This window comes from Pontibacter aydingkolensis (assembly GCF_019443125.1).
Taxonomy (GTDB): Bacteria; Bacteroidota; Bacteroidia; order Cytophagales; family Hymenobacteraceae; genus Pontibacter; species Pontibacter aydingkolensis.
In genome coordinates this window covers 1-57671 of record NZ_JAHYXK010000006.1, presented here as the reverse complement: position 1 = coordinate 57671, position 57671 = coordinate 1, and the positions used below count along the sequence as shown (strand labels likewise).

General features: G+C 40.3%; 52 protein-coding genes and 2 tRNA genes (1 of these 54 running past the window's edge). 33 read left to right on the top strand and 21 right to left on the bottom strand.

Translation table 11 applies throughout. The features are described 5' to 3' along the window. From K0O23_RS09065 to K0O23_RS08975, 19 genes are all read left to right on the top strand, one after another. Nucleotides 1-569 carry the 3' portion of a glycosyltransferase family 2 protein gene (locus K0O23_RS09065; RefSeq protein ID WP_219877105.1) on the top strand. The gene continues 265 nt to the left of window position 1, outside the view, so 569 of the gene's 834 nt are visible here — the last part of the coding sequence; its start codon lies off the left edge, out of view; its stop codon occupies nucleotides 567-569. Between the two features lie 19 nt (nucleotides 570-588). Continuing rightward, nucleotides 589-1455 (top strand): DUF5672 family protein, encoded by an 867-nt coding sequence (locus K0O23_RS09060; RefSeq protein ID WP_219877104.1) that lies wholly within the window; start codon nucleotides 589-591, stop codon nucleotides 1453-1455. A gap of 3 nt (nucleotides 1456-1458) precedes the next feature. Then, nucleotides 1459-2226, top strand: a complete 768-nt coding sequence (locus K0O23_RS09055) for a glycosyltransferase family 2 protein (RefSeq protein WP_219877103.1) — start codon at nucleotides 1459-1461, stop codon at nucleotides 2224-2226. Nucleotides 2227-2608: 382 nt separating this feature from the next. After that, entirely contained in the window at nucleotides 2609-3406 is a 798-nt protein-coding gene (locus K0O23_RS09050; RefSeq protein WP_219877102.1) for a glycosyltransferase family 4 protein, read from the top strand. A gap of 12 nt (nucleotides 3407-3418) precedes the next feature. Beyond that, on the top strand, nucleotides 3419-4264 hold the full coding sequence (locus K0O23_RS09045) for a glycosyltransferase (protein ID WP_219877101.1): 846 nt from the start codon (nucleotides 3419-3421) through the stop codon (nucleotides 4262-4264). A gap of 59 nt (nucleotides 4265-4323) precedes the next feature. Continuing rightward, nucleotides 4324-5397, top strand: coding sequence for a glycosyltransferase family 4 protein (locus K0O23_RS09040; RefSeq protein WP_219877100.1), 1074 nt, complete (start codon nucleotides 4324-4326; stop codon nucleotides 5395-5397). Next, entirely contained in the window at nucleotides 5390-6262 is an 873-nt protein-coding gene (locus K0O23_RS09035) for a glycosyltransferase family 2 protein (protein ID WP_219877099.1), read from the top strand. Before K0O23_RS09040 ends, K0O23_RS09035 begins: the two co-directional genes overlap by 8 nt. A gap of 62 nt (nucleotides 6263-6324) precedes the next feature. Further along, the gene (locus tag K0O23_RS09030) at nucleotides 6325-7245 is read left to right on the top strand and encodes a hypothetical protein (RefSeq protein ID WP_219877098.1); all 921 of its coding nucleotides are present in this window, start codon (nucleotides 6325-6327) and stop codon (nucleotides 7243-7245) included. 36 nt (nucleotides 7246-7281) lie between these two features. Beyond that, a complete protein-coding gene (locus K0O23_RS09025; protein ID WP_219877097.1) occupies nucleotides 7282-8235 on the top strand; it encodes a glycosyltransferase family 2 protein in 954 nt (317 codons plus the stop codon). Nucleotides 8236-8314: 79 nt separating this feature from the next. After that, the gene (locus tag K0O23_RS09020; RefSeq protein ID WP_219877096.1) at nucleotides 8315-9343 is read left to right on the top strand and encodes a glycosyltransferase; all 1029 of its coding nucleotides are present in this window, start codon (nucleotides 8315-8317) and stop codon (nucleotides 9341-9343) included. Beyond that, nucleotides 9336-10217 carry an FkbM family methyltransferase gene (locus tag K0O23_RS09015; protein ID WP_219877095.1) on the top strand — a complete coding sequence of 294 codons (882 nt, stop codon included), beginning with the start codon at nucleotides 9336-9338 and terminating at the stop codon, nucleotides 10215-10217. Before K0O23_RS09020 ends, K0O23_RS09015 begins: the two co-directional genes overlap by 8 nt. After that, a complete protein-coding gene (locus tag K0O23_RS09010) occupies nucleotides 10199-11428 on the top strand; it encodes a glycosyltransferase family protein (protein WP_219877094.1) in 1230 nt (409 codons plus the stop codon). The genes K0O23_RS09015 and K0O23_RS09010 overlap by 19 nt, the downstream gene beginning before the upstream one ends. Then, nucleotides 11425-12729, top strand: a complete 1305-nt coding sequence (locus K0O23_RS09005; protein ID WP_219877093.1) for a glycosyltransferase family protein — start codon at nucleotides 11425-11427, stop codon at nucleotides 12727-12729. Before K0O23_RS09010 ends, K0O23_RS09005 begins: the two co-directional genes overlap by 4 nt. Then, nucleotides 12726-13889, top strand: coding sequence for a glycosyltransferase family 4 protein (locus K0O23_RS09000; RefSeq protein ID WP_219877092.1), 1164 nt, complete (start codon nucleotides 12726-12728; stop codon nucleotides 13887-13889). The genes K0O23_RS09005 and K0O23_RS09000 overlap by 4 nt, the downstream gene beginning before the upstream one ends. A gap of 61 nt (nucleotides 13890-13950) precedes the next feature. Further along, a complete protein-coding gene (locus tag K0O23_RS08995; protein ID WP_219877091.1) occupies nucleotides 13951-15315 on the top strand; it encodes a hypothetical protein in 1365 nt (454 codons plus the stop codon). Nucleotides 15316-15401: 86 nt separating this feature from the next. After that, nucleotides 15402-16475 (top strand): glycosyltransferase family 4 protein, encoded by a 1074-nt coding sequence (locus tag K0O23_RS08990; protein ID WP_219877090.1) that lies wholly within the window; start codon nucleotides 15402-15404, stop codon nucleotides 16473-16475. Further along, on the top strand, nucleotides 16472-17638 hold the full coding sequence (locus K0O23_RS08985; protein WP_219877089.1) for a glycosyltransferase: 1167 nt from the start codon (nucleotides 16472-16474) through the stop codon (nucleotides 17636-17638). The genes K0O23_RS08990 and K0O23_RS08985 overlap by 4 nt, the downstream gene beginning before the upstream one ends. Nucleotides 17639-17642: 4 nt before the next feature. Then, on the top strand, nucleotides 17643-18239 hold the full coding sequence (locus tag K0O23_RS08980) for a WcaF family extracellular polysaccharide biosynthesis acetyltransferase (RefSeq protein WP_219877088.1): 597 nt from the start codon (nucleotides 17643-17645) through the stop codon (nucleotides 18237-18239). Between the two features lie 26 nt (nucleotides 18240-18265). After that, nucleotides 18266-19009: a glycosyltransferase family 2 protein gene (locus K0O23_RS08975; RefSeq protein ID WP_219877087.1), complete on the top strand. Its 744-nt coding sequence runs from the start codon at nucleotides 18266-18268 to the stop codon at nucleotides 19007-19009. A gap of 17 nt (nucleotides 19010-19026) precedes the next feature. On the opposite strand, the gene K0O23_RS08970 is transcribed toward K0O23_RS08975, so the two are convergent. The 3 genes from K0O23_RS08970 to K0O23_RS08960 all read right to left on the bottom strand — a co-directional run bounded on the left by K0O23_RS08970 (nucleotide 19027) and on the right by K0O23_RS08960 (nucleotide 20049). Continuing rightward, complete coding sequence (locus tag K0O23_RS08970; protein ID WP_219877086.1) at nucleotides 19027-19761, bottom strand: class I SAM-dependent methyltransferase; 735 nt, start codon at nucleotides 19759-19761, stop codon at nucleotides 19027-19029. Nucleotides 19762-19844: 83 nt separating this feature from the next. Continuing rightward, nucleotides 19845-19918: transfer RNA gene (locus K0O23_RS08965), tRNA-Asp, on the bottom strand. A gap of 57 nt (nucleotides 19919-19975) precedes the next feature. Then, nucleotides 19976-20049, bottom strand: a tRNA-Asp gene (locus K0O23_RS08960). Nucleotides 20050-20270: 221 nt separating this feature from the next. On the opposite strand from K0O23_RS08960, the gene K0O23_RS08955 reads away from it, so the two are divergent. The 6 genes from K0O23_RS08955 (at nucleotide 20271) to K0O23_RS08930 (ending at nucleotide 24950) form a co-directional block, all read left to right on the top strand. Further along, on the top strand, nucleotides 20271-21221 hold the full coding sequence (locus tag K0O23_RS08955; protein WP_219877085.1) for an acetyl-CoA carboxylase carboxyltransferase subunit alpha: 951 nt from the start codon (nucleotides 20271-20273) through the stop codon (nucleotides 21219-21221). A gap of 370 nt (nucleotides 21222-21591) precedes the next feature. Further along, a complete protein-coding gene (locus tag K0O23_RS08950; RefSeq protein ID WP_219877084.1) occupies nucleotides 21592-22434 on the top strand; it encodes an MBL fold metallo-hydrolase in 843 nt (280 codons plus the stop codon). Between the two features lies 1 nt (nucleotide 22435). Continuing rightward, nucleotides 22436-23200, top strand: a complete 765-nt coding sequence (locus tag K0O23_RS08945; protein ID WP_219877083.1) for a patatin-like phospholipase family protein — start codon at nucleotides 22436-22438, stop codon at nucleotides 23198-23200. A 112-nt stretch (nucleotides 23201-23312) separates the two neighbouring features. Then, nucleotides 23313-23936, top strand: coding sequence for a hypothetical protein (locus K0O23_RS08940; protein ID WP_219877082.1), 624 nt, complete (start codon nucleotides 23313-23315; stop codon nucleotides 23934-23936). A gap of 80 nt (nucleotides 23937-24016) precedes the next feature. Further along, nucleotides 24017-24568, top strand: coding sequence for a 1-acyl-sn-glycerol-3-phosphate acyltransferase (locus K0O23_RS08935; protein WP_219877081.1), 552 nt, complete (start codon nucleotides 24017-24019; stop codon nucleotides 24566-24568). Between the two features lie 31 nt (nucleotides 24569-24599). Beyond that, the gene (locus tag K0O23_RS08930) at nucleotides 24600-24950 is read left to right on the top strand and encodes an MmcQ/YjbR family DNA-binding protein (RefSeq protein ID WP_219877080.1); all 351 of its coding nucleotides are present in this window, start codon (nucleotides 24600-24602) and stop codon (nucleotides 24948-24950) included. A gap of 485 nt (nucleotides 24951-25435) precedes the next feature. Here K0O23_RS08930 and smc read toward each other — a convergent pair whose 3' ends face one another. Further along, a complete protein-coding gene (gene smc / locus K0O23_RS08925) occupies nucleotides 25436-28972 on the bottom strand; it encodes a chromosome segregation protein SMC (protein ID WP_219877264.1) in 3537 nt (1178 codons plus the stop codon). 192 nt (nucleotides 28973-29164) lie between these two features. On the opposite strand from smc, the gene K0O23_RS08920 reads away from it, so the two are divergent. After that, on the top strand, nucleotides 29165-29689 hold the full coding sequence (locus tag K0O23_RS08920) for a hypothetical protein (RefSeq protein WP_219877079.1): 525 nt from the start codon (nucleotides 29165-29167) through the stop codon (nucleotides 29687-29689). A gap of 60 nt (nucleotides 29690-29749) precedes the next feature. Here K0O23_RS08920 and K0O23_RS08915 read toward each other — a convergent pair whose 3' ends face one another. From K0O23_RS08915 to pckA, 4 genes are all read right to left on the bottom strand, one after another. Then, a complete protein-coding gene (locus K0O23_RS08915) occupies nucleotides 29750-30619 on the bottom strand; it encodes an FkbM family methyltransferase (RefSeq protein ID WP_219877078.1) in 870 nt (289 codons plus the stop codon). 157 nt (nucleotides 30620-30776) lie between these two features. Next, nucleotides 30777-31454: a DUF4159 domain-containing protein gene (locus tag K0O23_RS08910; RefSeq protein WP_219877077.1), complete on the bottom strand. Its 678-nt coding sequence runs from the start codon at nucleotides 31452-31454 to the stop codon at nucleotides 30777-30779. Nucleotides 31455-31480: 26 nt separating this feature from the next. After that, entirely contained in the window at nucleotides 31481-32197 is a 717-nt protein-coding gene (locus K0O23_RS08905) for a 16S rRNA (uracil(1498)-N(3))-methyltransferase (protein WP_219877076.1), read from the bottom strand. 262 nt (nucleotides 32198-32459) lie between these two features. Beyond that, on the bottom strand, nucleotides 32460-34070 hold the full coding sequence (gene pckA, locus K0O23_RS08900) for a phosphoenolpyruvate carboxykinase (ATP) (RefSeq protein ID WP_219877075.1): 1611 nt from the start codon (nucleotides 34068-34070) through the stop codon (nucleotides 32460-32462). Nucleotides 34071-34288: 218 nt separating this feature from the next. On the opposite strand from pckA, the gene K0O23_RS08895 reads away from it, so the two are divergent. Further along, nucleotides 34289-35863, top strand: a complete 1575-nt coding sequence (locus tag K0O23_RS08895; RefSeq protein WP_219877074.1) for a peptide MFS transporter — start codon at nucleotides 34289-34291, stop codon at nucleotides 35861-35863. A gap of 250 nt (nucleotides 35864-36113) precedes the next feature. Next, a complete protein-coding gene (locus K0O23_RS08890; protein WP_219877073.1) occupies nucleotides 36114-36647 on the top strand; it encodes a hypothetical protein in 534 nt (177 codons plus the stop codon). A gap of 77 nt (nucleotides 36648-36724) precedes the next feature. On the opposite strand, the gene groL is transcribed toward K0O23_RS08890, so the two are convergent. Both groL and groES read right to left on the bottom strand, forming a co-directional pair. Continuing rightward, entirely contained in the window at nucleotides 36725-38365 is a 1641-nt protein-coding gene (gene groL, locus K0O23_RS08885) for a chaperonin GroEL (RefSeq protein WP_219877072.1), read from the bottom strand. A gap of 39 nt (nucleotides 38366-38404) precedes the next feature. Next, nucleotides 38405-38695 (bottom strand): co-chaperone GroES, encoded by a 291-nt coding sequence (groES, locus tag K0O23_RS08880; protein ID WP_219877071.1) that lies wholly within the window; start codon nucleotides 38693-38695, stop codon nucleotides 38405-38407. Between the two features lie 23 nt (nucleotides 38696-38718). On the opposite strand from groES, the gene K0O23_RS08875 reads away from it, so the two are divergent. Continuing rightward, entirely contained in the window at nucleotides 38719-38919 is a 201-nt protein-coding gene (locus K0O23_RS08875) for a hypothetical protein (protein WP_219877070.1), read from the top strand. Between the two features lie 33 nt (nucleotides 38920-38952). Here the strand turns inward: K0O23_RS08875 and secG are convergent, their stop codons facing one another. The 9 genes from secG to K0O23_RS08830 form a co-directional block, all read right to left on the bottom strand. Further along, a complete protein-coding gene (secG, locus tag K0O23_RS08870; protein ID WP_219877069.1) occupies nucleotides 38953-39339 on the bottom strand; it encodes a preprotein translocase subunit SecG in 387 nt (128 codons plus the stop codon). A 1-nt stretch (nucleotide 39340) separates the two neighbouring features. Further along, nucleotides 39341-40597 (bottom strand): hypothetical protein, encoded by a 1257-nt coding sequence (locus K0O23_RS08865; protein ID WP_219877068.1) that lies wholly within the window; start codon nucleotides 40595-40597, stop codon nucleotides 39341-39343. A 35-nt stretch (nucleotides 40598-40632) separates the two neighbouring features. Further along, on the bottom strand, nucleotides 40633-41160 hold the full coding sequence (gene lptE, locus K0O23_RS08860) for an LPS assembly lipoprotein LptE (protein WP_219877067.1): 528 nt from the start codon (nucleotides 41158-41160) through the stop codon (nucleotides 40633-40635). After that, nucleotides 41144-42421 (bottom strand): sigma-54 interaction domain-containing protein, encoded by a 1278-nt coding sequence (locus K0O23_RS08855; protein WP_219877066.1) that lies wholly within the window; start codon nucleotides 42419-42421, stop codon nucleotides 41144-41146. Before K0O23_RS08855 ends, lptE begins: the two co-directional genes overlap by 17 nt. Before the next feature lie 120 nt (nucleotides 42422-42541). After that, complete coding sequence (gene miaB, locus K0O23_RS08850; protein ID WP_219877065.1) at nucleotides 42542-43975, bottom strand: tRNA (N6-isopentenyl adenosine(37)-C2)-methylthiotransferase MiaB; 1434 nt, start codon at nucleotides 43973-43975, stop codon at nucleotides 42542-42544. 193 nt (nucleotides 43976-44168) lie between these two features. Then, nucleotides 44169-45470: an anthranilate synthase component I family protein gene (locus K0O23_RS08845; RefSeq protein WP_219877064.1), complete on the bottom strand. Its 1302-nt coding sequence runs from the start codon at nucleotides 45468-45470 to the stop codon at nucleotides 44169-44171. A 14-nt stretch (nucleotides 45471-45484) separates the two neighbouring features. Beyond that, nucleotides 45485-46930, bottom strand: a complete 1446-nt coding sequence (locus K0O23_RS08840; RefSeq protein WP_317195673.1) for a tetratricopeptide repeat protein — start codon at nucleotides 46928-46930, stop codon at nucleotides 45485-45487. Nucleotides 46931-47001: 71 nt separating this feature from the next. Further along, a complete protein-coding gene (locus K0O23_RS08835; protein WP_219877062.1) occupies nucleotides 47002-47733 on the bottom strand; it encodes a zinc ribbon domain-containing protein in 732 nt (243 codons plus the stop codon). A 3-nt stretch (nucleotides 47734-47736) separates the two neighbouring features. Next, on the bottom strand, nucleotides 47737-48840 hold the full coding sequence (locus K0O23_RS08830; protein WP_219877061.1) for a Nif3-like dinuclear metal center hexameric protein: 1104 nt from the start codon (nucleotides 48838-48840) through the stop codon (nucleotides 47737-47739). A gap of 72 nt (nucleotides 48841-48912) precedes the next feature. Here K0O23_RS08830 and lpxK point away from each other — a divergent pair, with 72 nt between their 5' ends. The 3 genes from lpxK (at nucleotide 48913) to miaE (ending at nucleotide 52725) form a co-directional block, all read left to right on the top strand. After that, nucleotides 48913-49974 carry a tetraacyldisaccharide 4'-kinase gene (gene lpxK / locus K0O23_RS08825; RefSeq protein WP_219877060.1) on the top strand — a complete coding sequence of 354 codons (1062 nt, stop codon included), beginning with the start codon at nucleotides 48913-48915 and terminating at the stop codon, nucleotides 49972-49974. Nucleotides 49975-50051: 77 nt separating this feature from the next. Next, a complete protein-coding gene (locus tag K0O23_RS08820) occupies nucleotides 50052-51950 on the top strand; it encodes a putative porin (protein WP_219877059.1) in 1899 nt (632 codons plus the stop codon). Between the two features lie 166 nt (nucleotides 51951-52116). Beyond that, nucleotides 52117-52725 carry a tRNA-(ms[2]io[6]A)-hydroxylase gene (gene miaE / locus K0O23_RS08815; protein ID WP_219877058.1) on the top strand — a complete coding sequence of 203 codons (609 nt, stop codon included), beginning with the start codon at nucleotides 52117-52119 and terminating at the stop codon, nucleotides 52723-52725. Nucleotides 52726-52925: 200 nt separating this feature from the next. On the opposite strand, the gene K0O23_RS08810 is transcribed toward miaE, so the two are convergent. Then, nucleotides 52926-54191 carry an asparagine synthetase B gene (locus tag K0O23_RS08810; RefSeq protein ID WP_219877057.1) on the bottom strand — a complete coding sequence of 422 codons (1266 nt, stop codon included), beginning with the start codon at nucleotides 54189-54191 and terminating at the stop codon, nucleotides 52926-52928. 137 nt (nucleotides 54192-54328) lie between these two features. Between K0O23_RS08810 and K0O23_RS08805 the strand changes: the two genes are divergently transcribed. Continuing rightward, nucleotides 54329-55570 (top strand): ABC transporter permease, encoded by a 1242-nt coding sequence (locus K0O23_RS08805; protein WP_219877056.1) that lies wholly within the window; start codon nucleotides 54329-54331, stop codon nucleotides 55568-55570. 16 nt (nucleotides 55571-55586) lie between these two features. Here the strand turns inward: K0O23_RS08805 and K0O23_RS08800 are convergent, their stop codons facing one another. Beyond that, nucleotides 55587-57335 carry a glycoside hydrolase family 26 protein gene (locus K0O23_RS08800; protein ID WP_219877055.1) on the bottom strand — a complete coding sequence of 583 codons (1749 nt, stop codon included), beginning with the start codon at nucleotides 57333-57335 and terminating at the stop codon, nucleotides 55587-55589. Nucleotides 57336-57671: the final 336 nt, after the last annotated feature.

The window sequence follows — 57671 nt, the reverse complement described above, 5'->3', positions numbered from 1 at the left end:
TTGATGCCGACGACAAAATTTCATCTAATTATTTAGAATTAGCTCTTAAGGCTTTTGACGAGAACCCAGGTCTAAAGTTGGTTTATGGAGAAGCTGAATTTTTTGGTGATCTAACATGTAAATGGGATCTTCCTTCTTATAGTTATTTTAGTTTACTTCATATGAATATTATATACTGTTCTGCAATTTTTAGGAAAAATGACTTTAAATTAGTCGGTAAATATTCTTCAGAAATGGTTCACGGTTTAGAAGATTGGGATTTATGGTTAAGGCTTTTAAAACCGGGCTCTAAAGTGCTTAAGTTAAATGAAGTAGTTTTCTTTTATCGAAAGAAAAGCATTTCTAGAACTACAGAATTGACAAATAGAGGTAATGAAGAAGCTACAGTAAGACAATTAATAACAAGGAATAAAGAGATCTATACTGATTTTACTTATGATTTCTTAAAAGAAATAGAACATTATAAAGCAGAAGTATATGATCTAAAGGCAAAACTTAAACTAATTAACTCTAGCCGTATACATTCGATAGCAAGTAAATTAATATCACTGAAAAACTATTTTCTTTAAGCTTAAAAATAGTAAGTGTATGCGTGAAGTATCTCCAATTGTAATTATTCCTGTTTACAAAGAGCTTAACATGTGGTTAGGTACTGAATTGCTCTCTATGATACAGTGTTGCGAGATACTTTCTAATCATCCTATTTGTTTAATAGGTCCACATAATCTTGATTGGCCATCGATTAAAAAGTTTATACATCAGTCTGCTAATAAAACTGTGAATGTGGCATCTTTTGATAACCAATATTTTGCAGATATTCCTGGTTATAATAAGCTATTGAAGTCTCTTTTTTTTTATGAACATTTCAAATCTTACTCACACCTTCTGATTTACCAGTTAGACGCCTATGTTTTTAAAGATGAACTAGAATACTGGTGTAGAAAAGACTATGATTATATTGGTGCTCCCTGGTTAGAAGGCTTAACAGATAACAGTTCTACAACATTAATAGGTGTTGGTAATGGTGGCTTTTCGCTTCATAAAATCTCATCTGCAATAAAGGTATTAAAGAAACTAAAGTTAATATTACCGATATTAGAAAGTTGTGAGAATACCGTACTATATAATAGGTTACCGTTCCTAAAATGGGTAACAAGGTTGTTGTTACTTAAGATGCTTTTTAGAATTAACAATCAAAAATATATCCTCAAGCTGTCCAAATCAGATGAAACTTATGAAGATATTTTTTGGGGAAGATACATACCTGCTACTTTTCAAGAATTTAATATAGCAGGTGTTGGTGACGCTATCAAATTTAGCTTTGAAGTTAATCCTAAGTATCTTTACCAATTAAACAATGAAGAACTCCCATTTGGTTGCCATGCCTGGGAAAAGTATGATCCTGAATTTTGGAAGAAGTTTATTGATAGTGCACAATTAAAATATGAAGGTTAAGGAATGAAAATTAGTGTGATAACGATATGTTATAACGCAGTTCTGTATATTGATAGAGCTATACATTCTGTTTTAAAACAAGATTATGATAATTGGGAGCATATAGTTATCGATGGTGGTAGTACAGATGGCACAGTAGAAGTTTTAAAAAAATATAACCACTTAAAATGGGTGTCAGAGTCGGATAGAGGGCAATCTGACGCAATGAATAAAGGTTTTAAAGAAAGCTCAGGAGAAATAATTATCTACCTCAATGCTGATGACGAACTTAATCATGGTCTGTTTTCTTTTGTAGCTAATCATTTTATCTCATCACCAGAAACTGATATGCTAGTGATGAATTTGCTAAGTATAAATTCCGGAAAAGAAATATATACTACACCAAGTACCTCCTTAAAAGAAATTCTTCGTTACAATCCCTGCAGATTTCCTCTAAACCCAGTTTCTTATGCATACCGTAAAGGTCTTCAGTATAAAACCGGGCTTTTTCCTGTTAATAACCACTATGCAATGGATTATTGGTTTTTAATTCGAGCCTATTTGTTCGGAAATATCCAATACAAGGATTTTCTTGGAGGCACTTTTTACTTTGATGGAAATAACAAATCAGCTGACTGGGCCAATTCATGTAAGCACATGAAAGCTGTACGAGACTGGTTTCTTATTCGCTATTTCTATAAAAAGCCAGTCAGAGAGTTCAATTATAGATTCTTAATCTATAAGCTTCATATGTTCTGGATAAAAGTGAAAAGCTACAGTTTACATACCTGATTAAGCAGCTGCAACGATTTACATCAGTAATAAAATAAAATTGAAAGTACTCTTTATTTCACATAATGCATCCAGGACCGGAGCACCTCTATACCTGTTAAGTCTGTGCAGATACCTCAAACAGAACACCGACTGGGAGCTCTTTTTCCTGTTAAGAGCGTCAGGCCCTCTTCTTAACGACTTCAAAGCTTTAGGAACTACCTTTTTATTTGATAGGTCTCTGAATTTTATCTCAGCTAGATTAGCTAATAAAATTAAAATTGGAGGTTTCAATTGTAATCATTGGTTTCTTAAACAGAAGATAAAACGACTCCATGTTGATGTTATATACTCCAATACTTCAGCTAACGGTAGCATTTTAAAATTTCTACAGGATTTAAACATGAAAGTCGTGACACATATGCATGAGCTAGCATATGTTGTCAAAAGTTTAGGAGAAGAAAATCTAGAGTTAGTCAAAGAGCATACAAACCACTACATTACTTCTTCGCCTTCTGTAACAAAGTATCTAACTCAAACTTTAAAAGTTAACCCTGCCATAGTAAAGGAAACAAAATGTTTTCCCTTGCATATCAACAGTAAAGAATTTAATAGAGTGGCAGTTAAAGCTGAGTTGAGCATACCTACTGACAGTTTTATAATTGGAAGTGCAGGAACAGTTGAATGGCGTAAAGGCTGGGATCTGTTTATCAGGCTTGCAGAACAATTAAAAAAGAGTGCTGCAGCAGAAAATTTTTATCTTGTATGGGTTGGCAATTTAAATGCTAAAGCAAGAGCAGAGGTTGAAATGGAACTGAAGCTTAGCGGTGTCGAAGCTAAGGTTATTTTTACTGGTGCTACTCCAACTCCAGAAAAGTATTTTTCTATTTTTGATGTTTTTTGTTTGATGTCAAGGGAGGAGGCATTTGGGATTGTTGCTTTGGAGGCAGCTTTATATCAAATACCAATCGTTTGCTTTGAAGGTGCTGAAGGATTATCCACTTTTATAAAAAATGATGCTGGATACGTAATTCCTGATCTTGATACTTCTGAAATGGCTAAGGCCATAGTAGAGTTGAGTAATAGTTTAGAAAAAAAGAATGGAATGGGGAGAACAGCAAGTAAACGTGTTTTAGATGAGTACTCAGTTTCAAATCAAGTTGAGAAAATTGTCCATTTACTTGAGGAACTTGTGAGCTAGAATTGCCATCATATGATCTCAATTATAATTTGCTCCGTTAACAACTCAAATTTAAAAAGAGTTGAAGCTAATATAAGCAAAACAGTTGGTTGCCCTCATGAAGTTATTGCTATAGATAACAGTAAAAACAAATATTCTATTTTTACAGCATACAATGCAGGAGCTGCCCAGGCTAAGTTTGATATACTGTGTTTCATGCATGAGGACGTTTTTTTCTATTCTAACAACTGGGGAACTGCACTAAAAAATATTTTTAGTTCTGATAGTGATATAGGGCTTATAGGTGCCTGTGGTGCCATCGTAAAAACGGATTTGCCAGGTTCCTGGATTGATACTCCTCAAGAGTTTTATGTATCAGGCCTCATTAATGAAGTTACTGATACAAGGGAAAATAGTAATTCTGACTGGGAAGAAGTAGTAGTAATAGATGGTTTGTTAATGGTTACAACCAAATCAATCTGGAAAGACAACCCATTTCCAGATCGTACCGGTTACCATGGGTATGATTTGTACTATTCTCTACACCTTGGCACTTCCAAAAGAATTGTTGTAGCGAAAGGTATTAAAACTCTCCACTTATCTAAGGGCAGTTTTAACGGGGAATGGTTTTGCGCTACAATGGAAATACATGAAGATTTTAGAGAGAATCTGCCCAGATGCACCCAAAAAAACGGAGCAATAATTTCTCATGCCTATATGATTAGCGCCTATAAGTTAGTTTTTCACCTACATAAACATGTAAATAATTTTTCAGATAGAGCTAGGCTTATGTGGAAATATATACTAAGCAACAAGAATGTTAGCATGCTAAATAAATCTAAAGCTTTGTATTACTGGATAAGAATTAGGCAAGTATGAGGCTTTGTTTTATTGCAACCCAAAGTGGTGAATACGGAGGTAGCGAGGTATTATGGTACATGACCGCAAAAGAAGCACTTTTAAATAATATCCCAATTTTGATAAGTGCAGATAAGTCTTACCTAAGGCACACCAAAATGGCTGAACTTATAGCATTAGGGGCAGATATACATGTCAGAGAAGATAATGTACCTGCTACTTTCGTACAAAAACTTAGTTTTAAAATTAAGTGCATCATTCCATGGCTAAATACATTTATCAAATTAAAGGGTTTTAGGCCAAGCTTGATTATTGTTAGTCAAAGAGGCACATATGATGCTGCTTCTCAGGTGATGATGTATAACTTTTTAACCAGAAGCAAGATTCCATTTGTCCTTATTTCTCAATTTCATGTAGAGCATAAAGCAAAGCTGAATGACAGTGTAATTCGTAGAGCAAGAGCGCTTTTTAATCTGACTCACCGGTTTTATTTCGTATCAGAGCGCAACAGAATGGCTTCAGAGGCAACTATTGGTAGAAAGATTGAAAATGCTTGTATAATAAATAATCCAATAAAGTTGCATACCGAAGAGCTTTTATGGCCACACGAGCACTATTATCACTTAGCTTGTGTGGCGCGAATAAACTTTAAAGTTAAACGGCAGGATTTAATAGTTAAGTTACTCCATAGTAGTAAATGGAGGAACAGAAATATTAAACTTAATCTTTACGGTGAGGGACCAGATGCTGGTGCGCTTCATAATTTGATCTCAAAACTTGGTTTAGATGAAAGTATTAAAATGCATGGGCAAGTTGAAAATTTAAAGGAAGTTTGGACAAATAATCATATGTTTATATTACCTTCTGTTGCAGAGGGCCTGCCTCTAGCCTTAATTGAGGCTAACTTGCTTGGAAGACCAGCTATTACTACAAGGGTAGGGGATAATGAAAGGCTTGTGAAGAATGGTATAACAGGATTTCTTGTAGATGATTTTTCTGAACAGGCTCTAGATTGTGCCTTAGAGCAAGCATGGCAGATTAGGGACAGATGGAAATTATTAGGGAATAATGCCTTCCACCATGCATTACAAAGTTTAGATGTTAATATACATAAAACTCTATTATCGCAATTAATAGAAATTGCTAATGAATAAACCTCTCGTAAGTGTTTTAATGACTTCTTTTAACAGAGAGAAGTACATTGCACAAGCAATAAAAAGTGTCCTTGATTCAACTTTAACAGATTTTGAGCTAATTATTGTTGATGACTGCTCAAAGGATAGAACTCTTTCGATAGCCAGAAGTTATGCCGCTAGAGATACTCGTGTGAAAGTTCATCTAAATGATTATAATCTTGGTGATTATGCTAATCGTAATAGAGCTGCTTTTTATGCAAAGGGTAAATATTTAAAGTATGTTGACGCTGATGATTACATTTATTCACATGGCCTTGAGGTAATGGTGAGTATGATGGAGCAGCATCCTGAAGCTGGATTTGGTCTGTGTACCATAGCGCCTTATTCTGAAAAACCTTTTCCAATTTGTCTTTCACCTAAAGAAGCTTATGAATTTAACTACTTGAAAAATGTGCCGATTTTTCATAGAGCTCCTTTGTCTTCCATTATTAAGAAAGACATTTTCGAGACCCAAGGAGGATTTTACAATCAGAGAATGGTGGGAGATTTCGAATTATGGCATAGGCTATCACTTTCGTACCCAATTGTGTTAATGCCCCAGGGGCTTATTTGGAATAGGGTACATGAAGGTCAAGAAATGAGTAGCCATAGTCGGTATGTTATGGATTATTTATTTATTGCTGAGAAGTATATAGAGCTTTGTTCTTTATCAGGTAAAAACAAAGCTTTCATTTTAGATAAAATCAGAAGGAATCAGCTAGTGACGATGATCAAGAATCCTATGGGGTTAGGATTTGTACAGAGGCTAAAATTGGTAAAACGTTCAAATATAAACCTTTTTAGAATATTCCATAGTTCATCTAGGTTTTCTAGTAATTCTTGACGCATGATCAGTTAAAATTTGGAATATTGACGGATTAACTTTCAAACTAAATATATACAGTAATGCAAAAAGATGCAGTCATTACCTTGGCTTTGAATTATGAGTATAAAGACCTTAAGGTTTTTTTAAATTCCCTAAATGCTACAGGGTTTGATGGTGTCGTTTTTCTCATTGTAAATAATAGAATTACTCCCCCTTTAGAAGCCTTCCGTTTCTCTATAGAACAAGTTATCATCAAAGGACTCAAAGTTGATTCAATTAAATACAAGTTAAGTATTAGAGAGTTGTTTACTAGTTTTAGCAGAAGAAGAACTTCTATTAGTATTAAAGATGCTTTATCAGGATCAAATTTTTCAGATGATGAAGTGCTACTAAAATTTGCAAGAACTTATCATTGTCAATTAGGTCGTTATGCAATCTACTTGTTAATTCTGCAGAAAAACCAGTTTCGTAAAGTCTTTTTAACAGATTCTCGTGATGTCTTTTTTCAATCTAACCCTTTTGATAATTGTCAAAAAGGGCTACATGTTTTTCAGGAAAACATTACTCAATGTATAAAAGATAGGTGGTACAACAATCAATGGGTTAAGCTGTCAACGAGCTATCTTAACTACCTCAGAATAAGAAATAAAGGAATCTTTTGTTCCGGTACTATATTGGGTGATCATGAAAGTACAATCAGCTTTTTAAAAACCTTTTTACTTTCTGTACCTGAGAATAATCTACCTTTTGATATTAAAGGAATAGATCAAGGATTGTTTAATGTCTTGATCCACACTAATAAGATACAACAGCCCCACATACACTCCAAACAAGAACATGTATTAACGCTGTCTGCTCTGAGCAAAACAGATTACAGTTTTGATGAAGATTTTATATATAATGCAAATGGTTATAAATCGGCTGTTGTGCATCAATATGACAGATGCGAAGATTTGGTGAAATTTATTGTTAATAAAACAGAATCCCAAAAGTCTTTTTAATTTAATTACTCAATTTCTAGAAGTTCTCTTTCGCCTATGATAGAAACAGTATCCGTCATTATTCCTGTGTTTAATTCATCTAAATATATAGAGGAAACTATAAATTCTGTTTTGAATCAAACGTGGAGTAACATTGAATTGATAATTGTTGATGACGGATCATCTGATAATACCCTTGATATTGTTTCCAAATTTGAAGGGGATAATCTTAAAGTTGTTAAACAGGCTAATTTAGGAGCCTGTGCTGCTAGAAATCATGGATTTAGTGTTTCTAAAGGAGATTATATTCAATTCTTGGATGCAGATGATGTACTAGCGCCTGATAAAATAGAGCTCCAAATTAAACAGTTACTGACTAGCAGAGCTCCATTAAAAAATATAATCCATTGCCAATGGGGGAGATTTTATAACTCAATCAGTGAAGATATAAGATGGGAGCCTCATGAGGATATACAAAGAGATCTTAGTCCGGCAGAATGGCTTATATATGATCGAATGTCTATGACAGGTTGTTGGTTAACACCTAGGCCTCTGATTGAGAAGGGCGGACTTTGGAATGAAAGCCTTAAACGTAATCAAGATGGAGAGTTTTTTTCCAGACTTCTTACTTATTCAGAGGAAGTACTTTATTGCTCTACTGCAAAAGTATACTATAGATCAGGTATTTATACTTCGGTTTCGGCAAATAATTCTGAACCTGCTGCATCTTCCGCATTGAAGGCTATAGATCTTATCAAAGGCTACACCTTAGATTTAGAAGACTCTGAAAGAGCAAGATTAGCAATGGCAAACAAGTATATAGAGTATGCATATGGACATTACATACAACATCCTAAGTTAGCTCTTGAAGCAGAGCAGAAAGCGATTGAATTAGGCAGTTCAACTGTTAATTTACCTGGAGGCAAACTCTTAAGAATATTAGATAATACGTTAGGCTGGAGAACAGCTTTGGATGTCAAAAAATACTGTTATAAGTTAGTAGGAAAGTGAATTTGTTAGTTTTGCATTGTTTAGTTTACCTTGTGATATTGTTTCTACCAATTGCACAGATCATTAGACACCATTTATTATGAGAATTCTACTTATCATGGATCCAGGCATAGCGGTACCCCCTAAAGGATATGGAGGGCACGAGCGATTGGTTTACATGTTTGCGCGGCAATACCAAAAGTTAGGCCATAAAGTGGATCTGTTGGTAAGTCCTGGTTCAGCTGTGGAAGGGTGTGTGGTTTATTCCTTCGGGCAAGATGGTTTCCCGCCAAAAAAATGGAACGCTTTAAAAGCAATTCCACAGGCTTGGCTATTTCTCTGGAAACACCGCAATAATTATGATATGATACACAATTTTGGGAGATTATTATTTTTACTTCCAGTTCTTAACCATAAGGTTAATAAAATTATGACCTATGGTCGCGAAATTGACAGTAGTAATATTAGAAAAATAGTAAAGCTGCCTCATAAAAACTTAGTGTTTACAGCTCCTAGTGATGATTGCGTTTCTACAGGTAGTGTCGCAGGTAAATGGGTTACAGTATATAATGCAATAGATTTCTCTAAGTATACACCTTCTTATTCTGTTGAGCCAGATGCTCCTCTTATATTTTTAAGTCGTCTGGATAGAGTAAAAGGTTGCCATATTGCGATAGAAGTTGCTAAGAGCACAAATAATAAATTAATTATAGCAGGTAATATTTCTACTATACCATCTGAGTTCGAATACTTTAAAAACGAAATCGAACCGCATATAGATGGAGAACAAATTATTTATGTTGGAACTGTAAATGATGAAGAAAAGAACTTTTATCTAAGACAGTCTAAAGCAATGCTCTTCCCGATAGATATAAGAGAAGCATTTGGTATGGTGATGGCTGAATCCATGGCATGTGGTACTCCTGTTATTGGATTCGGTTGTGGAGCTGTTCCTGAGGTTATTGAAAATGAAATTTCAGGGTATGTAGTCCCTACCAAGGAAGAAATGGTAGGTGCGCTAGCTAAGATAGAGCAGATTGATAGAAAGGGCTGTGCAAAGCGGGCAAGAGAAAGATTTGATGTTTCAGTTATAACAGAAAAATATCTAAAATTAGTTAGCTATGTATAGTTCATTACGTATTCTCTTAAGTTCTCCATATAATAAAAAGCATCCAATATTCGCAATCAAACGCTTTATAACTTGGAAATTTATAAGAGCTGCACGATTAAAAGATATTAAAGTCAACTTCTGGGGTGACAGGGTATTTTTAATTAATTATGATTCTTTTCAATCTATGTGGTTAATGTATAACTATATAGTTGATTGGGAAGAATTTAATCTGATCAAGGCTTATGTAAGACCTCACGATCAAATTGTTGATATAGGAACAAATATGGGTTTTTATAGTATCTGGATGTCTAAATTTTTAACATCTGGCAATGTACATTCTTTCGAACCTGATCATATGAATTATAACAGGTTGATAAAGAATATAGAATTAAATTCTTTGAATGATGTGATCATAGCTAATAATACTGCTTTGTCTAACTTAAGTGGGTTAATGAATTTTACTATTGGATTAGATGGAGAAAATCATATCGCGCAAAGTGAAGAATCAGAATCCATACTTGTAGAAACTTTAACACTAGATAGCTACGCAGATAAAAATAATTTATCTAATTTTAGTTACGTCAAAATAGATGTTGAAGGGTTTGAAAAGGATGTATTAGAGGGTGCTCGTAATCTATTAGCTCATCAGAGGATAGATATTATACAATTGGAAATCAATGATTCTTTAAAGAATTCAGGAACAAGTGTGGTAGAATTATTAGAGCAGCTCCAAAATTATAATTACATATTATGCAATTATAATTTTACTTCTAATTCTGTACATCCTATTGAATATTCTGCAAGTCGTGAGAATTATTTTGCAGTTAATAATATAAATTCAGTAAATCGACGATTGCTAGAAAATGCAAATAAATGCAATCCATTGTATTAGTTTCATCAGGACAACCATCAGCTAACCCTCGCTTAGTTAAAGAAGCTGTTGCTTTAAACGATGATGGTTATAATGTTACAGTTATTTACGTTCCTATATCACCTTGGGCTGATGAATTTGATGAAGAATTATTTCGCACCCATCCCACCATCAAGTTTATTCAAGCAGGTTACCATATTGAAAGCCAGAGGTGGAGCTATAAGTGGAGTAGGTTTAGAAGAAAGCTTCTTGTAGCTTTATATAAGATTACAGGTGACAAGTTTAATATTGCAGATTATAGTACAGCACTATTTGGTCAGGAGCTACTTAAAGAAGCGATAAAACAAAAAGCAGATTTATATGTCGCACATAATTTAGCAGCACTACCGGCAGCAGTCAAAGCTGCCCGTTTAAATGCTGCTAAAGTGGGATTTGACGCAGAAGATTTTCATAGGGAAGAATTCAATTCCTCGGGGGTAGAAAAAACGCTTACCATACAAATTGAAAATAAGTATTTTCCACATTTAGATTACCTTTCTGTTGCCAGTCCTTTAATAGGCAAAGCCTATGCTGAAATATTCCCTGAGCTAAATCCTTTAATAATAAACAATGTTTTTTCGGCTAAAGTAAATCCTCCTATAGCGAGCAATGGCTCTTCTACTTTAAGGCTGTTTTGGTTTTCACAATCTATCGGCAGGGGAAGAGGCATAGAAACGATTATAAAAGCTATGGGCATTCTAAATGATGTTTCTATTTCGCTTACTCTCCTAGGAAATATATCCGCTGAAATGAAATCATACCTCCTTAAAATAGCGGATGAAGCAGCTGCCCCATCGTCTTACATAACATTCAACCCTCCGGTTGCTGAGGCTGAAATCTTTAAAATTGCTTCTCAACACGACATTGGAGTAGGAGGTGAAATTCCAAGTTGTCTCAACAGGGAGTTCTGCTTAACAAATAAAATATTTACTTATTTATTAGCTGGTAATGCACTTGTACTTTCTGATACACAGGCACAGAAAAAGTTTTTGGAGGATTATCCTGCAGTTGGTTCTATATTTAGAAGTGAAGAGCCCGAGAGCCTGGCTTATGTATTAAGGCAGTATGCTAATGAACCTGATTTGTTGGTTACCCATCGTATGAATGCAAGAGAAATTGCTTTAAATGAGCTAAATTGGGAGAAGGAAAAGGAAAAGTTTATAGACAAAGTTGTGTCCGTTCTCTCAAAATGAAGAAAGTACTCATTGTTTCACCCTGTTTTCCTCCAGTTAACACAGCTGATATGCAGCGTGTTCGTATGAGCCTTCCTTATTTTAAGGAATTTGGCTGGATTCCAACTGTTGTTGCAGTAAAGCCAGAGTTTATAGAAGCACCGATAGATAATAATTTACTTTTAACGGTTCCAAGTGATGTTACAGTCTACAGCGTAAATGCTTTTAAGAGCTCTTATACAAGAAAGTTTGGTTTAGGAAATCTAGGATTTAGATCCTTTATCCAGCTTTTATTGAAATGCTACGCTCTATTTCGGAAAGAAAAGTATGACCTAATTTATATTTCTACAACAGCCTTTCCCGTTATGGCGTTAGGAAGGTTACTTAAGTTCTTATTTAGAAAGCCATTTATTCTAGATATACAAGACCCTTGGAGACAAGATTTTTATCTTGATAAACCGAAACATGAGCAACCTCCTAAATTCAAATATGCATATAAGGTAGATTCTTTCCTTGAGCGCTTTACTGTGCCTTATGCAGACGGAATTATTGCTGTTTCAGATGGATACATAAATACCTTTCATAAAAGGTACCCTTCAACTTTAAAATCAGAATCGGAGACTATAACTTTTGGAGCTTCTGAAATTGATATGAAAGTCCTTGAAAATATTAACTTTATAAATAAGTATTTTTCTAAAAATAAAGGTATTTTAAATCTGCTGTATGTTGGCCGTGGAGGTTACGATTTGCATTATTCATTAAACATATTGTTTAAAGCAATAGAGAGAGGTTTAAGTGAAGACAATTCGTTATTCTCTAAGATAAAGCTTCACTTTATAGGCACAAGCTATGCAAAAAATGGGACGGGTACAGAAACAATTAAACCATTGGCGGAAAAGTATCAGTTAAATGATATAGTAAATGAAGTAACTGACAGAATACCCTATTTTGAAGCACTCTTCCTTCTTTCAGAAGCAGATTTACTTATAGTCCCTGGCTCAACTGATATAAATTATACTGCCTCTAAATTATATCCTTATATACTTTCAAAGAAAAACATCCTAACTATCTTCCATGAGAATAGCAGTGTGAACGAAATAATTACCAGCACCCGAGCAGGCAGGACGGTAACATTTAACTTAAAAAATGACGACACTGAAAGGCTCATTAATGCGACTTTCCACAATCTACAAGAGTTAATTAATAAGCCGAATTTACACCTGAACATTGACTGGAGTGCCTTTTCCAAATTTACTTCTAGACACATGACGCAAAGGCAAACGGATGTTTTTGACAGAGTTTTAAGGAGATCTGCATTTTGAAAAAGTTAGCTATTATAACAACTCACCCTATTCAATATAATGCTCCTGTTTTTAAAATGTTAACAGATAGAGCAAAAGTTGATATAAAGGTGTTTTACACATGGGAACAAGCAAAGGAAAATTTTTTTGACGATGATTTCAAAAGAGAGATAAGCTGGGATATTCCCTTATTAGAAGGTTATAATTATTCATTTGTTGCGAATGTGGCAACAAAACCTGGATTACATCACTTTAGAGGAATAGACAATCCATCTCTTGTTACTGAAATAAATGCTTTTAATCCTGATGCTGTTTTAATATTTGGATGGAATTTTAAAAGTCATCTTAAAGTAATTAGATCCTTCCATAATAGAATTCCTGTGTTTTTTAGAGGAGATTCTACCTTACTTGACGAAAAGAAGGGTTTTAAAAAGTACCTAAGGAGATTGTTACTAACTTGGATTTATAGACATATTGATAATGCTTTATATGTGGGCCAAAAAAACAAGGAGTACTTCTTGAGTTGTGGTTTGAAGCCTGAACAATTGATTTTTGCACCGCATGCTATTGATAACGATAGGTTTCGTAGATCGCTACGTAATAACGACTATAGAAATAACATAATCAGTAGATCAAACTTAAATATAGTTGATAGTGATATAGTATTTCTGTTTGCAGGGAAGTTGGAAAATAAAAAGGATCCTATTCTACTTGCTAAAGCATTTAAATTATTAAATAGCAAAAGAACTCAACTAGTTTTTGTTGGAAATGGAGCGTTAGAGGAAAGGGTAAAAAATGAGTGCCAGGGTGTAAGTAACGTACACTTTGTTGACTTTCAGAATCAAACAGTAATGCCTTTTGTTTATGAACTTGCTGATGTATTTGTATTGCCTTCTTCAGGCCCGGGTGAGACATGGGGCTTAGCCGTAAATGAAGCAATGGCATGCGCTAAAGCTGTTTTGGTAAGTAATAAATGTGGCTGTGCAATAGATTTGGTTAAAGATAGCAGCAACGGTTTTGTTTTTGAAGCTAATAATCTCAAGGATTTGTTAGAGAAACTAAATTACTTTCTTCTTAATCCTGAAGAGTTAAAATTGATGGGGAGTGCATCTCAGGATTTGATAAATAATTGGAATTTTGAGGCTGTTTGTCAATCAGTTGAACGTTTATTACTCAAGTAGTATAAGTTCTTAAAGTGTTGCAAAATAATTTACTATACAACATATGTATATAACTTAACGAATGGTTATTTCTAATAGATATCTCTATACATCTCTTATTATTTTAACTGCATTTTTATACTTGCTTGCTTTCACCTCTTTTACAATTCAAGCAATTATAAGTGTAACGATCTTTATTTTTGCTGCTTATAAGTTTATATACGATTTAGGTAAAAATTTCTCTATTAAAGGGCTGATATTACTAATTGCATCTGCTCAGTGGTTACTTGCTCCTGTTTTAAATTATTATTTTCCAGTATCTAATATCTATTACAGGATGTTTGTGCCTGAGATCGTTTATTTACCCTACGCACTTTTAGGCACCTTTACATATTTTCTATTTTTATTAATTCCCATTTCTAAAGACAGTAATGTAGCATTTAATTCATTACCAAAAAGAGTTAACGAGTATTTAAATATAGAACTAAGCTCAAATGTAGGTATATGGATAGTAACTGTTGGTGTTGTTGCATCTTTTATTGATTCATTTTTACCCTCATCTCTAGCGTTTCTCTTCTATATTTTAAGGAGCTTTAGATTTATTGGTGCTTATTATCTTTTGCTTTCAAACCATAAATACAGAATACCTATTCTGGTATTTGTAATGGGGTGGCTTTTGTTAGAATCGATAAACTATGGAATGTTTCATGACCTGGTACTTTGGGTAGCCTTCTTATTTATAATTATTCTTATCAAATTCAGAATCAAAATGTGGCAAAAGCTTGCTGCAATGTTTTTGGCTGTTTTTTTCCTTCTTGCCCTTCAGTCTATCAAAAGTGATTATAGGAATAATATCTGGTATGGGGGAAGCAGTAATAAAGCCGAAGTGTTTTACACAATGCTCAGTGATAGGATCACCAATGTTGACCTACTTTTTAATCCTTTAGTATTAGATAATGCTTTATACCGATTAAATCAAGGTTGGATTATAGCCGCTATTATGCGTTGGGTCCCATATGGTGAACCATATGCTGAAGGTGAAACAATATCCACAGCTTTGAAAGGAAGCTTGCTACCTAGGTTTCTTGCGCCAGATAAGATTCAGGCAGGAGGACACTCTCATTTTGAAAGATTTACTGGCCAATATTTACCAGACACGGTAAGTATGAATCTTAGTGTGTTAGGTGAAGCTTACGCAAATTACAGCTTCTGGGGAGGTATAGTATTTATGGCAATTTTTGGTTTTTCTTTAAATTTAATTATTACTAGAATCTATAAGTATAGTATTACTACACCCACAATTGTTCTTTGGATGCCTTTACTCATGCAGGAATTTGTAAAAGCAGAGAATGACTTCAGTACTGGTATAAACCATTTTGTAAAGTCTGCTTTGGTTGTATTTTTTGTGTTTTGGTTCTGTAGATATGTTATTAAGGTTAAAATTTAACTTTGTATAACTTTAGTAAATTACCTTATATCTGTTTTCAAAATTAGTCAGATTGTTCTTGACCTGACTTGTAATAGTTAAGTTAAATGGAAAAAAATAAAACTTTATTAGTTTCAGCTGATTATAGACTTGCTTCGGGTGGAATCTCTAGAGTTGCACATCTAATAAATCAAGCTATACCCAATGAATTAATTTTTTCTCTTCATGGGAACAAAAATCTGAGCAATGGAAGAGAACATTACTTTGGGAATAACAGATTTGTATTTTTAACACGACTATTATTGAAGATAATATTTTCAAAATTTGATATCATTATCTTTGATCATCTTGGCGTAGCTAGTGCACTTTTGCTTGTACCTAAATTTTTATTGAAAAAGGTTATAATTTTTCTACATGATGAAGAGGCCTGGGTCGAGATTAAAGGTAGAAATAGAGCAGCTCTTACAAAAGCTGATATTCTACTTACTAATTCACAGTTCACTTTTGATCATTTTACATCAAAAAACCCTTTCTTTAAAGCTAAAACCAAAGTCTGTTTACTGGGTGGGGTACCTGAGAAGTTTGAAATAGAGCCTGATGCTCCAAGTAAAGAGTTTAGCACATGGTTTTTATCAGAAAAGCCATATCTGATTTTTGTTTCCAGGCTCTGGAAAAAGCATAGTTATAAAGGATATTGGGAGTTGTTACGGGCTTATGAAAAGCTTAAGACATTTTCTGATTTTAATTTGAGATTGGCTATTATTGGTAGAGGAGACGATGCAACACATGTTCAAGAATTTATTGTCAAAAATGATTTTGATGATAGGGTACAGATTTTTACTAATGTAACCGATAATGATTTAGCTTTTTTTTATAAAAATTCTGCAGGCTTAGTATTTCCAAGTACACGCGAAGGTTTTGGGTTGGTTTTTTTAGAAGCTATGTTTTTCAAAAAAGCCTCAATTGGTATAGTGAATCAACCTGCAGAAGAAATCATTATCCATAACAAGACAGGTCTTCTTTTACAGGATAATTCCCCAGATACACTTGCTACTACTTTATTGTTTTTAAACGAAGATCTGGAAAGACTAAGCGTTTGGGGTGAAAATGCTTATAAACTTTATGAATCAAAGTTTTCAAAACAAGCATTTATAGATCGTTTTATTGAAAACATTTCATGAGAATCCTTTTCATAACTCCATATTATAAGCCAGCCTGGTTTTATGGAGGGCCTTCTAAGTGTATAGCAGAACAGGCAGAAAGTCTTCAAAGGGAGAAGGATGTTTATGTTGAAGTAGTTACCCTAAATCAGAATGGTAGTGGTGAACTGTATCCTCATAGAGATAAACCAGTTGTGTTAAAAGTGGATGGAGTAAAAGTGCACTATCTCCCTATTTGGAAAAATACTTTAGGTAAAAAATATTTTATAGGTAAAGATGTAGAGTTATACTTAAATAATTTTCGTGATTATGATCTTATTCATGTTCATACCCTTTTTAACTTTATGTCTAAAACTGGTATGGCATTTTCTATAAAATTTAACATTCCATTTGTCGTTACACCGCATGGGATGCTAGATAAAGTATCTTTGTCTCGCTCATATTTATTAAAAATAATCCATCGTTTCTTTTATGAAGATAGATTTTTAAAAAAAGCTAAATTTATCCAATTTACAACTGATGGTGAGCAGAACGATGCTATATTCGAAAGGTTAAATCATGCTGGGGTTATCCCTATAGGAATAAAATTTGATAGCGGAGCAAGCAACAACAGAGTAATAGAAGGTGAGACTATAAGAAATAAGTTTAAGCTAGTCTTTCTTGGAAGAATAAATCGAATCAAAGGTTTGGATTTGCTCTTTAAGGCTATAGCATATCTTAATGAAGATATTAAGAGTAAAATCACCGTCGATATTTATGGAGACGATGATGATAATTATTTAGATGAATTGTTGCAACTGCGAAAACGCCTTGAATTAACAACAATTGTAGTATTTAAAGGAAAGCTTGATCCTGCATTACGTAATGAGACTTTAGGTGCATATGATGCTTTAGTACTTACAAGTTATCTAGAGAGTTTTGGTCTTGTAGTAGTAGAGGCATTGGATTTAGGTTTACCAGTACTTGTCACAGAGAGAGTAAAGCTTGCTAATTTAATAATAGATAATAATTGTGGTTGGGTTTCCTCTCTTAATGTTGAAGAGGTTGCTGCCACAATAGTGCTTGCTTTCAACTCTGGTTATAAAGCAAGATATGAAATGGGTGTTAGAGGTGCAAAAGCAGTAAGGGTTAATTTTTCACTTGATAAAGTTACAGCGGATCTCATTAAGGTTTATAAAAGATAGCGTTATGCCAGGCCAGAAATATGTTGATGTTAAAGAGCTGGGTAAAGTTGAACTCTCCAGCTACAACAACGACTGGTATGATACTAAAGCAAGCAGCTTGAAACGCTTCTTTTGGTATTTTATCAGTGTAATTTTTTTTATAAATCCTCTTAATCCAATTAGCTTTATTAAAGTAATCTTGCTTAGGCTTTTCGGGGCTAAAGTTGGAAAAAATGTGATCATAAAACCTTCCGTAAATATTAAATATCCCTGGTTTTTAGAAATAGGTGATCATGTATGGATAGGCGAGGGCGTTTGGGTTGATAACCTGACTTTAGTCAAAATTAGAGATAACGTAATAATTTCTCAGGGTGCAATGCTTTTAACTGGAAGCCATGATTATACAAAAAGCAGCTTTAATTTAGACGTAGGAGAAATTTTAATAGAAGATGGTGCTTGGATTGGGGCTAAGTCTATAGTTTGCCCGAATGTAACGTGTTTTAGTCATAGTGTGCTGGCTGTTGGATCTATAGCTACTACTAATCTTGAAGCTTATACAATTTATCAGGGTAATCCAGCTAGGGCAAAACGCAAAAGAAATATTAATGGAGAAGTTATTTAGTTCAATAAGATTGTAAAAGTTTTTGTGTGAAGGTAACTATCATTACTATTGTTTATAATAACTGTAGCACTATTGCTTCTGCAATAGAATCTGTTTTAAGTCAGAATTACAAAGATATAGAATACATCATTATCGATGGCTTGTCAATGGATGGTACAGTCGAAATTGTAAAAAAGTATACTGAACGTATTAGTAAATTTATTTCAGAAAAAGATAGGGGATTATATGACGCCCTTAATAAAGGAATAAAGTTAGCTACTGGAGATATTATTGGGTTCTTACACTCTGATGACACTTTTTATTATAATGATGCAATACAAGATATAGTAAGTCACTTTAAAACATCAAACAGTGAAAGTATATATGCGGATCTAGAATATGTTAGCCGCTTTAATTCAGAAAAGGTAATTAGGTATTGGAAAGCGGGTAATTATGATTTGAAAAACTTTATTTATGGTTGGATGCCACCACACCCTACATTTTATGTAAAAAGAGAGGTTTATGAAAAGCTTGGCTTATACGATACAAGCTTTGAATCAGCAGCAGACTATGAATTGATGTTACGCTATTTGTATAAATACAAAATTAGTGCAGCCTATTTGCCTAAAACCTTGATTAAAATGCGTGTTGGTGGGAAGAGTAATGTAAGTTTTAAAAATAGGATCAAGGCAAATAATGAAGACCACAGAGCTTGGATAATTAATGGTCTTAAACCTAAGTTCTATACTAGATATCTTAAACCCCTAAGAAAGATAATACAATACAAATAAGAGGAGTTTACTAAATTTTAGAAATCAACATGCCAGTCCCAGTTCCTAATATCATTATCTATTTTCTGGATTGCTACACATGATGCATTTATACTTAATTCTTCGTCAAGTTGTATCAAATTATCTTTTATAAGATGATTTGCTTTTGGAATATGCCTTAGATAACTAGCTATTTTTTTTGTGAATGAGCTTTCTCGGTTTTGAGGATAATGAGAATATATTTTATAGCTTGGGAACTGAGATATATATCGTAGTGCTTTGCGTATACCTGGGTAAAAAGCATCATCAAATACTATTACACCATTCAATTCTAATAATTTGTCTAGGTAAAAGAAGTCCACTAAAATCCAATCGAATTGTTTAGTGGTATCTACATAAGCAAAGTCAAATTTTCTACCCTCTGCAAGCAATTTAGGTAAAGCTTCGTAACAATAGCTTTCATAGAACTCTAATCGGTCTCGTAAACCAGCTTTTTCAATCAAGCTTAAGCCATTCCCTCCCCAGGAGCTGTTTTGAAACTTATCTATAACCAGATGAGATCCGTTATTATTTGTAACTTCCTCTGTAATAGCTAGTGTAGATAATCCGTAGGCAAAGCCTATTTCTATTGATTTAGAGAATTTATTTTCTTTTATTATTTGCTGAAGGAAAGCACACTGATCTTTACTTGTTTCAGAGTGAATAGGAATTATTTCACCATTTTCATTTATAAATTCCTTTGTTTCAAAAACTTTTTCTAAATGCCTATTCATAGTTAAACAAGTTTGGTTGATAGGGTAAAGATAGTATAAAATAAAAAAAGCCTGAAGAAATTAATCCTCAGGCTCCTTAAGAGCGGTCTGGACGGGACTCGAACCCGCGACCTCCGCCGTGACAGGGCGGCATTCTAACCAACTGAACTACCAGACCAATAACTTGAAATTTAGAGCCGTTTGCTCTTGTGCTTAACCGCAGGGGTTTAATCTGCGGTCTGGACGGGACTCGAACCCGCGACCTCCGCCGTGACAGGGCGGCATTCTAACCAACTGAACTACCAGACCATTTTTCTTTTCTTTAACTTCGTGCGTTAAAGTGATACAAAAGTATAGCCTTAATTTTGATTGTGCAAGTGTTAAGCATCTTTTTAGCGCTATATTTTCTTATGTTTTCTGTAAAAGCTTCATTTTCAATAAAATTATTTTCTGCAGGCGTATAAATTTTACTTTTCGCTACGTCGATATAGGATAACTGTTAAATTTGTAGCTGTAAACAGCGAAAGAATATGCTTTTAGATTTCGAACAGCCGATTGCTGCCTTAGAGAATAAACTGCAGGAGATGAAAAAGCTGGCCAGTGAGAGCCAGGTTGATGTATCGGAAGCAGTTAAGGCACTTGAAGAAAAGATTAAAACCCTTAAAAAGGAAACATACGCCAATTTAACGCGTTGGCAGCGTGTGCAGCTTTCACGCCACCCGGACAGACCGTATACTTTGGATTACATTAATGGTATTGCCAGCAAGTTTGTAGAGTTGCACGGCGACCGCACTGTAAGCGATGATAAAGCGATGATCGGTGGCTTTGGCGAAATTGATGGCAGGGGCGTAATGTTTATCGGTCAGCAGAAAGGCAGAAACACCAAACAGCGCCAGATGCGCAACTTTGGTATGGCTAATCCGGAGGGCTACCGTAAGGCTCTTCGCCTGATGAAGATGGCGGAGAAGTTTGGAAAGCCTATTATTACCTTTATCGATACACCAGGTGCTTTCCCGGGACTAGAGGCTGAGGAGCGCGGACAAGGCGAGGCAATTGCCCGTAACCTGAAAGAGATGTTCATGCTGAAGGTACCTGTGATCTGCATTATAATAGGAGAGGGTGCCTCTGGTGGTGCGCTTGGCATTGCCATCGGCGATCGTGTAATGATGCTGGAAAACACCTGGTACTCGGTTATTTCTCCTGAGTCATGCTCGTCTATACTTTGGAGAAGTTGGAATTACAAAGAGCAGGCTGCTGAAGCGCTTAAGCTTACAGCTACCGATATGCTGCAGAATAAACTTATCGATGGTATCATCAAGGAACCGCTTGGAGGTGCACACGCCGAACCAGATAAAATGATGCGCAGCCTGAAAAAAGAAATCGTGAAGATGCTGGATGAACTGGAAGGAATAGATTCAGAAGACCGCATTATGCAGCGTATTGAAAAGTTCTCCAGCATGGGAGTAGTGTTGGAGAGTTAGAAAGTTAGAAAAGTAAAAAGTTAGAGAGGTAGTAAAGTATAAATTGCTTTGCTGCCTCTTTATGTTTTAGTAATTTAGCTAGTGATAAAGTGGTTTCAAGAAATAATCTTAGCTATTGTTATTTTTCATTGCGAGCTAAGGGTATTCTGTCAATTCAAGAATATTATCATTTCGCCCTAAGGGAGAGATCTCTTTAGAATTCTTTCTTTATTAATTCTGTATAGATCTCTCACGCTGTTCGAGATGACAGTTTAGTTAAATGACGTTTTTGATTTTAGTAAAATTCTAAACTCTAACACTCTGTTAAAGTATAACCTCTAAATTCATTTTTAACTTTATAACCCCCAAACTCTCTAACTCAATAATCTCCATGCAGCTTCACGTAATAGACACAGGTTTTTTTAAATTAGATGGCGGTGCTATGTTTGGGGTAGTACCTAAAACGCTTTGGCAGCGCACTAACCCAGCTGATGAAAACAACCTCTGTACCTGGGCCATGCGTTGTATGCTGATAGAGGACGGAGACAGGCTTATACTTATAGATAATGGCATAGGCGATAAGCAGGATGCGAAGTTCTTCAGCCATTATTACCTGCATGGGGACGCTAACCTGACATCTTCGCTACATAATGCAGGCTTTACGCACGAGGACGTAACAGACGTTTTCATGACGCACCTGCACTTTGACCATTGCGGTGGCGGCGTGAGGTATAAAAACACAGATGGCGCGCTTGAACTGGTATTCCCGAATGCTAATTACTGGTCTAATGCCGATCATTGGGACTGGGCCACAAAACCTAATCCTAGAGAGCAAGCCTCTTTTCTGAAAGAGAATATATTGCCGATGCAGGAAAGCGGACATCTTAAGTTTGTAGACCCAAAGCAGCCATCTCCTTTCCCGCAATTCGAGATATTTTATGCTGATGGGCATACCGATAAAATGATGATTCCTATCATACCTTACAAAGGCAAAAAAGTAGCTTTTATGGCAGACCTGTTGCCGTCTACAGGCCATATTCCCTTGCCATATGTGATGGGCTATGACACGAGGCCATTGCTGACGATGGAAGAGAAAGCCAGGTTCCTGGAAATGGCTGCCGCCGAAGAGTTGATCTTATACTTTGAGCACGACGCTGTGCATGAGTGTTGTACAGTGCAGCAGACAGACAGAGGTGTTAGACTGAAAGATACCTTTTCTCTTAAAGAAATTTAATATGCGTATAGGTCTGGCTCTTTCAGGTGGAGGAGCAAGGGGAATAGCGCATCTGGGGGTGCTAAAGGCGTTTGATGAGCTGGGAATAAAGATCAGTATGATATCTGGCGTTAGTTCGGGGGCCATTGCCGGCGTACTTTATGCAGCGGGTTTTACTCCTGATCAAATTCTGAGCCTGATAAAAGAGCTAAGCGTTTTTAAGATTGTAAGGCCTGCTTTTGGCAAAGCCGGACTGTTGCATCTGGAGGAGGTAGAAAAACTTTACATCAGGCACCTGGGTGCTGATATAACGTTTGAGGATCTTAAGATACCTGTAGTGGTAAGCGCTACAGAGATGAATGAGGGTGTTACAGCATACTTCTCTACCGGTAAACTAATTCAGCCGTTGCTTGCCTCGTCAGCTGTGCCTATTCTGTACCGTCCTATACTTTTCGAGGGCAAGTTGTTAAATGATGGCGGCCTGCTGAACAACCTTCCTGTTGACCCCTTGCATACGAACTGTGACTTCAAAATAGCAGTGCATGTTAATCCGATCAACCATCAGGCGCAGATAACCAACATCAGGTCGATGGTAGAAAGGACTTTACTGCTGGCCATCAACAATAATGTGAAGTTACGCATGCACCTCTGCGATTTGCTGATCGAGCCGCAAGAGCTAAAGTATTACCGGCTTACAAACTTCAGAAAGGCAGATGAGATTTTTGAGATTGGCTACGAGCATACCATGAAACTTGAGAAGCATATAAGGCAGCTGATAAACAAGTAAGAACCTACAGAAGAAAGTTTACACACTAATTTGCAGTTTTATTAAATATATACAACTTTGTATAGGTAAAGTTACGTAGTATAGGCATAGCCCCTTTTAATTCTTATATACTATGCGAAAAACTTTACTGCTTCTATTCCTTCTTCCTTATCTAGTAGTAGCCCAAGAAAACGAAAGCTACTTGATTAAAGCTAAAGTTAAACAAGGATCAATTTTACTGGGAGGTACAGTTGATGCTTCATTCTACAAAACAACCGATGCTATCAGTTCGCCGGGACAAACGATCAACGCCACAGAAATAATGGCTACCATAAATGCTAAGAATGGCTATTTTGTAATGCATGATTTCGTTATAGGCCTTAATTTGACTATAGATTTTCGAAGTAAGAAGATAGATACAACCGAGGAGATGTTGCCGGATAAACGCACTTATATGTTAATGGGGCCATTTGTTCGTTATTACCTTGATAATGGTATTTTCGGCGAATTCTCTGTTGCGCCTGGTCTTCTTAACTTTTCTAAATCAGATAAATTTAATTTGCTCGAAGGTCGTATAGGAATTGGCTATGCATACTTCTTCAATGAGAAGTTTTCGATTGAGCCTATGCTAAGTGTGCGGTATTTCCAGCAGAAGCTTGGAGACAGAAAGTATACTGCTATAGGCCCTGTTTTAGGAGTGGGTATACAGGCTTACTTATTGCGTAAAAAGGCACATGTAATAAAGCGAGCTTTGTAAATATGCTAAAATGTATGTATTTATACGTTTTATAACGTATTGGCCTTACCTTTGTGTGGGCAGAAAATACATGCTTTTACATGACAGGAAAACTAATCTCGAAACTATTCTTTAAGATCACCGGCTGGAAACTTAACGGAACACTTGCTCCGGAGCTTCGCCGTTGCGTAATGGTGGCAGCACCACATACTAGTAACTGGGACTTTATTTACGCCCGCGCCGCCTTTTACCTTATGGACGCGCCCATCCGGTTTACCATTAAAAAGGAGTTTATGCGCTTCCCCTTTGGTGGTTTGCTTAAAGCCATGGGTGCCCTTCCCATCGATAGATCTAGAAATACGAAGATGGTGGATGCCATGATCCGGATCTTTAAAGAGACTCCCGGGGATATGTGTGTGATGGTAACCCCTGAAGGAACACGGAAGTATCAGCCTCGCTGGCGCCGTGGTTTTTACCATGTAGCAGTTGGAGCCGGTGTACCTATCATACTTGGCTACCTGGACTATGCTAAAAAAGAAGCTGGTGTTGGCCCTGCCTTTTACCCAACTGGAGACGTTGAAGCCGATATTGAGGCAATCATGGATTTCTACAGAACTAAAACTGCCAAATACCCAGAGCAGGGAGTAAGGTAAGGTAGAGCGTTTTAGTTTAAAGAGTTAGAGAGTGAATATAGAAGCATTGCGAGAGTTTTGCCTGGGTTTGCCGGGCGTAACGGAAGATGTGAAGTGGGGTGCAGATCTTTGTTTCCTGGTCAGAGAGAAGATGTTCTGCGTTACAAGCATAGATGCACCGCATTCGGTATCTTTTAAAGTTACAGCCGAACAGTTCGATGAAATGGTATCCAGACCAGGCATTATTCCGGCCCCTTATATGGCGCGTAACAAATGGATTAATGTGCAGGAGTGGAATGTGTTGAATGATGCGCAGTGGGAAACTTATGTTAAGCAGAGTTATGCTTTGGTTAAAGCAAAGCTTCCGAAGAAGTTGCAGAAAGAAATTGAAGCAAATGTATAATGCCCCTGCCGTCCCGAATGCTTTCGGGATGGCTAACCATGAGGCCAGTTTGCAACTGGCTTTCTGCGCAAGCTGAAAAGTATACTTTCTGAGATTTACACTTTATTTGCTTTATACTTTCTGGGAATTCCCCTCTTGGGAGGGGTAGGTTAATCCACAGTAGCCAAAGTATGAAGTATAGCTCAGGCCATCTGCGGACAGGTCGCGACCTGTCCCTACAAAACAACGATAGTTTGACCAGATTTTATACTGTAGCCGATTTATAGTTAAAGTTTAGCCTCGGCCATCGCAGCCTTTGCTTTTTCAAAGCAAAGCAGTTGGAAACTGCTGCCATGACAAACCACAAGTTACGCTACCGCTAAACTCGCGGCAGAGGCATGTGGCCAATCCCATTAATCCTAAAATCCTAGAAATCCCAGTTCAGACAATAAAAAAGGGAGCGGCTAAGAATAAAGCTGCTCCCTTTTTTATAGAGTATAAATTAGCTACGCTATCTGCCTCAAATCAACAGGAATCACTCTTGAAATACCGGCTTCGATCATGGTTATGCCATACATCACATCAGTTGAGGCCATGGTGCGCTTGTTGTGCGTTACTACAATAAACTGCGACTCGCCTGAAAACTTGCGGATGATGTTATTGAACTTGTCAATGTTGGCATCATCCAGCGGTGCATCTACTTCATCGAAGATACAGAACGGCGCTGGCTTAAGCAGGTAGATCGCAAACAAAAGTGATATAGCCGTAAGGGTTTTCTCGCCACCTGACAGCTGATTAATAGTAAGAGGGCGCTTGCCTTTTGGCTGTGCCATGATCTCTATTTTAGATTCCAGCGGGTTCTTAGGGTCTAATACGACCAGGTCACAGTTATCTTCTTCTGTAAACAGGCTACGGAACACGTTCTTGAAGTTTTCCTTGATCATCTCAAACGACTCCATGAACTTCTCCTTTGCCACTGTGTCGATCTCGTTTATCGTGTCGATCAGGGTGTTTTTGGCGTTTACAAGGTCGTCGCGCTGCTCAGTGATGAATTTGTTGCGTTCCTCTATTTCTATGTAAGCCTCGGCTGCCATAGCGTTTACAGGACCCATTTTATCCAGGGCAGATTTTACAGAAGCGATATGACCGTTTAATTCATCATCCGTAAGCGGAATCAGCTCATCTGTCTCAGGAGGGGCAGCAGCAAACTCTTCTGAAGAAATGTTAAACTCTGCAGCCAGCCGTTCCTGAATAGACACCAGCTTGATCTTGGTGTCGTTCATGGCCTGCTGCATGCGCATTAAAAGCTCATCGGCGTTCTGGCGCTTGCGCTGTAGCTCACGTATGGTTTTATCTTTTTCCTCCAGTTCACCGCGCAGGCTGAAGTACTTTTTCTCGATTGCCTCCAGTTCGTAACCAAATTCACGACGCGCTTCGATCATGGTTTCCACTACAGCCTCGTTCTCCTCAATAAAGGTAGTAGATTCTGTTGTTTCTTCTTCAGCCTTGGCCAGTTCGTTCTTAAGGCCAGTGATGCGTTCCTGGTTTGTCTCAACAGACTTTTGCTTATAGCCGATCTCCTGTTGTAGACTTGTAAAGCGGTTTTTAAGTTGGTGGTACTGTATGTTCTCGTGGTTGTAGCTACCTGAGATAACCGTGATGCGTTCCTGCTGCTGCTCTAATTGTGCGGCAAAGCTTGAAATTTCCTGTTCCAGACGGCGTAATTTCTGCATGTCAGCTTCGGCCTGTGGCGATACTTCCATACTTTGCTCGCGCAGTTCTACCAGGCGTTCGTACAGTTCATCGCGTTTCTGGTCGAAGTTCTTCAGATTTTGCTGATACTGCTCATACTTAATGCGCACTGTGAGCAGGTCCTGCTGCATTTTGGCAACGTCTTTTTCCAGTTGCTTAATTGCTTCTTTCTTTGACTCGTTGCGGTGGTTCTGCAGGATCTGGTTTTGTGTGTTAATGCGGCTTTGCATCAGCTCTATCTGCTCCTGTAATTCAGCAACCTCCATGGCAAGTTTCTCCAGGTTCTGTTTACGACCTAAACGGTTGCCATCGAAAACACCCACCGAGCCACCTGATAAGCTAAGCGGCTTACGGATAGCGCTACCATCTTTAAGTATGATGGTTTTGTACTCGCTGCCGTAAAGTTCATCTTCAGAGTCGTCGCTGATGTATACATTGCGGAGCATATACTTCATCAGGCCGCTATACTTTTTATCAGCAGAAACGACCTCATACGCTGCTTTCAGGTTGCCCTCGCTAAAGGTGGCTGTAGGCTCCAGTTCTTCGATCTCCGAAAGTATAATAAAGTTAGCGCGGCCTTTGTTTTCGCTCTTCAGTAAGCTCACGGCATCCACGGCATCCTGTAGTTCATCTACCACAAAGTAGTTCATGTACTGCTCCAGGTAACTCTCTATAAGCGGCTTGTAATCAGGCTCGCAAATAAGTATATCAGATAGGAGAGGGGCCGGCTTAGACCAGCTGTCAGACTTGCTCAGAAATTTGATAGCCTCCGGAAAACCTTCCATATTTTCTACCAGTGACTTGGTAAGGTTATACTGGTTTTGCCTGGAGTCGAGGGTTCGGTTTAGCTCTACGAGTTGGCTTTTTAATTCCTCGATAGCAGTTTCGGTAGTTGCTATACTTTGGGCCAGGGTTTCTTCGTGTGCCTGAATTCTTACCAGTTCAGACGTGTTCTCTTCCAGAACCTGCTGTGCTTCCTGTAGCTGCTCTTGCAATATGCGTCCGTCTTCGTCGGCATTAAGCTGTTGCTGTTGCAGGCGTTCCAGCTCCTGGTTGATGTTCTGTATCTGCACCTGGCCAATCTCCAGGGATTTGCTCAGCTGGTATACTTCGTTCTGTTTGTCTCGGTGCTGCTTTACAATAGTTTGGTGCGCCTCCTGCAGGCTTGCTTTCTGCTCGTTGGCTTCCTGCAGTTGCTCTTTTACAGCCGCCATCTGCTCTTCCGATTCGGCAAATTTATCCTGTACTTCTATCAACTCGTCGCGCAGTTCCAGTATACTTTCCTGGGTATGCTCCAGGTTTGCTGTGTCCTGGCCAATTTGCTGGCGCAGCTGCTGCATGCGCTCTTTCAGGTAATTACTACGTTCTGATTTAAGCTTGATGTCGTTTTCGAGTTGGCGAAGCTTGGCTGTTTGCACCTGCATGGTTTTCTGGCTTTCGGCCAGTTTTTCCTGTGTGCGGTTCAGTTCTTCTTTCTGGTCGGCAACGGCATCTTCTGCTTCGGTTACGGCAAGTACATACCCTTCCTTCAGCTCTGTTTCGTGTTGTACATCCTGCTGCAGCCTGTCTATCGTGTTCTGGAACTGCGATATGTTTCGGCGGGCATACTCCAGGCTGTGCTTTTTATAGTCGTCCTTTAACTGGAAATACCTAATGGCTTGTTTAGCTTGCCTTTCCAGCGTTTTCATGTTCTTCCCGATCTCGAAAAGAACATCTTCCACACGTTCCAGGTCAGCGTCAGTTTCTTCCAGTTTTTTAAGCGTCTGCTTTTTACGCACCCTGAATTTGGAGATACCGGCAGCCTCTTCGAAAAGCAAACGGCGCGAATTTTCCTTATCGTTCAGGATCTCATCTACCATTTTCAGCTCAATAATGGCATAACTATCAGAACCTATACCGGTGTCCAGAAAAAGTTCGTTAATGTCTTTCAGGCGACAGGTAACGCCGTTTAGCATATACTCACTGTCGCCGTTGCGGTAGTACTTTCTAGTTACGGTTACCTGGGAGTACTCTGTGGGCAACACGCCACGATTATTGTCGAAGGTGATAGACACTTCGGCCATCTGGGTAGGCTTGCGGGTTTTGGAGCCGTTAAAGATCACGTTCTCCATCTTGTCAGAGCGCAAATTACGGGTTTTCTGCTCACCCAGTACCCAGCGAATGGCATCTACAATGTTTGACTTGCCGCAGCCATTTGGGCCTACAATCCCGGTTATACCGTTGTCAAAATTTATAACGACACGGTCGCCAAAACTTTTGAAGCCTTTAATTTCTAATCTTGATACTTGCATTCGCGTTCGCGGAATCTTCTGTTCTAACTTCAAAAATAAGCTATTTTTCTCAATTAGCTGTTCCGGTTTACTTAACTTTCTTAATAAAAATAAGCCTTATCAATGTAGTATATTGCCAGTGTAATAACTGCTTCGTTAATTTTTAATTCCATGTAAAAACGCTATATTTGGTAAAGCTACCTACCTTTTGCTATGGACGATTTTAAAATTATACTTTACATACTGGCCGCTGTGGCTTATTTTCTTTTCACACAATGGCGGAAGGCTTTTAATACGCCAGGCGATAAAGAGCAGGAGATGGAAGAGCAAAAGCCGCAACGCAGACGCGTAGAGCCTCAGCAGCCCCAAAGGCCGGTAACTTCTTTTGAGGATATTTTGCGTGAATTGCAGCCTAAAGTTGATAAAGGCAGGGCAGAAGCTGAAATAGCTCGCGAAAGGGTCCGGGAGATTGTAACTCCACCAGTAATTGCTGAGGAAAGAGTACCCAAGTATAAAAGCTATGAGGGCACTACACAAAAAGCGCTATCCTGGGAAAATGCGGCTGATGCCAGAGAAGCTAAGAGAAGGTCTAAAGAAATGAGGGAGCCTGTATTTAAAGCTTATGCCCAGGAAAGTGAGGCACCAACTAGTCGTTATGCCAAACTGTTGCGCAACCCGGCTTCTGTAAAAGAGGCTTTTATACTTACCGAAATATTCAACAGAAAGTATAATTACTAGAGTATACTTTACCAAACGAGTTATAAACAAAAGGGCCGGTATAATAACCGGCCCTTTTGTTTATTTCATTGCCCTGATCAAACCACGCCTGAAGTACGGAGGCTTAAAAGGCCCGTAATGCGGAAACAGCATGTAGCCATCCGAAAACTCTGTCTTAAAACCTGACTGCTGTAGCATGTCGTTTAGTTCTGTTTCGTCTTCCTGTTTATGATAGGTGGTTATAGCAACTTTAAGCTGCTGGTTTTGTAAAATATTTTTACTGCCTTCCAGTAGATCAGCTTCTGCGCCCTCTACATCGGCTTTTATAAAATTAACGGCTCCCTTACCCTCAAAAAAATTATCTAAGGTTAAGTAATGTTCATTGTTAGTATTGCTTACATACTTATTGATGATCTCTACTTTATCTTTCCAAGGGGCAAAAGTGGCTTCCAGGGCCTCCACCCATTCATTATCGGTTTCGAATAAGTATAGTTTTTTTACCTGTTCTACTACGCTCAGCGCAAAATTACCTTCAGCTGCTCCGGCATCCACTACCACATCACCTCGTTCTACTACAAAAGAATCTGCTAAGTACCGGTGTGGCGACTTTAAATCCTGTTCAAGAAGTAAGTAAACATAATTTCGCTTGATCTTCCGCTCACCCCATGTCCGCTTAAAGTATAGCTTTTTGCCCTTATGCATAACGTACTTTAATCCCAGGTTTTTATCGGTATATACCTGTACCTGCTCAGACGAATAATCATCTGTAAAAGTATAGGGAAATACATGAAACCGATTGTTACTCAAAAATGCAAGTGCCTCCTGAATTTCAGGATCTGTTTCTGCTTGCGGGATATTTTTGTAATATGCGAGTATTTCCTTGCGAAGCCTCTTTTTAAGGCCTTTATCGGTAAGAAGTGATAGCTTTTTGAGCAATGCATTGGTGGGCATGATAAGAAATTAAGTGAGAGCTAAGATATTCCAAATTTAAACTTAAGCACAATTAAGTTACTTAACAAAGGATATATGTTCTCAGTTGGATTAAGTTAGGCGCACTGTATGCTTAATCAAGCTTTTAAAAGTATAAAGAAACTGAATTATACTTTTCTTATTGCAGGCCGTCGCCGTGTGTAATGGCATAAGTCACTATGTTTGCACCCATGCGCAGTGCCTGCTGCCTTACATGCTCTGGGTCGTTATGAATCTCAGGGTCTTCCCAGCCGTTACCCAGATCGGTTTCGTAAGTATAAAAGCAAACTAACCTGCCTTTGTGCACGATACCAAAACCTTGTGGAGGTTTGTTGTCGTGCTCATGGATCTTAGGCAGGCCACCTGTAAAATTAAACTTCTGTCTGTAAATAGGGTGATCGAATGGCAACTCAACAAACTCATATTCCGGAAACACTTTCTTCATTTCCTGCCTTACATACTTATCCAGGCCATAGTTGTCGTCGATGTGCAGGAAGCCTCCGCTAAGCAGGTAATTACGCAGGTTAAGCGCCTCTGCATCTGAAAAAACCACGTTCCCATGGCCTGTCATGTGCACAAAAGGATAGCTGAATATTTCCGGACTGCCTACTTCTACTACAGCCTCGTCGGGGGCTATGTTCGTGTTCAGGTTTTGATTGCAGAACTGAATCAGGTTTGAGAGGGATGTTTTGTTTGCATACCAGTCGCCTCCGCCGTTATACTTTAGTTTCGCAATTTTAAAGCTATAGCTCTGCGCCAAACCTGCAACGCAAGTAACTAAAGTTAATAATATGGCAATAATGGATCGTTTCAGCATGCGGTGGCTATACATTGAGTGGTTACTTATAACGGTGCATAAATGTCGTGTAGTACGTTTAACGTGTGGCAGGCAACTAGGGCTGCGGTTTCGGTGCGAAGTCTGCTTTTACCTAAGGTTACGGGCTTTATTCCGGCTTGATAAGCAGCCGAAATCTCTTCGGTAGAGAAATCACCTTCCGGACCGATCAGGATACAATGCGGATTACCGTACTTATAATGCTCCTTTATACTTTTAGTGGCATCGTCTTCGAGGTGGGCAATAAAGGTAGCGTCTGGCTGAGATTTTTGCACAAACCGATGGAAAGGAGTCAGATCATTAAGCAAAGGCAAATACCCTTTCTGGGACTGTTTCATGGCACTTACGGCAATTTTTTCGAGCCTGTCGAGGCGCAACTGCCTGCGTTCGGAGTGTTCACACAGCAAAAACGTAATTTCACTTACACCAATCTCTACGGCCTTCTCGACAAACCACTCCATACGGTCCATGTTCTTGGTAGGTGCAACGGCAATGTGCGTATAGTAGGGTAGTTTACCATACTCTATCTGCTTATCTATAATCTGTAGCTGGCATTTCTTGTTATTTGCATCCTGAATAATTGCCGTATACAGTCCACCTACGCCATCCACAAGGTAAATGGTATCACCATGGTGTAAACGCAACACACGTGTGCAGTGCTTCGATTCTTCCTCAGGTAAAGTATAGAATCCGGTCGTAATATCTGGGGTATAAAATAGGTGCACTTATTTAATTGTTGAATTGTTGATTGTTAAATTGAAAATTGGGCTTTTGCTTAAGCAATGAAATACATTTTGTCTATAACTATTTGCCAGAAAAATGCTTTTTAAGACCTTACATACTTTATTAAATATGAAAGCTCTACAAAACTCACCCTTAGTTTTCTTAAATATACGAAAGTATACTTTAGAGGTCATCTCTGGCTTAATAAAAAAAGCCTCTTTGCACTAGGCAAAGAGGCTTTTTTTAGTTGTACTTAAATTCAGCTTAAGCTGTTACTTCAACATTAGGTGCACCGGCTAAGATCTCATCGTTAGCATAGTCTGCATACTTCTGGAAGTTTCTAACAAACTTAGAAGCCAGGTCAGTAGCTTTTGCATCGTACTCTTCTTTGTTTGCCCATGTATTGCGTGGGTTTAGTACCTCGTCTGGTACATTAGGGCAAGTATCCGGCATTTCAACGCCAAATATCGGATGCTTGGTAAACTTCACGTTGTCAAGTTCTCCGTTAAGTGCTGCTGTGATCATAGCACGAGTATAAGGCAGCTTCATACGCGAACCTACACCGTAAGGGCCACCTGTCCAACCTGTATTGATCAGCCACACATTAACATTATTCTCACTCATTTTCTTGCCAAGCATTTCTGCATACTTTGTTGGGTGCAGGGGTAAGAAAGCAGCTCCAAAGCAGGCAGAGAAAGTTGTTTGTGGCTCTGTCACTCCAACTTCAGTACCTGCAACCTTAGCGGTGTAACCAGAAATAAAGTGATACATGGCCTGGCTGGTATTTAGTTTGGAGATCGGAGGCAACACACCAAACGCATCTGCTGTAAGGAAGAAGATATTCTTTGGAATATCAGCTCTTGATGGTTCAATGGCGTTATCGATGTGGTGAATAGGGTAGGCCGTACGTGTATTTTCTGTAACAGAGTTATTCGTATAGTCTACTGTGCGTGTGCCTTCTTCAAAACGTGTATTCTCTACAATAGCTCCGAATTTTATGGCATCCCATATCTGCGGCTCTTTTTCGTGGGTAAGGTCAATAACCTTTGCATAGCAGCCACCTTCAAAGTTAAATACACTGTCTTTTGTCCAGCCATGTTCATCGTCACCGATCAGGCCACGGTTAGGGTCTGCAGAAAGAGTGGTTTTGCCTGTGCCTGAAAGTCCAAAGAAGATAGCTGTGTCACCATCTTTTCCTACGTTGGCAGAGCAGTGCATAGACAAGGTGTTGCGCTCCTGCGGAAGGATATAGTTTAGTACCCCGAAGATGCCTTTTTTCATCTCACCGGCGTAGCCTGTACCACCTATCAGGATCATGTTCTTGGTAAAGTTGATGATCGCAAAATTAGACTGGCGTGTTCCGTCAACTGCAGGGTCAGCTTCAAACTCAGGGGCACAGATAATGGTAAATTCTGGCGTGTGGTTGTCAATCTCATCCTGTGTTAAGCGCAGAAACATGTTGTTGCAGAAAAGGTTCTGCCATGCCTGAGTGTTAACAATACGTAAATTTAAACGGTAGTCAGGGTGTGCTCCGGCATAAGCATCGCGCACATAAAGTTTACGGTCTTTCAGGAAGTCAACCATCTTATCATGTAGTTGGTCGAATTTCTCAGGGTCAAAAGCGATGTTTATGTCGCCCCACCAAACTGTATCCTCTGTTTTAGCGTCCTTCACCACAAATCTGTCCTTTGGAGAACGTCCAGTGAATTTACCTGTGTCGCACATCAGCGCACCTGTATCCGTTAAAACACCTTCGCCGTTTTTAATGGCCTCTTCTACCAGCTCAGCAGGGGTAAGGTTCCAAAGCACCTCTTTAGCCTGCTTAATACCAAGATTTTCAAGACCAACCTTAGATTTATATCCAGTTACTTTCATTTGAATTTTTTGGGTTTTGATTTTAAACGGTTTGCATCACAACTACTGTACAAAAGTATAAAAAAATGTTTATCAAAATATTGTGTTATGCAAATATTGCGCAAGATTGCACATACTGTTACGGAGTAGTGTAAAATATTTGTCTGTTTGCTTCTAATCTGATATATTTACCTTCTTTGTATGCATAACCTAACTAAACAATCAACTATTTTTAATCTATGTCATTAAGAGAACACACTGTCACCGACAAGATATCGGAGCATGCTGCCCCTATGGGAGCTGAGCCGACTGGGCCGGAAATGTTTGGACACCCTAAAGGATTGTTCTATCTGTTCTTTGCCGAACTATGGGAGCGCTTCAGCTTTTATGGTATGCGCGCACTGTTGGTTCTGTACATGGTTAACGATTTACTATATAGCGATAACGTCGCTTTTGGTATTTACGCAGCTTATGGCGCCTTAGTTTATGCCACACCAGTAATAGGTGGCATGATCGCAGATAAATTACTGGGATACCGAAAGTCTATTATGTTGGGTGCCGTACTTATGGCATTTGGCCATTTTGCGCTTGCTGTTGAGCACCCGGTTTTCTTCTACGGAGCACTCGCACTTTTGATTGTAGGAAATGGATTTTTTAAGCCAAATATTTCTACAATGGTAGGTACGCTTTATGCACAGGGCGATGCCAGAAGAGATGCAGGCTTCACCATTTTTTACATGGGCATTAACATAGGTGCTATGCTGGCTCCAATTGTCTGCGGATGGTTAGGAGTAACCTACGGCTGGCATTATGGTTTTGGCGCAGCTGGCGTAGGTATGTTAATAGGCTTACTTATGTTCTGGAATGGCTCCAGAAGCGGCGTATTTGGTGACAGAGGACTTCCTGCCGACCCTGCTCTGGTTAAGGAGAAAGTTGCCGGTATATCGAGAGGTAACTGGGTGTCTATTCTGTCTGTTGTAGCTTTACCTTTTTTAGGCATTCTTCTTTTCCATGGCTCATTAGACCTTCCTGGTTTTGGAATGACCAACTTCGACGGTAGCTTGATCGGAATTGTAATGAACTATATCCTACTGCCGGTTATTGCCCTGATACTGATCTATAGCTTAGTAAAAGAAGAGAAAAAGGAGCGTGAGCGCTTGTTCGTTGTTATCCTGCTTACTTTCTTTATCACCGTTTTCTGGTCTTTCTTTGAGCAGGCTGGTTCTTCTTTAACACTTTTTGCTGAGCGTAACGTGAACCTTACGTTCATGAATGCTGCCCAGACAAACTCTATTAACCCGTTCTTTATCGTGTTATTTGCGCTACCATTCTCAGCTATGTGGCTGTTCTTCTCCAGAATGCGCATGAACCCATACACGCCGGTTAAATTTGCTTTGGGTATAGCCCAATTAGGTTTAGGTTTCTTGATTTTTGCCTGGAGTGCTAATTTTGCTGATGCTGATGGCAGAGTATCTATCTGGTTCCTTATCCTGGGTTATATGCTGATAACAACAGGTGAGTTGTTTATTTCGCCTGTAGGGCTTTCAAAAGTAACAGAATTATCGCCTAAAAAGATCGTATCCTTTATCATGGGTATCTGGTTCCTATCTTCGTCATTTGCGCACTATATTGCCGGTGCAATTGCAAAGCTTACATCAGTAAGTGGAGAGGGAGAAGCTGAAGTATCTGGGATGCAGTCGTTAATGGTATACACAGGTGTTTTTGAGCAAATCGGTTATGTAGCATTCGGATTTGCAGTACTGGCACTTATACTTACTCCATTAATGCGTAAGTGGATGCACGGTATCCATTAAGAACCATAAAGCTTAATTATTAGGGAAGAAGCCCTCGATTTTATGAGTCGGGGGCTTTTTTTATTTATAATGTTTTATAGATTTGCAATTCTGTTTTTCCTGTCTACTTAACTATGATTAAATAAGTTATAAATTAATCATTTTGCCTATTCTATAATTATACTAATTACCCATGTTTACTTTTACCCGGAAGTATAGCCATGTTTTGGCTCTGCTTTCATTGTGTGCCTCTATGGCATCCTGCCAAACAATGTCAGAGGCAACCGATGTGGCGGAAAACTCTGTACTGCCAGCGCCTGAGTCTATTGTTTATACTATCAAAAAAGGCTCTCACACATCTACCAATAATTCTTTCAAAACACTTAAAGCACAGAAATTGCGGTTTGAAGTAACGTTTGATAGCACCGCTATTTATACTTCTGCCAAACCAGAGAACCAATATGACATCAATAAGCTTTACGGGGTATCCGACTGTGGCTCGCACCACCAGGTAAACAGCGCGCGCATAGGCTGGCGTTGGAGTAATAACCAGCTAGAGTTGCATGCTTATACTTATAAAGGCGGGAGCCGTCAGTCTGTGTATATTACAAGTATAACTTTGGGTAAAGCAGCCCTTTGCGAACTGATACTCGAGGATGGAAAGTATATTTTTAAGGTTGACGGTATTGGGGTAGAGCTACCAAGAGGATGTAGCGGCATATCAGACGCTTACCAATTATATCCATATTTTGGAGGCGATGAGGTTGCCCCACATGACATCAACATCAAGATCAGGCCTCTGTAATGAAAGGCTATGAAAGTAAAAGCCCCTGCATCATCAGACGCAGGGGCTTTCTTATTTATACTATGGGATGTGTCTGATTACATCATGCCGCCCATTCCGCCCATGCCACCCGGCATGCCGCCGCCCATTGGGGCAGCCTCTTCAGAAGGTTCTTCTGATACTACACACTCGGTAGTTAGAAGCAGGCCAGAGATAGAAGCAGCGTTCTCTAAAGCAAGGCGTGTAACCTTAGTTGGATCGATGATACCAGCTGCGAACATGTTCTCATATCTGTTATCACGTGCGTTGTAACCGTAGTCAGCTTTGCCTTCGCGGATAGCCTGTACCACTACAGAACCTTCGCCACCTGCATTGGCAACAATCGTTCTTAGTGGAGCCTCCAGCGCAGTTTTGATGATCTGTACACCTGTCTGCTCGTCAGCGTTGTAAACATCAATGCTGTTCAGAGCATCGATAGCACGGATAAGCGCAACGCCACCACCAGCTACGATACCTTCTTCAACGGCAGCGCGTGTTGCATGTAATGCATCGTCAACACGGTCTTTCTTCTCTTTCATCTCTACCTCCGTAGAAGCACCGATGTAAAGGATAGCCACACCGCCAGAAAGCTTAGCTAAACGCTCCTGAAGTTTTTCTTTGTCATAGTCAGATGTAGTAGACTCCATCTGCGACTTTATCTGGTTTACGCGGGCAACGATATCATCTTTAGAACCGGCACCATTTACGATAGTGGTGTTGTCTTTGTCGATGATCACCTTCTCAGCTTGTCCAAGATACTCCAGCGTAGCGTTCTCTAGTTTGTAACCTCTTTCTTCAGAGATAACAGTACCGCCAGTCAGGATAGCGATATCTTCCAGCATTGCTTTTCTTCTGTCGCCGAAGCCAGGAGCCTTAACAGCTGCAATTTTAAGCGAGCCACGCAGTTTGTTTACTACAAGTGTAGCAAGTGCTTCACCGTCTACGTCCTCAGAAACGATAACAAGGCCTTTACCAGTCTGAACTACCTGCTCCAATACTGGAAGCAGCTCCTTCATAGTAGAAACCTTCTTGTCGTAGATCAGGATATAAGGGTTGTCGAATTCAGCCTCCATTTTCTCTGCGTTGGTCACAAAGTATGGAGAAAGGTAACCACGGTCAAACTGCATACCTTCTACAGTTTTTACCTCAGTTTCAGTACCTTTTGCTTCTTCAACAGTAATTACACCGTCCTTACCAACTTTATCCATCGCATCAGCGATCATTTTACCGATCTCCGCGTCGTTGTTGGCAGAAATAGTGCCTACCTGAGAGATCTCAGAAGAGTTCTCGATTTTCTTAGACTGTGAACGCAAGTTCTCAACTACTGCATGTACAGCTTTGTCGATACCACGCTTCAGGTCCATTGGGTTAGCACCGGCAGCTACGTTCTTAATACCAGCCGTGTAGATAGCCTGAGCTAGTACAGTTGCAGTAGTAGTACCGTCACCAGCCTGGTCAGCAGTTTTAGAGGCAACTTCTTTTACCAACTGCGCACCCATGTTTTCAATAGCGTCTTTCAGTTCGATTTCTTTCGCCACTGAAACACCGTCTTTTGTAATGGTAGGAGCACCGAATTTTTTATCGATGATCACGTTGCGGCCTTTAGGACCTAAGGTAACTTTAACAGCATTTGCCAGTTTGTCAACGCCAGACTTTATTTTGCTGCGAGCGTCGGCATCAAATGTGATGTTTTTAGCCATAGTTATATCTATTAGATAATTAAATTAAAATGGTTTGAATTAAAGTACAGCCAGAATATCTGACTCACGCATGATCAGGTAATCGTTTCCGTCTACAGAGATATCTGTACCTGCGTATTTACCATATAATACCTGGTCGCCAACTTTTACCTGCGGCTTCATTAAAGAACCCTGCTCAGATACTTTACCCTCGCCAACGGCTACTACCTCACCACGCTGTGGCTTCTCTTTAGCAGTATCAGGAATAATGATACCAGACTTTGTTTTTTCTTCTGCTGCAGCAGGAGCTACAATTACTCTGTCTGCTAATGGTTTAATGCTGATTGACATAGTTTGTTATGTTATGAAGTTTTATGGTTGATATTAAAAATTATAACCAATGGGGTACTATCATTTCCTGTGCCAATGCCTCTGTTCTGACATTTCAGGCCAAATTTTCAGCTTTTAACGCTGCGTTACCTGACAGGTTTGACATATTTGGCAGACTGATGGAACTTTTTACTATACGTATGACAGGTTACGACAGCACAAAAAACAACAAAGCCGGCTTATAGGGCCGGCTTTGCTTATACTTTATACTTGGTTGCTTAGTTAGCTGTGTCAATCATAGCTGGAATCTCAGCTGCATCAGGAATAGCTGCAGGGTTCTCTTCTGTTGCTCCTGGCAATGTAGCAGGGGCAGCAGGCAAGTTAGACTGACGAGCGCGTTCTTCATTGATCGATCTTTCGCCAGCACCTTGCTGGTTAGCAGTACCAACCATCATGTGTGTGCCAAGTGTAAGAACAACCAGTGCTATGGCAAAGCCCCAGGTTAGTTTCTCCAGCAGGTCACCGGTGCGCTTTACACCCATAAGCTGGCTGGTGCTACCGCCAAACTGGCTTGATAGTCCGCCTCCTTTAGGATTCTGAGCCAACACAACCAAAATAAGCAGCACGCAAATGAATACAATAATACTGATAAGGGCGATGTACATATTAACTTAAGTTTTGTAATTTTTCTATCTGTTCAGCAAAGTAACTCTTTTTTTCCGGATTTTTCAAAATGAGTTGCTCATATATTTTAACTGCTTTTTTCACCTTGCCTTGTTTCACGAATATGTTGGCCAGGCTTTCGGATGCCATTCCTTTTTTGATCTTGGTGCTCTTAAGCGATAAATCCTCCTGAGGCTCAGGCTTCAACTTGAAATTTGCCATCGTTTTAAGCCTTGGATTAAGCTTTAAAAACTGGTCTATCAGGTCTAACTGGTTGCTTAACGAATGCTGTGTGGTTTGCACTGCTTTTTCCAGTTCGTGGGTCTTGCTATACTCTAAAATAAGCTCGGGATGAAAGGCCTGAGGGCGCTGGCGCGTATAATCATCCTTTAGCTGCAGAAGCTCGCCCATACGGCTGGAGCCCATCCAGTAACCAAGAGCATCTTCGGCATATAGGCGGTCTATTTCATCAAAAGAATAGTTTATCTCTGCGTCTGCCGCATCCTTTCCTGATTCAGCGGGAGTGTCTTCTTCATAGATAGTATCGGCAGGTATATTTTCTGATGCCTCTAATTCCGATAGAGCTTCTCCTGTTTCTGTCAGGTGGTCCGCTATGCCAAGGGATGGTGCCTCTGATTCTGGTTCAGGGTCTGGATCAGGTTTTTGAGCCAGTAAATCTGTAAAGGATGAGCTGAGACTGTTGATGGTGAGCAACATGGCCAGCTCCGAGTCTATCTGCTGTTGCTCTGCCTCTAATGCTGCAGGAGATTCTTCTTCTGCTTCCTGGGTGCTAAACTCCGGTTGATTTTCTTCGCTTACCTCCTCAAATATTTCCTCTATATCAGCCGGCTCATAATCATCTGAGGTAGCTTCAGTTACAGGTGGAGCAGTATTCGTAGGTTCTTCAAGTATAATTTCCGCTGTAGGTATACTTTCAGTTGTAGCTAAAGTTTGTTCAGCCTGAATCGGTAAAGTTTCTTCCTGTGGTGTTGCTGTTATACTTTCTTCAAATACAGGCTCTGCAACAGTAGAAGTATAAATAATGCGTTTTAACAGTTGGCGATCAGTGGCATACGACGAGGCTTTGCGTAAACGCTGCGTCGAAAGCATACTTCCTTTATCGTAAGCAGATTTAGCAAGTAGGAGGTGGGCAGTCTGGCAATAAGGGAAAGTAGCGGCCACCTTCTCCAGCTCTTCGGTTTGCTGGTCGGAGATGTTGGCTACCTGTTTTATCAGTTTAAGAAAAGCTGATTTATTCATTTAGTATTCGTATTGCTTTGGATGGTAATGTGTAACTACCAGTCTGCTACTGTTTTATTAAAAACATCTGTTACCAGGCGCTCGGTTAGCGCATCAATTTCGGCAGGAGTTAGCTGCGTTACATCACGGCCCTGCTGAAAGTCCTGCGAAATGCTGAACAGTCTGTCGAAGTTCTTGTCTGGGGCTTTGGCGTTCACAAAACGTACCTGTATGCCCAATGTAAGCCTGTTAAGGCCTGCTATATCCTGAACGCCCTCGCGCTGAATAGCTGCCGGCGTATAAGTAAAGCTAACAATCTGTCCTTCCAATTGCAAGTCTCCGTCGCGCTGTACAATGTTCAGGTTGGAGTTTCGTTGGTAGAAGGTTTTAAAGTTGTTGGTTACCAGCTGTGTAAGATTTGCTGGTCCTTCGCCAGTGCTGTTCTCAAAATTTTGAATAGAGATGGTACGCACATCAGGTGGCAGGGTAGAGCCTGAAAAGGAGTAAATGCCGCAACTACTGCAAACCGCAAGCAGCGAAAACAGCGTGTAAACCCAAACTCTCTTGTTAATCCTCAATGTCATACTGCTTTAATTTGCGGTAAAGTGTTCTTTCTGATATTCCCAGATCCTGGGCAGCATACTTGCGCTTGTTGTTGTGCTTTTTAAGCGCCTTTAAGATCATCTCTTTTTCTTTATCCTCTAAAGATAAGCTTTCTTCTTCTGTTTCGTGCGTAATATCCTCTACTTTCTGATCTTCGTAATCCTGCATCTGAGCCTGTTTTACTGGCAGGTAAAACGCATCATGCTGTTTGGCTTCCGGCTGTTGGTAGGTGGTGCGGCCATTAACCGTTTCAATACCATCAAACAAGTGACCATGCTCTTTAATCAATTCCTGGTCGTTATGCTGATTGGTCATGATATCGAACACGAGTTTCTTTAGCTCAGAGACATCACGGCGCATATCAAAAAGCACCTTATAAAGTATATCACGCTCCGAAAAAGGCTGTTCTGTAGCAGTTTCTTTGTTAAACAGGGCCGGAAGGGTATTACCTTGGTCGCGTGGCAGGTAATGCCTTAGTTTATTGCCGTCAATCTCACGGTCGTACTCCAGCACAGAGATCTGCTCTACAATGTTTTTTAGCTGACGTATGTTACCCGGAAAACGGAATGCCAACAGCTCCTGCACGGCATCAGGAGTAAGTGTGATTGGCTTTACTTTATACTTCTCAGAGAAATCGGCAGCAAACTTACGGAAGAGCAGGTAAACATCGTCGCCTCGTTCTCGCAAAGGAGGCACTGTAATAGGAACTGTGTTCAGTCTATAGTATAAGTCTTCACGAAAACGACCTTTTTCAACCGCATTTAACAGGTTAACGTTGGTAGCAGCCACTACACGCACATCTGTTTTCTGTACTTTAGACGAGCCTACTTTAATAAACTCGCCGTTTTCAAGCACGCGCAGTAACCTTGCCTGTGTACCAAGCGGCATTTCGCCAATCTCATCTAAAAATATAGTACCGCCATCTGTTACCTCAAAATAGCCTTTTCGGGTTTCTGTGGCGCCTGTAAAAGAGCCCTTCTCGTGGCCAAACAGTTCAGAATCTATAGTTCCTTCTGGTATGGCACCGCAGTTAATGGCAATAAACTGGCCATGTTTGCGCGGACTCAGATGGTGTATAATCTTGGAGAAGGACTCCTTGCCACTACCGCTCTCACCGGTAATAAGCACCGTCATTTCAGTTGGTGCTACCTGAGCAGCCACCTGTATGGCGTGGTTAAGCAAGGGTGAGTTGCCAATGATACCAAAACGCTGCTTTATACTTTGTATATCGATGTTGCGCATGTTTTTAATTTGAAGATTAGCAGATTTGAAGATTTGGAAATGTAGGGATTTGAAAATGTGTGAATGAACAATTATCTAATCTTCACATCTTCAAATTCCCCAATTGTCTTATCTCCAAATCTAATCTATCGCCTGGCCAAATAGGGTGCCTACGCTGCAATCGTGCACCAACACGTTCACGTAATCACCTTTCTTATAGTGCTTTTTGTCAAAGATCACTACTTTGTTCTGGTCGTTGCGTCCGCTAAGTTGTTCTTTCGATTTTTTTGAGAAGTTCTCAACCAGTACCTTGTGCACTTTGCCTACATCGCGTTTGTTGCGGTTAAGCGAGGTTTCTCGCTGCTTGGTAATGATCTCGTCTAGGCGGCGCTTTTTAACTTCCAACGGAATATCGTCTTCCAGTTTTCTGGCTGCCAGTGTACCCGGACGCTCAGAATAAAAGAACATATAAGAATAGTCGTACTGCACATAGTCCATCAGGGAAAGCGTATCCTGATGCTCTTCCTCTGTTTCGGTGCAGAAACCGGCGATCATATCAGAAGAAATTCCGCAGTCATCACCAAGTATAGCACGGATAGCATCAACGCGGTTAATGTACCACTCACGGTCGTAGGTGCGGTTCATAAGCTCTAGCACGCGGGTATTACCGCTTTGTGCCGGCAGGTGTATGTATTTGCAGATGTTGTCATACTTTTTCATAGTGTACAACACTTCATCTGTGATATCTTTTGGATGTGACGTAGAGAAACGCACGCGCAGGTCTGGCGATACCAAGGCTACTTTCTCCAGCAATTGCGCAAAGTTTACGCTTTCGGTTCCGTCTTCGGATGCCCATTTGTATGAGTCTACGTTCTGGCCAAGCAGCGTTACTTCTTTATAACCTTGTGCCACCAATGCCTCTGCCTCGCGAACAATAGAGTGTGCATCGCGGCTGCGCTCACGTCCACGGGTAAATGGCACCACGCAGAATGAGCACATGTTGTCGCAACCACGCATGATCGAGATAAAGGCACTTACACCATTGCTATTCAGGCGTATAGGGTTGATGTCGGCATAGGTCTCTTCGCGGGAAAGCAGCACGTTAACAGCTTTCTGTCCTCCATCTACCTCGTTTATCAGGTTTGGCAGGTCGCGGTATGCATCAGGCCCAACTACCAGGTCAACAATCTTTTCTTCTTCCAGCAGCGATTTCTTCAGACGCTCTGCCATACAGCCCAGTACACCAACCATCATCTCCGGCTTTTTCTTCTTAAAATAGTTGATCTGGCCCAAGCGGTTGCGAACAGTCTGCTCTGCTTTTTCACGTATAGAGCAGGTATTCAGGAATACCAGGTCAGCCTGCGCAATGTCGGAGGTAGTATCGAAGCCGTTCTCAAACATGATCGACGACACGATTTCGCTATCTGAGAAATTCATAGCGCAACCATAGCTCTCTATGTACAGTTTTCGGCTTTTGCCAGTCTGTGTTTCCTGTGTAATATGGGTTGTATCACAAGCCGCTGCCTCTTCAGGCATGCGGCTGTCTATAAAATCTAAATCTACTATCGGATCCATGCTTATTCTTTAACTGCTGCAAATATACTATAATCTCATCAAAATCGTGACAGAATGGCAGGAATAGAAAAGTAATTTTGATTGTGTGATTGAGTGAATGAGTGATTATGAATTGTTGAATGGTCTGATTGTTAAATTGTTGAATTTAGAAATTAATTCAAAGGAGTTATTCGTTTAACCATTTATCACTCACTCAACCACTCATTCGCTCATTCAAAACTTTCAAGATCGCCTGCGCCTTTAACAGGCATTCTTCATACTCACGTTCCGGGTCGGAGTCGTAGGTGATGGCGCTGCCCACCATAAAGGAGAGGTATTTGGTGCTGGCATTATACTGTATACTTCGGATAACCACATTGAAGTCACAATCATTTTCCGACGTGATATAGCCAAAAGCCCCGGAGTATAAGCCGCGCTTGGTTTCTTCAAGTTCCTCGATGATCTGCATAGCGCTTATTTTAGGGGCACCGGTCATACTTCCCATCGGGAAAGTGCCTTGCAATGCATCCACTAAGTCGTTGCCTGGCTTAAGTTCTCCGGTAATGGTAGAGATCATCTGCGAGACTTGCCTGAAGCCATATATTCCGAACATTTCTTCGACCTGCACGGTTCCTGTCGCGCAAGAGCGGCTTAAGTCGTTGCGCACCAGGTCTACGATCATCATGTTTTCGGCCAGTTCTTTTTCGTCGTGCCGTAATTGGTATTGAAGTTGCGCATCTTCTTGCGGTGTTTGACCTCGCCTGATAGTGCCTTTAATAGGTTGTGAGATAAGTTTTTTGCCTTCCTTTTTAAGAAAGCGCTCCGGCGAAGCACTGAGCAAATACCTGTCGTTATACTTTAGGTAACCTGAGAAGGGGGTAGGAGAAGCATCATTAAGCGCCAGGTATAAAGGTAAAGGCTGCAAATCGGCATTTTCAGCAAAGAACTCGATGCAATAATTTAACTCGTACACGTCACCCTCCAGGATATGGGCTTTTACCTTTTCAACATTGGCTTTATACTTGTCTGGCGAAACCCGTTGCTGTATGTTTATTTTAGCAGGAGAGGAGGCTACAAGGGGTGCACTAGAAAGTATATATTCAAGGATAGCGTTTGTACTTTGATTTGTGCTGCAGATGGTTATACTTAACTGGCTAAAGTATAAATACACTTCAGGCTCAAAAAAAAAGGCCACTGGGAAACCAATTCCATCGTTATTCTGGCTGCTTAGTTTTTCGATCTGGTTTTTAAGGTCATAGGCCAGGTAGCCGCACCATAGGTTATGGTTGCCACTTAGTTTAGTGCGTATACTTTCCAGCACGTTTTCCTGGTCCAGATCAACAGGTTTACCTGATGAAATGGCAAGTATATGCTCGAAGCCACTGTGCGGGTATGGAATATTGTTGTGGTTATAGTTACAAACCAAAGGATGCTGATCAGCCCAGGCCAGTGCTCTAAGTATAAATTCCTGAATTGGAACAGGCAGATCTTCTGCTTTTATAGTTGCGGTAAACATGCGGCAATTTTAAACTATAAAGTGGAGAGGGCAAGCTTGGCTTTTGCGTCGATACTGTTTTTGTACTCGTGGTCTTTGTAACTCATAGCTTTTTTAAAGTATGTCTGAGCCAAAGTATCCTTTTTTCGCTCCCGGTAAATGTATCCCAGCTGCAAAGCTGCATTAGGGGCAAAGTATAAATTGGAGTCTCCGCAAATTGTAATTGTATTTCTGTAAAGCTTTACTGCTTGAGTAGTGTCCTGCAAACCATTGTAAATGCGCGCCATGCGATAAGTATACTCTGCCTGTATTGGTAAAGTAGCCTTGGTAGTATCAAGTGCACTTAGTGTTTTAAGCGCCTCCTGGTAGTAACCGCCATCCGACTGCAGCCTTGCAAGCAGTATAGGCCTTACAGGTTTGTCCTGCTTTAAAACATACTTTGCAGCATACTTGTCCTCTTCAATCTCCTCGCTGCCTACTTCGCTGATCTTATTGTAATACCAAAGCGCCTGTGGCTGATGGTTGCTTAAGTAATATGCCAGGTAAAGCTTAAAATGTGCCGCTTTAAGGTAGTGCTTTCCTTTGTGCTGCTGTAGGAAAGCCCGATTATGAGCAACTGACTCATTAAAATCGCCGCGATACAAGTATAGATCGGCCGCCATGTGCTGCAGGTAAGGAAAAGATAAATACTGGCTATCGGCAGGTCTGCTTATAAACTGCTTTAGTGCCTTGTCGCTGTGCTTTGTTTTTTTTAATAGGTGCATGGCGGCAAACCGGAATAACAGGTTATCCGGTTGCCGTACTGTTAGGTTCTCCAGTATGCGCATGGACTGTTGCTCATTTTTCTGGTCTACCAGGTGCAGTGTTATGGCATACATGGCCAGCGCCTCCTCCTGAAATGGGTTTTCTTTTGTGGCGGCAGTTTTTAAATTAGTTAAGCCGGATTTTATACTTCCTTCCATCCCGATAATGCCCAAAAACCATTTGTAGTTATCCGGAACAGAGCCTATAAGTACCTGCAGCATGCCCAGCGTTTTTTTATTTGGAATAAAATCGGGGTGTTGTTTTGAGATGGAAATATACTGCAGGTAAGCCTTTCGGATATCCCACGCTGCGGATAACTTATTGCCAAATAAGAGTTTACTTATACCTAGCTGCATCTTTACTTCGGCTAGTGCATACTTTTTCCAGACTGATTTATCTTTTAATTTTTCAATCTGGCTGAGCCGGTTTTCCTGGTTTTGCAACAGGGCATCGTAAGTAGTAACATTCTGCTGCACACATAATGTCAGGAAATCGCCGTAGTTGGCAACAAGCAACGCAGCGGCATTATTTGGATTTGCCTTGAGCTCCTGTTTAGAAAAGTGCTGACCTGTATTGATCTTTAACTTTAGATATTCCCGGTGTGCCTGTAAGGTAGTTGTGCTGTAAACAGAAACCGCATGCAGGGCTGTGGAGCTCAGCAATAGTAGACTGAGCACCAAAAAAAAAGGATGGGGTTGAGCCATCCTTTTTAAAAGTATATGTAAGCGATATCCGCTCAATTTTTTAATTAAAATATACGCTGCTCTACACCAGCCAGAATACGGCCGCAATGCTCACAAACGATCACTTTTTTCTGGGCTGCGATATCAGCCTGGCGCTGTGGTGGAACCGTGTTAAAGCAACCTCCGCATGCATCACGCTTCACAGTTACTACTGCAAGGCCATTACGTACGTTTTTACGGATACGAGAATAGGCGCTCAGTAAACGATCTTCGATGTTCGAAGATGCTGCCTTACGCTCTTCTTCCAACTTGTTTTCTTCTTCTTCGCTTTCAGAAACGATCTGGTCCAACTCGTGCTTTTTGTTTTCAAGGTCTTTACGACGCTCTTCTAAGCGAGTCTTAGTGCCTTCGATATCGCTGTTTTTCTGCTCGATCTGGTAATGCGCTTCTTTGATTTTTTTCTCAGCGATCTGGATCTCCAGTTTCTGAAGTTCCACTTCTTTTGTGATGGCATCATATTCGCGGTTGTTGCGAACATTCTGCTGCTGATCTTCATACTTGCGTATCAGACCTTCAGCGTCTTTGATGGCTTGCTTGCGCTGGGCGATTGATTCATTGAGCGCTGCGATCTCGTCATCAAATTTATGAACCCTCACTTCATAGCCTTCAATCTCATCTTCCAGGTCCTGAACCTCTTCGGGGAGGTCACCCCTTACGCGTCTAATTTCATCAAGCTGCGAATCGATGCTCTGGAGCTGTAATAATGCTTCCAATTTGCTGGCTACAGTACTTTCCATGTATTAAAAAGTGTATCTGACAGGGTTTGTGTTTACGTTTGTTAAATAGACTGCAAAATTAGTAAAGTTTTTGGAAATTGTATCATAAAAAATCTCCTTTGTGAATACCTCGCTTTCATAATGACCGATATCGGCTATCATCATGCGGCCTTCCGCATCAAAAAACTCATGGTATTTCACATCGCCTGTCACCAGTGCGTCGGCTCCCTGGCGCAAGGCATCCTTTATTAAAAAACTGCCTGCGCCGCCACATACGGCTACGCGCTTTATACTTTTAGCTCCCACAGAAGTATAGCGTAAGCCCTGTAAGTCCATTTTATCTTTCAGATAACTCAAAAAAGCTTCCTCCTGTAAGGGCTCCTGCAGTTCCCCCATTATACCAATTCCTACCTCCTGGTTCTGGTTTTCGAGGTTGTAAAGGTAATGAGCAACTTCCTCGTATGGATGGGCCGCTTTTAACGCCGCCATTATTTTTCCCTGCAGGTAAGCCGGAAAAATAACTTCTATTCTGTTTTCCTGAACCTGCTCTGGTTGTCCTGAGCGTCCAATGGTTGGGTTCGCATTTTCGGAGGGTAAAAAGCGGCCTTTGCCCTGCACCTGGAAACTACAGTTGCTGTACTCGCCGATATTTCCGGCGCCGGCAGCATGTAAGGCAGCCAGTACCTGCTCTGTGTTTTCTACTGGAGCAAATGTTACCAGCTGCATCAGGGTTTGCGGTTTATTAACGAGTATCCGTTGTTCCTGTAGGCCCAGTTTATCGGCTATTTTGGTATTTACACCATTTACAACACTATCGAGGTTGGTATGGCTGGCATAAATGGCAATGTTGTTCTGTATGGCCTTGATGATGGTGCGCTCCACATAATTTTTTCCTGTAAGCGACTTAAGACCTTTAAATATAATGGGGTGGTGAGCCACAATAAGGTTGCATCCTTTTTCAATAGCATCTTCCACTACTTCCTCGGTGCAGTCCAGTGAGATGAGCACAGCTCTTACCTCATCGTTTGGGTTACCTGTCAGCAGGCCGGCATTGTCGTAGCTTTCCTGGTAGCGGAGAGGGGCAATTTGCTCCAGGTGGTCAGTTATATCCTTAATTCTGGTTATCATAGTTCCTATTAATTCAAGTTTGCTGGTGTCTCGGTTTAAAATTAATTCTAATTTTGCTTTACCTAAAACTATATGGCAAAATATCTGAAATTACTGCTTTGGCCTTTTTCGCTGCTATACGGTGCTGTTACGGGCTGTCGTAATTTTCTATATAAACAAGGCATTCTAAAAAGCACAGGGTTTGATTTTCCTGTTATTGCTGTTGGTAATTTAACTGTAGGCGGCACTGGCAAAACCCCTCATGTAGAGTACCTTATCCGTTTATTAAAGGAGTATAAGTTAGCTACTTTAAGCAGAGGGTATAAGCGCAAATCCAAAGGGTTTATACTTGCAGATACCGCTTCTACAGCCGTTGAACTTGGCGATGAGCCCTATCAGTATCACAGGGATTTTCCGGAAGTGGCAGTTGCTGTGAGTGAGAAAAGAGTAGAAGGCGTTCAGAAATTAAAGCAGCTGGTACCGGATGTGGAGGTGGTTATTTTAGACGATGCCATGCAGCACCGCGCCATCAAACCATCCCTGATGATCATGCTTACAGACTATGGCAGGCCGTTTTTCAGAGACTTTATACTTCCGGCCGGCTTGCTGCGAGAAAGCAGGCAAGGCGCCCAAAGAGCAGACCTGGTGGTTGTGAGTAAGTGCCCTCCGGATTTAAGCGCCTCGGAAATGGTAACATATACTTCGCAAATCAGAAAGTATACTTCAGCAGGTACGCCAGTATACTTTTCCGCATTTAAGTATGGCACACCAGTAAGTATAGGCAATACTAGAACAATCGCAGAAAACATTTTGCCACTAACCGGCATTGCAAACCCGGCACCTTTGCAGGAGTACTTACAGCAGCAGGGGTACAACATCGTAAAGGCATATACTTTCCCAGACCATCACACTTATACTTTAAAAGATATTGTTGAAGTAAAGCGCGAATTCGAAAAGTATAAAGATCAAAACATCAGTATTATAACAACCAGTAAGGATGCTGTAAAACTAACCGATGGCCGACTTGCACGACTTACTAAAGAACTCCCGATCTTTTACCTGCCCATAGAAGTTTCTTTTCTGAAAGATGCTGCCATATTTGATTTGGCTGTGGCAGAACACCTAAAGTGTATGCCTGCCATTGATAAGATATAGTGTTTAACTTATACTTTTGATGCGTATAGGTTATGCAAAAAGCATAGTAGTTATACTAAAATCACTAATTTTGAATTGTGAAAAGTAAGTTATTAGCCGTATTCCTCCTTGTAATATGCCTGCTGGCTGGCCGCAATGCCACTGCTCAGATCATAGATGATTCTACGAAAGCCATTTATGGGCCCAAAACAACGTTGCAGCTTTATGAAAGAGATGTGCTGGAAGGCCGCCTGTTGCGCAGCCGTATCGATACGGCTGTTAACAATATGCATAACGAACGTTTTTGGTATAACGACACGGCGTATTATCAGCACCTTGGCAATACCGGCACTGCGGCTAAGCCCTTGTTTTTCAAAATGCCACAAAAGATTGGTATACGCTTCGGCAAAAACGCTTTTGACCGTTACGCTTACGACCCGCAAAGTATAAATTACTATGATACGCGTTCTCCTTACTCGCACTTATACTATGTGCAGGGCCAGCGCGGAGAGCAGGTTTTTGAAGGAATTTATGCGCGAAACATAACCGAACGCTGGAATGCAGGTGTGGCTTATCGTATACTTTCTGCAAACAAACAGATCGGGGCCCAGCGCCGCGAAGGTTTAATAGACAACAATGCCGTAAAGGCCTTTTCGCATTATACTTCTGAAAATAAACGCTTCGATTTGTTCTTCAACTATAATTTTATGAAGGTAGAGCAAATCGAAACCGGTGGCATTCGTCCTGACTCACTGAATACGCCTACTGATGCATTGTTCGACTATGAAACGGAAAGTATCTGGTTACAACAGGCTGCCTCAGAGGAGTCTAGAAACGCATTACACCTGACCAGCATTTATAAGCTTGCCGGAGAAAACCTTAAAGTATATAACACAGCCGACTGGTACCGCCAGAAAAACGAGTTCAGCGATGATGGTTTCCCGTTTGATATTGGCACAGGTAGTCTCCTGTTTTACCCGGATACACTTTATACTAGTGTTAGAACGTCAGATAGGAACAGTTATAGGGAGTTGCAGAATGAGTTCGGGCTTACCGGTAACAGCAAAATCTCTTTTTATAAAGCTTACCTGAAGTATCGCCACGCTAATGTTAACTATAGTGTATTGGATTTTGTGCGTAACGACTCGTTAAGGTCTGAGTTCAGACGAAACGAAGATGCTGCTTTTAACCAGCTTTTTGTAGGCGGTCAGCTGCGACTGTTCTACGAAAATAAGGCTGAAATACTTGTAGACGGAGAGTTCCAGATCTCGACAGATTACCGCGTTAAAGCACAGGGGAAACTTGCCGGGTTGCGAGTGTCGCAGGAGCGTGTGCTGCGTTCGCCATCGTTGGTAGAGGAGTTTATGCTTAGCAACCACTTCCGTTGGGATAACGATAACTTTAACAGTTCTGTAATCGACAGATCAGAAGTTGGCTATGTAGGCAAACTGGGCAGCAGGCAGTATATTAAACTTGGCGCACATTACACCAATATCAAACGCTACATTTTCTTTAACGAGCAGGCCGTGCCGGAGCAGTTAGGTGGCAACCAGCGTTTCTGGGGGGCAGAGATACAGCACCGCATTAAATTTGGCCCTGTGCACTTCGAAAACTACGCAGCCTATACAAATGTTGAAGAAGCTAACAGGATAAGAGTACCAGAATGGTTACTGGATTCTAAGCTATACTATGAAGGCTTCATTTTTAAGAAAGCCTTGTTTGGACAGTTTGGTGTGCAGGCGTACATGCCGACGGGTTACTTTGCAGACGCCTATATGCCGGTTACACAACAGTTCTATCTGCAAAATGAGCTTAAGCTTATAACTTACCCGGTGATAGATGTTTTTGTAAATGCCGATATTAAGACATTAAATATCTTCTTGAAAATGAGTCATGTAAACGATGAGCTTTGGGAGCCGGGCTATTTTACAACACCATACTATCCTGGCATGCGCCGTAGCTTTGTCTTCGGTATCAAATGGATGTTCTTTGATTAAGATACAATCAGTGAATGACTGGATGAGTGAATGCTAATTCATCTAATCAAGTTTAGAGGTATTTATCTTACTTCATGAAATTTGAGATGAACAACAATTAAGCAATTTAACAATCAAACAATATTCACTCAACCACTCATTCAGTTTTTCAAAATTAAAAACCCCCATGTCTGAACTACAGCCAAATAAAACCATACTTCGCCTGGAGCTGCCAACTGATCCTCGTTGGGTTAACATCGCGGAGAAAAACATTGAGGAAATACTGGTTGACCATGCTTATTGCGAGCAGAAAGCTGCTACATCTGCCATTTCGCTTATTGTAAAGTATCCGGATAAAACGAAGCTGGTAGATGAGCTAACCGATCTGGTGGCAGAGGAGTGGAGCCATTTTGAGCGTGTGCTGGAGCAGCTTAAAAAGCGTGGCTATGGTCTTGGCCGTAACCGCCCCGATGAGTACGTGGTGCAATTGAGTAAGCACATCCGTAAAGGCGACAAACGTGAACGCCAGTTAATGGACCATCTGCTGGTAAATGCCTTGATCGAAGCGCGCAGCTGTGAACGTTTTAAGTTACTTTGGAAGAATATTGCCGACGAGGAACTACAGAAATTTTACTATGAGTTGATGGTTTCGGAGGCAGGGCATTACGTAAGTTTTGTAAAGCTCGCCAAAGAATATATGCCTGCCGAGGTAGTAGATGCCCGCTTTAAAGAACTACTGCAGATAGAGTCTGACATAATCCGGAACCTCGAACCACGCCCTGATAGGATGCATTAATTTAGTTGTTGGTTGTATGTTGTTGGTTAATCTTAAAAAGTGTTCTTGACTAAACACCATATATCGTTAGCTTTTGCGGCAATAAAGATAAACACTAACTACCAGTAACGAACCAAACGCTCTGTCTCAAACCAGACGCAAAGTATTGCATCTCTGCATCCCGAATAACGACTTACCAATAACTAACAACTAAAAACCAATCACGTCTTCTGCTTTTTCTTTTTGGCTGCCGGGAAGAGGATGTTGTTAAGTATCAGCCTGTAGCCAGGCGAGTTAGGGTGTAGGGCAAGATCGGTTGGGTCTTCGCCTACCAAATGCTGGTAGTCTTCCGGGTCGTGGCCGCCGTAAAATGTCCAGGTGCCTTTGGCGTAGGTGCCGTGCATGTACCGTATCTCGCCAAGCTCACTATTTTCACCCATCACAACAGCTTCTGGCTTTACAGTGCTTTTTCTGAAGGCAGTTGTTTGCCCCATGAAACCCTTAATAGTTTTAGCGTGGTTCTGGGTGAGCATGGTTGGGATGGGGTCCCATTTGGCTGAGAAAGTAAATAACTGGAAATAGTCATTTGCCTCTGTTACCTGACGTTCCTGGGGCTGCATATCGATGTTTGAGTACTCATACTCCAGTGGGTTTTTAGATATTCTGAAGTCTTTGAAGGCGAAGGTTTTAGAGTAGTCCAGCTTACTTTGTGCATTAGGGTCTGAAGCATCGCCGTCAAACATGGCTTCTACTATGTCTACTCCCTCAGCGGCCAGGGCAATGTCATACGTGTCGGTAGCAGAGCACATGGCAAACAGAAAGCCACCGCCGGCGCAAAAGTCCTTTATCTTGTTTACTACAGCCAGTTTTAAGTGTGTCACTTTTTTAAAGCCTAATTTGGCAGCAGCCTCTTCCGATTCGCGCTGTTGTTCCTGGTACCACGGGTAATGGCGGTAGCTGGCGTAAAATTTACCGTACTGCCCTGTAAAATCCTCGTGGTGCAAGTGCAGCCAGTCATACTTTGGAAGATCGCCTTTAACAATCTCCTCATCATAGATCACATCGTAGGGTATCTCGGCATAAGTTAGCACAAGTGTTACGGCATCGTCCCAGGGCATTTTGGATTTTGGTGTATACACGGCCACTTTAGGCACCTTCTCCAGCTTCATGATGTCCATGTTCGCGTCGGGGTTGCTGATCTCTGTAAGTATAACGTTGTACTGCGCATCCGAAATTACAGTATAGCTAATGCCGCGCACAACAAGTTCGTTTTCCAGCTGCTGCCCGTGCTTAAACGCAAAGCTGCCGCCTCTGTAATTCAAAAGCCAGTCGACGGGTACATTTTTGCTCAGCACCCAATATGCAAGGCCATACGACTTCAGGTGGTCTTTCTGAGACTCATCCATGGGTATAAGTATGGTGCTGGCCCCGGCAGAAATTGCGAACAGTAGCAGGGTAAAGAATAGCAGCGTGGTACGGAAAAACATGCAGTTCGTCTTTAAAATATTATCAAATGTATAAAATTGATTCTTCTTTCAAAGAAAGCAGCTAACTTAGATGCTAAGCAGCTGTTTTTATACTTAACGATAAAACAGTAAAAAGCGCACAAAAATTTTTCTGACGGATGAATCTGATTGAGAATATACGTGAAGGCTTGCGGGCCATACATGGAAACTTACTGAGAACTGTTCTTACAGGCTTGATTGTGTCTATCGGTATTATGTCGCTGGTAGGTATTTTAACAGCTGTGGATAGCATGAAGTATTCACTGACGCAGACTTTTTCAAGCCTGGGTGCAAACTCATTCGATATTCGCAGGAAGGGGTTTAACAACCGTGGCAGCCAGCAGGGGCGTGTAAGCAAAGTATATCCCAAAATTTCTTATGTGCAGGCCATGAAGTATAAAGACCTGATGTCTGACAATGCCAGGGTAAGTTTATCTGCCTTTATCTCAGGTGCTACAGTAGTTAAAAGTGAAACCGAAAAGACAAACCCAAACATTAGTGTAGTTGGCGGCGACGATTTTTATCTGGAAAGCCAGAGCATGAATCTTGCAGAGGGTAGAGGTTTTTCCAGCTTTGAGCATGAGTTTGGTAGCAACGTAGCTATTATCGGAAATGAGGTAAAGCAAAATCTTTTCAAAAATAAGGATGCCATAGGCCAGCATATAACTTTTTTAGGTCGTCGGTTCAAAGTGGTGGGGCAACTGGAGGCAAAGGGCAGCAGTATGGGTGGCGGCAACGACCGCAGGATTATTATTCCGCTTGAAACCGGGCGTCAGATATCCAGACCTGGGAGCTCTGACCTTACATATGACATTAAGACTGCCATACCTAATCCGGAAGAGCTAGACTATGTGATGGGGGAGGCAACGGGCATTATGCGGAGTGTACGCCAGGACGCTCTTGGGCAGGAGGAGTCTTTTGAAATAAGACGTAGCGACTCCATGCTGCAAAGCCTGAACGAGATTTCGGGCTACCTGAAAGTTGGCGGCTTTGTAATCGGCTTTATAACATTACTTGGCGCATCTGTGGGTTTAATGAATATAATGATGGTGTCGGTAAATGAGCGAACCCGTGAAATTGGTGTAAGAAAGGCATTGGGAGCCACAGCACAGCAGATTCGTCAGCAGTTTTTGATAGAAGCTATCGTTATTTGTATACTTGGCGGATTGGTAGGTATATTTTTGGGTATCATGATGGGCAATGGAATAGCTTCGCTTATTGGCGAAGGTGGCTTTATCGTGCCATGGTTATGGGTAATTGTAGGACTTACCATTTGTGTGGCTGTAGGTGTGATTTCTGGGTATTACCCGGCATTTAAAGCCTCTAAACTCGATCCTATCGAATCACTTCGGTATGAATAAGAGGTGCGTTCCACTCTCAGTGTGGCCTGGCTAAGGTTTTTGTAAAGCTCTCGAAGGTCTTAGTACTAATATTCCATTTAGGAGCATCAATTTCTCCCCATGCTTTAGGTGAATCTACCATGTTAAAATAACATATACCTATTACCTGTGGATGCTTGTTTAGAGTTATGGCTGCCTCAGACATCCATTTCATTTGATATTTTTCCGGGCCTTTAACTCCGAACTCTGTGATAAAGATGGGTTTGTTTACAAACCGCATTCTGTACAGTTTGCGATTTAAGATAGCTTCAAATGTTTCTTGCAGGCGGTGGTCCGTGATATTTTTGTCAGGTAGGCCATAAATAGCGATACTGATATAGTCTGTTACATCATCTCCTGGCCACCACTCCAGCGATCCACGGTCTCCTGCAGGGCCCCACACAAAGCGAATATTGCTCGTTTTAAAGGGCTTCTGCTTTACAAAGTATCGGTATGATTTTATATAAAGGTGTGGGTCCTGGCTTTGCCATGGGTAACGTACAATGGGGATTTCCATTTCGTGTGCCCAACGTAAATAAACTGTTCTATCTGTATTCGAGATTATGCGGTACAGTTCTGCCAACTCATTATCAAACTTGCCTTGGATAACTTTAGCCAGAACAGCACGGTCTTTCTCATTCCTAATAGCTCTCCAAGGCTCCATTGTAACGATTACGTCATGCTTCCTGGCGCTGGCTTCCTTAAATTGTCTTCTGAACTTCCCATTCTTAATATCTGTCCAGTTGGTGAAAATATGCTCAACTGAAACAGATTTATGGTCGGTTAGTGCACGCAATGGATCATACACCCCAACTTTAAGGTTAGCCTTACTTTCCTGCTCTTTAGTTAAGCGCGAAGTAAAGCGCACTGGTATGTTTTGTCTGCTTTGAACCTGTTTTATCCGAATAAGAGAATCCTTATTGAAAGCTTCAATCGCCAGAGCGGCATCTTTAACATCTTTTTCTGTATAAATGTCTTTTTTTATTTGATTAGAGAGAATAACAATTATAGGTTTTTGGATAAAGCGAAGCCGATGAAGTTTACGCTTAATCAATTCTGTTTTAGAGTTTGCAGAAGGATATTTTACGGGAGTAGAAATTTCGGATGGGCTGTTAATGGTTACGCTTGAGAAATCTACAACATCGGCTCCGGGCCAATATTCCAGAGTTCCTGGAAATCCTGCAGGCCCCCATACAATTTTAGCATTAGGTATATAAGTTTTACATTTTTTTGCAAAGTAGCGGAAAGCCTTTATGTAAAGCGCAGGTGCTTGGTTTTGCCAATAGTAATGCTCTGAAGGTACTTCCATGTCTGGGTTCCATCGTAGATATATATTATCTTGATTTTGAATCAAAGCATGGCACATTGCTCTTATTTTATTGTCATAAACGCCATTTAGTAATGCTTGCAGTACGTTAGCATCAGTGGCATCTTCAACTTGCTTATCCAATAATTCTATGGTCAGCAACACAGCTTGGCCTTTCGTGAGCGTTGAGTACAACTGCTCACGTATCATCATAGTGTCTGGATTAAGCCACTTGAATGTGTATATTTTTAAACTCCCTGTTGGTATGTTTAAGTTTTGTTTGCAATAGTCATCATAGCTTCCAATAATCAATTGATTAGGGGTTTCAGCTAACTCATCAGAAATAAAGTGTCTTTTGTTGTAATGTATTCCTATCTTAAACAAGAAAAGCATGCCTGATACAAAAGTCAGAATCAGAATTATTCGTAAGCCTGTTTTCATAGTTTCACCTTATAGAAATTTTAGAATCATCATGTTATGCTTCATGATTATGAGTCTAAATAATAAATTTCGGCGGGTGAAGTAATAGATAAGAGCTAAAGCTATTTCAGTGCAGTTAGATGAATAATATTGACGTAAAAAAATGCAAAGTGTTTATAAAAAAAAATTAATATATAGTTCAATTAAATATTGCTTGTTGTTGAAGGTTAATAGGGTTGTGGTCTACAATGTATGATATTGGAATAAGTATGACAGCAAGGGTGTTTACAGGAAGTTATGTGCGAGATAACTATCCAGATAAACTGCCCCTACTGCCACAGTGTGAAAGTAGTGAAA

Excerpts from the sequence above, each read along its gene's own strand:
- K0O23_RS09060 (WP_219877104.1), top strand. The coding sequence starts at position 589 with ATGCGTGAAGTATCTCCAATTGTAATTATTCCTGTTTACAAAGAGCTT.
- K0O23_RS09050 (WP_219877102.1), top strand. The coding sequence starts at position 2,609 with ATGAAAGTCGTGACACATATGCATGAGCTAGCATATGTTGTCAAAAGT.
- K0O23_RS08980 (WP_219877088.1), top strand. The coding sequence starts at position 17,643 with ATGCCAGGCCAGAAATATGTTGATGTTAAAGAGCTGGGTAAAGTTGAA.
- K0O23_RS08915 (WP_219877078.1), bottom strand. The coding sequence starts at position 30,619 with ATGCCCACCAATGCATTGCTCAAAAAGCTATCACTTCTTACCGATAAA.
- K0O23_RS08910 (WP_219877077.1), bottom strand. The coding sequence starts at position 31,454 with ATGCTGAAACGATCCATTATTGCCATATTATTAACTTTAGTTACTTGC.
- K0O23_RS08805 (WP_219877056.1), top strand. The coding sequence starts at position 54,329 with ATGAATCTGATTGAGAATATACGTGAAGGCTTGCGGGCCATACATGGA.
- K0O23_RS08845 (WP_219877064.1), bottom strand. The coding sequence starts at position 45,470 with ATGTTTACCGCAACTATAAAAGCAGAAGATCTGCCTGTTCCAATTCAG.
- K0O23_RS09020 (WP_219877096.1), top strand. The coding sequence starts at position 8,315 with ATGAGAATTCTACTTATCATGGATCCAGGCATAGCGGTACCCCCTAAA.
- K0O23_RS08995 (WP_219877091.1), top strand. The coding sequence starts at position 13,951 with ATGGTTATTTCTAATAGATATCTCTATACATCTCTTATTATTTTAACT.
- K0O23_RS09045 (WP_219877101.1), top strand. The coding sequence starts at position 3,419 with ATGATCTCAATTATAATTTGCTCCGTTAACAACTCAAATTTAAAAAGA.
- K0O23_RS09030 (WP_219877098.1), top strand. The coding sequence starts at position 6,325 with ATGCAAAAAGATGCAGTCATTACCTTGGCTTTGAATTATGAGTATAAA.
- K0O23_RS09005 (WP_219877093.1), top strand. The coding sequence starts at position 11,425 with ATGAAGAAAGTACTCATTGTTTCACCCTGTTTTCCTCCAGTTAACACA.
- groES (WP_219877071.1), bottom strand. The coding sequence starts at position 38,695 with ATGTCAATCAGCATTAAACCATTAGCAGACAGAGTAATTGTAGCTCCT.
- K0O23_RS08800 (WP_219877055.1), bottom strand. The coding sequence starts at position 57,335 with ATGAAAACAGGCTTACGAATAATTCTGATTCTGACTTTTGTATCAGGC.
- smc (WP_219877264.1), bottom strand. The coding sequence starts at position 28,972 with ATGCAAGTATCAAGATTAGAAATTAAAGGCTTCAAAAGTTTTGGCGAC.
- K0O23_RS08955 (WP_219877085.1), top strand. The coding sequence starts at position 20,271 with ATGCTTTTAGATTTCGAACAGCCGATTGCTGCCTTAGAGAATAAACTG.
- K0O23_RS09040 (WP_219877100.1), top strand. The coding sequence starts at position 4,324 with ATGACCGCAAAAGAAGCACTTTTAAATAATATCCCAATTTTGATAAGT.
- K0O23_RS09025 (WP_219877097.1), top strand. The coding sequence starts at position 7,282 with ATGATAGAAACAGTATCCGTCATTATTCCTGTGTTTAATTCATCTAAA.
- K0O23_RS09035 (WP_219877099.1), top strand. The coding sequence starts at position 5,390 with ATGAATAAACCTCTCGTAAGTGTTTTAATGACTTCTTTTAACAGAGAG.
- pckA (WP_219877075.1), bottom strand. The coding sequence starts at position 34,070 with ATGAAAGTAACTGGATATAAATCTAAGGTTGGTCTTGAAAATCTTGGT.
- miaE (WP_219877058.1), top strand. The coding sequence starts at position 52,117 with ATGTCTGAACTACAGCCAAATAAAACCATACTTCGCCTGGAGCTGCCA.
- K0O23_RS08895 (WP_219877074.1), top strand. The coding sequence starts at position 34,289 with ATGTCATTAAGAGAACACACTGTCACCGACAAGATATCGGAGCATGCT.
- K0O23_RS08855 (WP_219877066.1), bottom strand. The coding sequence starts at position 42,421 with ATGCGCAACATCGATATACAAAGTATAAAGCAGCGTTTTGGTATCATT.
- K0O23_RS08985 (WP_219877089.1), top strand. The coding sequence starts at position 16,472 with ATGAGAATCCTTTTCATAACTCCATATTATAAGCCAGCCTGGTTTTAT.
- K0O23_RS08990 (WP_219877090.1), top strand. The coding sequence starts at position 15,402 with ATGGAAAAAAATAAAACTTTATTAGTTTCAGCTGATTATAGACTTGCT.
- miaB (WP_219877065.1), bottom strand. The coding sequence starts at position 43,975 with ATGGATCCGATAGTAGATTTAGATTTTATAGACAGCCGCATGCCTGAA.
- groL (WP_219877072.1), bottom strand. The coding sequence starts at position 38,365 with ATGGCTAAAAACATCACATTTGATGCCGACGCTCGCAGCAAAATAAAG.
- K0O23_RS08950 (WP_219877084.1), top strand. The coding sequence starts at position 21,592 with ATGCAGCTTCACGTAATAGACACAGGTTTTTTTAAATTAGATGGCGGT.
- K0O23_RS08945 (WP_219877083.1), top strand. The coding sequence starts at position 22,436 with ATGCGTATAGGTCTGGCTCTTTCAGGTGGAGGAGCAAGGGGAATAGCG.
- lptE (WP_219877067.1), bottom strand. The coding sequence starts at position 41,160 with ATGACATTGAGGATTAACAAGAGAGTTTGGGTTTACACGCTGTTTTCG.
- K0O23_RS09055 (WP_219877103.1), top strand. The coding sequence starts at position 1,459 with ATGAAAATTAGTGTGATAACGATATGTTATAACGCAGTTCTGTATATT.
- K0O23_RS08970 (WP_219877086.1), bottom strand. The coding sequence starts at position 19,761 with ATGAATAGGCATTTAGAAAAAGTTTTTGAAACAAAGGAATTTATAAAT.
- K0O23_RS08875 (WP_219877070.1), top strand. The coding sequence starts at position 38,719 with ATGGTTGATATTAAAAATTATAACCAATGGGGTACTATCATTTCCTGT.
- K0O23_RS08890 (WP_219877073.1), top strand. The coding sequence starts at position 36,114 with ATGTCAGAGGCAACCGATGTGGCGGAAAACTCTGTACTGCCAGCGCCT.
- K0O23_RS08810 (WP_219877057.1), bottom strand. The coding sequence starts at position 54,191 with ATGTTTTTCCGTACCACGCTGCTATTCTTTACCCTGCTACTGTTCGCA.
- K0O23_RS08865 (WP_219877068.1), bottom strand. The coding sequence starts at position 40,597 with ATGAATAAATCAGCTTTTCTTAAACTGATAAAACAGGTAGCCAACATC.
- K0O23_RS08935 (WP_219877081.1), top strand. The coding sequence starts at position 24,017 with ATGACAGGAAAACTAATCTCGAAACTATTCTTTAAGATCACCGGCTGG.
- K0O23_RS08920 (WP_219877079.1), top strand. The coding sequence starts at position 29,165 with ATGGACGATTTTAAAATTATACTTTACATACTGGCCGCTGTGGCTTAT.
- lpxK (WP_219877060.1), top strand. The coding sequence starts at position 48,913 with ATGGCAAAATATCTGAAATTACTGCTTTGGCCTTTTTCGCTGCTATAC.
- K0O23_RS09015 (WP_219877095.1), top strand. The coding sequence starts at position 9,336 with ATGTATAGTTCATTACGTATTCTCTTAAGTTCTCCATATAATAAAAAG.
- K0O23_RS08835 (WP_219877062.1), bottom strand. The coding sequence starts at position 47,733 with ATGGAAAGTACTGTAGCCAGCAAATTGGAAGCATTATTACAGCTCCAG.
- K0O23_RS08940 (WP_219877082.1), top strand. The coding sequence starts at position 23,313 with ATGCGAAAAACTTTACTGCTTCTATTCCTTCTTCCTTATCTAGTAGTA.
- secG (WP_219877069.1), bottom strand. The coding sequence starts at position 39,339 with ATGTACATCGCCCTTATCAGTATTATTGTATTCATTTGCGTGCTGCTT.
- K0O23_RS08830 (WP_219877061.1), bottom strand. The coding sequence starts at position 48,840 with ATGATAACCAGAATTAAGGATATAACTGACCACCTGGAGCAAATTGCC.
- K0O23_RS09010 (WP_219877094.1), top strand. The coding sequence starts at position 10,199 with ATGCAATCCATTGTATTAGTTTCATCAGGACAACCATCAGCTAACCCT.